Source organism: Cytobacillus luteolus, from assembly GCF_017873715.1.
Lineage (GTDB): Bacteria > Bacillota > Bacilli > Bacillales > Bacillaceae_L > Bacillus_BV > Bacillus_BV luteola.
In genome coordinates this window covers 749,731-807,401 of the sequence record NZ_JAGGKM010000001.1, presented here as the reverse complement: position 1 = coordinate 807,401, position 57,671 = coordinate 749,731, and the positions used below count along the sequence as shown (strand labels likewise).

The following is a 57,671-nucleotide window of genomic DNA, read 5'->3' as shown; positions in this document are numbered from 1 at the left end:
TTCTCAGTGTCTTTTCCAACAGATTTTCCTAAGAGTTTTTCATCACCTTCCGCATCGAGTAAGTCATCTTTTATTTGAAACGCAATCCCTGCATGGCGGGAAAATTCTTTCAAAGTGCTTTGTTCCTGTTCAGTCGCTTTCCCGAGAATAGCTGGCATAATGATGGAAGCTTCGAATGCAATTCCGGTTTTATAAAATGAAACTGCCTGAAGTTGTTCAAGTGTTAACCGTTTACTTTTACTCTCTAAGTCCATCACCTGTCCCTTACACATTTCCCCGGTAATCCTAGTTGAATATTGGATTAATTGTAGCACTGTTTTCGAATCAAACTGAGTAAGAGTTGTTTGTTCTTCTATGGCCTTTTGGGTTAAAAATAACCCTGTGAGTTCTGCTACCGCAACGTTTTTCACCTGATGAAGAGTAGGTCGTCCTCTCCGCATTTTTGCATTGTCCTGAGACGGTAAATCATCAAAAATAAGCGATGCTGTATGCATATATTCTAATGATTTTAGCAGCGGCACGATGGAAGATTGGGCTAAACCGTATCCCTCTACTCCCATAACCCAAGTAATAATAGGTCTTAACCGTTTCCCATCTCCATTTAAACTATAGTTCGCTGCCTCAATGATTGGATCAACATTTCTACTAGAAGAAATAGCTAACATTTCATTCATTTGCTCTCTTATTGTTTCAACCTTATCTACAAATTCCGCTCGCTCTTTCTTGTCCTTTTTTAAAATGGCAATGATTCGATCACGAAGCAATTTATCAAAGAAATCAACATCATCTGCTTTTTTAACCATCGTTTGAAGTAAATGATTAAATGAAGGATTACCTGATGCAAAAGTCTCCATTACCTCATTGTAGACATGGTTTCCCGCTCTTTTTTTAAATCGTTTAAGACCATTGATTGCACGGTCCAATATAATCTCACGAGTTTTAGGATCTGAGTGATACACGTTATGAATGAGGTTAGAAATGACTGTCCAGTACATTTCAAAAGGATTGATGAGATCGTCTCGTTGGTCATGATATTTTAAATAATATGTATAAGGTGTAACTGCTCCGTCCCTCATATCATCAAACATGTCGGAAAAGTCATCCGCAAGCTGATTGTAGATTCCATAATAGAAGGTTCGGTTATCAATGTCCTCGTCTTCAGGGGCTGTGATTACTGTTCTAACAATCAAGCGTGATGAAGAAGATTTTAGAATAACCGGTATATAAAGCTCTTCATTTGTATAATTTCCATTAGATAGAGTCTTTTCACGATCTACTTCTTGTGATTGAAAAAACACATAGGCTTGTTCGAGAAATATGTTTTTAGTCTCAGGTCGCTGGTTAGATTTTATATACTGAAATGCTTCTCTTAGCTCTTTATGAATATAAAAAATGAGATTCTTATTTTTTCCAGACCAGTATCGTAGTTCTGGTACGTAACCCGTGGTTAAAGTAGTTCGAATTAATTCCGTGTATTGTTTAGTCTCCTTAGGCGATAAAATGTTAGCATCAAGGAGGTCATCAATGAAAGGATACGTTAGTCCATATGAATAGCCGAGCCGAATTGCTTTCTCAAGCCTTCTCTTCCGTTCTTCTGTAGATACATTTCCCCCCATCTCCTCTATTTCGTGCATAAGTACACCTGCAATAATTTTTATCAATTTTCTCTGGGCATGCTCTGCCTCCATTCCCTGTGGAATATTTGAGGCTACATTCTTTAGTTTGGTAATCAACCAGACAAAAGTTGATTCAACACCTTCTTTCTGTGCCCACCTGTAAACACCGGCTAGGCTAAACGAGTCTGTGGCGCTTGATGAAGTTGAATCAAGGAGTGATTTTTTCAAATTACCTACTACCTGTTCAATCTTAGCTTGTGTCTCTACCGAATCAAGTGCCTTACCTAAATCCCTCATAAAAAGATATGAAATACTCCGGTCCAAATAACCTTCTAGTTTACCAGTGTAATTGAGCCATTGAATATAGGTGTGAAACTCCTTCGAACTTGGTTCTCTATTTTTACGTGAAAATAAAGAAAATATAGACCAGTGATGAATATGGTTCTGCTTCCATGTATGTATGTCTTTCGTTAGGACAGGGACATAGGATTTATCCGTTAGCTGCTCAAAAAGTACGTTAAAGTATGAAGCAGCCTTTTGTTCAGCCAATCTATACCATTCATCAGTCTGATAAACTATCTCCTCTTTCAAAAAAATCATCCCTCTTCCTCAACGTTTCGTCCGGTCAATCTTGATTAACTAGTACTTTATTTAACTATAATCGTAAGCGATTAGTATTATTACTTCAACACCTAACTAAATATGTCTAAAAGGGCCTGACCCCCGGCGCGTTAAAGCTTTAACGCACTGGGGGTCAGGCCCCTAAAACATTATTCCGAATAGGCCGGAGCGTTTGTATAGACGGTTTTGTAAGCGAGCGTTTTTTCTTTGACCAGTTTAAGCGATTGGGTTGTATCCGCTTGTTCATAAAGCGAGTACCAAATCATAAATGATAGGATGGTCCAGAGTTTTCGACTATTATCCACTTTTTCAATTGCATGATCTTCTAATAACAACAATAGTTCTTCCCGATTAAAGATTTGATCAGCTGCCGGACTATATTTTAACAAGTCTCTTGCCCAGTCATATAGTTCATTTCGCAGCCAGTGACGAATAGGTACTGGGAAACCCAGCTTTCTACGATATTGTACAGAGTCTGGGACTAGACCTTTTACTGCTTCTCGTAACACATATTTCGTTGTACCATTGGCTATTTTCATATGATCTGGAATTTGCTTAGCAAGATTGAATACGTCTTTATCTAAAAATGGTACTCGAAGCTCAAGAGAATGAGCCATTGTCATTCGATCTGCTTTTACGAGAATATCTCCAGGAAGCCAAGTATTCAGGTCAATGTATTGCATCTTACTTGAGTCAGTATAAAGCTTCGCATCCTCATACATTGATTTCGTAATTTCAGTAAATGGTTGGTTGCGTTGATAGTTTTTGAGTAACATTTTCTTTTCTGCTTCAGAAAAGATAAAGGCATTCCCAATATACCTATCTTCCATCGGGGTTGTACCTCTTAAAATATAGCTTTTTCCTTTTATCCCCTGCGGTAATAATTTTGCCGACTTATTCATTAGAACTTGTATAGACTTAGGGAGTCGATTGATCCATTTTAACGATAAAGGTTCACGGTAAATCGTATACCCCCCGAAAAGTTCATCTGCCCCCTCGCCTGACAGGACTACTTTTACATGCTTACTGGCTTCTTTTGCTACAAAATAAAGTGGTACAGCAGCTGGGTCAGCGACAGGGTCATCCATATGCCAAATAATTTTTTCCAACTCAGTAACAAACTCTTGTGGTGTAATAACTTTATGAATATTTTCGACTCCGAGTTTTTCAGCCGTATCTTTAGCTATATCGATTTCACTGTACCCTTCTGTTTCAAATCCTACAGTAAATGTTTTTAAGGCTGGATTATGTTGTTTTGCTAAAGCCACAATGGTTGTAGAGTCAATCCCGCTTGATAAAAATGCTCCTACCGGTACATCACTGCGCATATGCTTCGCTACAGAATCTTCCAGCACTTGTCTCGTTTCTTTAGTAAACTCAGAGAACTGCTTTTCCTCCGGTAAAAAGCTCTTTTTGTTAAAACAAGTGATAATTGCCTTTTGGTTCGGCTTTTTTTCTAAATATTGCCCTGGAAGCAATTTAAAAATATCCTTTGACAAGCAACGAGGCTCAGGGACATATTGATAGGTTAAATAGTGTTGAATATTTTCTTGGTGTAACTCATGCTGTCCTGTTAAGAGTTTAATACTTTTTTGCTCCGATGAAAAAATCAGCCTATCCTTTGTTTCATAATAATAGAAAGGTTTAATTCCAAAGGTGTCGCGGGCAGCGAATAATGTCTCTTCAACAATATCCCAAATTGCAAATGCAAACATCCCTCTTAAATCCTGCACACAATCTTTCCCTTTATGAGCATACAACGCAACAATTACTTCAGTATCTGACATTGTTTGAAAGGTTACACCTTGCTCAATTAGTTGCTCTCTAAGTTCAACATAGTTGTAAATCTCTCCATTAAAAATAATATGATAACGCTCTTGATAGCTAAGTGGCTGTTCACCATGTTCTAAATCTATGATGCTTAATCGTTTAAAGCCGAACTCCACTCGCTCGTCACGATAATTACCAGTATCGTCTGGCCCTCTGTGATGGATTGATTGCAATGCCTCATTCCACCGATCTAAATCAATGGCCTGGACATTATCATTTCTTAAAATACCAATAAAACCGCACATAACCCTTAAACCCCTCCATCAATATTTATATCAACTTTCTCACTATGTAACGTTCTTTTTCAAGGATTAGTTTCCACCAAAATACAATTTTTACAAATAAAAACGAAAAATTTTTAAAAAAGTGGGGCCTGACCCCCGGCGCGTTAAAGCTTTAACGCACTGGGGGTCAGGCCCCTTAAGACATAATTAGATTGGAACAAGCAATATAGTGCTTTGGTCCGCATACTATTAGTAGCGCGATTTTTTGTGTGAGATTGAGGTTGAGGAGAGATGCCATGAGAAAAACGTGGCTGTTGGGATTTGGTTTCTTTGGGATTAGTATTGGGTGGTCTTTGTATAATGGGTTTGTTCCGTTTTTTCTTGATAATTTTATTACGAGTACTGCATTGATAGGTTTTTTAATGACAGTAGATAATTATATTGCCCTCTTTTTGCAGCCCTATATCGGACAGCTCAGTGATCGGACTCAAACAAAAGTTGGCCGTCGCATGCCCTACCTACTAGTTGGGATACCTCTTGCGGCATTATTTTATGCTTTGCTTCCCTTTCATACTAGTTTAGTTATGTTAATATTCTTCATGATTTGTATGAATCTTTCTATGGCCATTTTTAGATCTCCAACGATTGCATTAATGCCAGATATCACACCTGAAGTGAACCGTACAAAGGCCAACGGAATTATAAACTTTATGGGAGGCTGTGGAGCAATCCTTGCCTTTAGCGTTGGTTCCTATTTGTTTAGCATCAAGGAATATCTCCCCTTTTTAGCTGTATCTGCTATATTCTTACTCGTCCTTTTGGTCGTTTTTACGAATATAAAAGAAAACCAAGACTCGATTACATATACAGAAACACTCGTTCCAAAAATTAATTATAAAGACGAATTAAATCCACCAACCTTGTACTTACTGGCAGCTATCTTTTTTTGGTTTATCTCCATTCAGGGCATGGAAGCTTTGTTTACCCTTTATGGGGTAAATGAACTAGGTTTGAGCAAAAGTGCCTCCGCTTTTTCTTTGACCTTTTTCTCTTTAAGCTTTGTGTTGTCGGCAATACCAAGCGGATTACTTGGAGCAAAGTTTGGTAAGAAAAAGGTTATCGTAGTTGGCGTTATTGGATTGATTTTTTCGTTTTTGTTATTAAATTGGATTGAGTCAGTAGTCTATTTGAGGATTGTCCTTTTTCTTGGGGGATTGTTTTGGGCATGCGTAAATATCAATGCATATCCTTTTATCGTTTCTACCGGAAGCACAACAAGTTATGGAACACGAACGGGACTTTATTATCTAGTCTCATCCTTAGCAGCCATCATCTCCCCACCCACCTTAGGTCTCTTCATTGATTTCTTTGGCTTTGGAATTTTATTTTGGGCCGCAGCTGGAAGTCTAGTTCTTGCTCTAGCCTGCATATGGAGAGTCCACGACAAGGAAATTGTGACAGAAGGGGCCTGACCCCCGGCGCGTTAACGCATTAACGCAGCGGGGGTCAGGCCTCAATTTTATCCCTTGAATACAGTTTTTTCGTCTACAAAGCAGAGTGGATTGCCGAAGGGATCTTTTGCGTATAGTGTCTTTTCACCCCATGGTTGCGTGTTGATTGGGTCAACTATTAGACTAGCATCCCAATTTTTGATATTGGTAAGTATCTCATCAAGGTTTGCGGTAGATAAATAGATATGATCTGGATTCTGTCTAGCATCAAACTCGTCGCCATCTGCTTTTGGATCAAAACAGGCTAAGATGGTTCCTCCACAATCGAAATAATGCCTTCCATCAGATACTCTATTCCCTTCCATACTTAAAATCTTCTGATAAAACTCTGTTGCTAGTTCTATATTAGAAACTGGTATAATCACACGATATAATTTCATCTTGTCCCCCTAAATTTTTTAAAATGTTTATTAAACTAATCACAACCTATTATTAGTAAAAGGGGCAGATCTCCTGCCTTTACATCTAGTATATCATCATTCCTTATCTGTCACTTCTACACTCTGCTGAAAAAACAGCACATAAAATCAGGGGCCTGACCCCCATCGCATTAAAGCAATAACGCAACGGGGGTCAGGCCCCATAAATAACAAAAGTTGGTGACCTGTACTTTTAATTTTGGTTCACCAACTCTTTTTTGTTTCATTCAATTGTAAAACCTATATATGTTTAGATAGGGGTCAAACATAATGGTCCTTTGTTGTCTATAGCAGGCTACTACTGCTGCTATATTAACAGATTATCCTTTAGCTAAATTACTAAAGGTTGTAAGTACATTAATAATATATTACGATTCAGTTACAATTGCAACATTTATATAACAAAAAAACAAGATTAGAAAATTGGAAGTTTTGCAGTTACAACCTCTATTTTACCACGTTCACTTCTGATATAGGCAAGGATATGACCTTCCCTCCAATTTGAACATGTATATTGTCTTTAAAGATAGCTTTTACGATTCCCTTTAAAAGGACGGTTGAGTTTATCGTTACTTCCTTTTTTAATTCCTGTTCTTTTAACATATCAATTACTCCCTTCAACAGGTATAGTAAAAAAATTATATTGGCTTTTTTATTACTTTATGACTACAAATATAAAAAGGGGCCTGACTAAGAATGGAAAAAATGCAACTTCGTTCTTGTCAGACCTTAAGAATGGAAAAGGCCTCAACAATCATTCTATGACTAATCACCTTATAACATCTATCTACCAAGTAATTTTGTAATCATTGGGGCAAATCCTGCTACTTGATTGTATACACCTTTTATTTGTCCTGCTGTTGCAGTCATTTTTTGAAAGTCATAAGTCCCATCTTCTTTCCGAAAATACGATAATAAATCCCTGCGTTGTCCAGTTGATGGCCCAATTTGTCTAGGCGGTCTTCCTAAAGGAGCTGCAAAAGGAACCCTCTGTGGTCTGGGTCTAGGTACAGCCTGCCCCAGAAAAGGATGTCTATTTAAAGGGTTACCGACTGCTCCTCTACGAAGGGGAACTTGTCTTGGTGGAAACATATAAAAAACCTCCCTTCTATTCTTATTTATTCATATGAGCTTTTTACTAATAAGGGAAGGGTACTTAAACTAGTTTAGAGAGGAAAATTAAGGAGGTTTTTACTACTTCAAGTTTTGAAAAATCGAATCGAGTACAAAAAGAGCATCCCTCTCCAGTATACCTTTACTAGATTGACATGCTCCTTCATCTATTATTTAGCAATGTTAACTTCTGTTATAGGTAAAGAAATAACCTTTCCCCCGATTTGAACATGAATATTATCTTTAAAAATCGCTTTTACAATCCCTTGCAGTAATACTGTGGAATCTACAGTTACCTGCTTTTTCACATCGTAATTTTTTAACATTCGAGTCTCCTCCAAATCGTTATGTTTTTCATCCTATGATAGTATATTTAGACATTACTTAAGAAATTTCCTTTAATACGTTCAAAAAAATGTTACCTAATTTGTGACAGAGGGGGCCTGACCCCCGGTGCGTTAAAGCTTTAACGCACTGGGGGTCAGGCCCCAAGCTTTAACGGTTTGCTAGGTGGGTGTATACATCTGATAGAGTGTGAAAGCCGTGTTCTTGAATTAGTTGGATGCTTTTTGTCCAGAGCTTTGCAGTTGCAATGGCATCATGAAGTGCGTGATGTCTTTTAGTAATCTGTATTCCAAAATGGTTGCAGCATTCATCCAGACTAACCAAGCTTTTCGCAGGCTCAACAATCTTTGTTAAAAACGATGTGTCAATTACTCTATGCTGAAAATTCATTTTTAAAGTTGACCAACTAGCATGGTGCATGAAGTTCTTCTCATGAGTTGCGTGGTGTGCAATGAGTGGGACGGTTTGTGTGAACTGATAGAATTCTCGTAGGACGGTGCCTAATTCCGGTGCATGTTCAAGATCATCCTCACAGATTCCGGTCAACTCTTTTATGGTATCAGGTAGTGGATTTATATTGTTCACTAACGAGTAAAACACGTCACTGTCCTTGAGTTGATCACCAACTACTTTTACAGCACCTATTGATAGTATTCGGTCACCCTTTTGTGGGTAAAAACCTGTTGTTTCTAAATCAAACACTACAACCTTTAAATCTGAAAAAGGAACCTGAAGCACATCTTCTGCCTTCAATTCACGCTGGAGTTGTCTAAGAAATGCAATGTTTGCTGCATTATTTTGATTAGAAACAGAAGCGAAAAGGCTTGGGTGCAGCATTCCAGATAACTGTTTCATAAACTGAACTACCTGATTCCTCATGATCGACACCCTTTAAGGATGATCTCTTTGGTCTCATTAAACAACTTATAACCTTTTTTCATAATTTGTTTAAGCTCTTGCTTTTCGAATTTCGATAATGAATCAATTTTCACATAATGAACATCCTCATAGTTAGTTGCATTCCTTTTTAATAAAAGTCGCAATTCTAGCAGTCTTTCAAAATGAGATTGATAGCTTTTTATGTGTGATAAATGAAGAGGTAATTTTTCAAACCGGTTTATTGTTGAAGGATCTAAGATGGCCTCCTTCAATGCGAGCAGACGAATTGAATTTACATAAGGAAAGAAGATAGTATCCTTACTATTAAGGTGACCCGGTTTCTTCCCATAGATGTCTGGCAAAAACTGCCCTAGTACACCAATTCCCTTTTTAACATGACTGATATTTTCGAGTAATCGAGAGTATAAAAAGGACTCTTCATTCAGTCTACTAATTGATGTTTCTTTTAAACTACGCAAATAGCCTTCTTCTCCCAACAAAACACGAGAGTCAAAGAAGGTAGTAAAATAACGAAGGGATTCCCAGCTAGCTTCATCAAGCCATTCAGTTAGTTGCTTCTCCCAACCACCAATTGAATGACACCATTTCATGTTCGAAGCCATGACATTGCCATCACAGTATTCATAACCAACCTCATGTAACCCTTTAGAAATCTCAGTTCCTAGTTGTAAAAAATAAGGTTTTTCCTGTTCGTTTCCTGCAAAAATCAGACCATGGTCTTGATCACTCCAAATAGATTGTTCTGACCTTGCAGCACTTCCCATTGTAAAAAAGGCAAAGAGAGCTGGGACTGGCCCAAACTCGCTTTCCACCTTTTCGATTGCAACCTGAACTGTTTTTTTCATAAGTTGATCATGGAAGTGGTTAAGAGTACGGTGACCATGTGAAAACTTATAAATACCCTTCTCTCGCAACTGTCTTATTTTTAGATAAGGATTCATCTCTTCTTCAAGCTCACTATTCTCAGTATATTTAACAAAGACCATTTTCTAAGCACCTGCTTTTTCATTTGGGGCTGAAAGGCTTTCTGGATATCCGTAGCTTCCATGTTCACTTAAATCAAGACCAATGATTTCTTCCTCTTCTGTTACTCGAATTCCACCCAGTGCTTTATCCATTACCTTTAAAATAATGAAGGATATGACGAATGCATAGACTCCTGAAGCAGCTACCCCTAAGATTTGAACTCCCAATTGAGTGAAGCCTCCGCCGTAAAATAATCCTGCTTGCCCCCAGCCAATGTCTGTTGATAAAGAAGGAACCGCGAAAAGTCCGTTAGAAAGAGTTCCCCAAATCCCAACTGTTCCGTGAACTGATAAGGCAAAAATCGGGTCATCAATCTTCGCTTTATCAAAGAACTTCATACTATAAAAAACGATAAGGCCTCCAACTAAACCAATAACTACCGCTGCCCACGGCTCAACAAACCCACAGGATGCAGTGATGGCAACTAGACCGGCTAACGCTCCATTTAAAGTAGTTGGCACATCTGCTTTCCCACTTACAACCCAGGCGATAAACATTGCAGCAATAGCACCTGCTGCTGCAGCTAATTGTGTGTTTAGTCCAACGAAACCAAAGAATCCATCTGCTACTCCGAATGTACTACCTGCGTTAAATCCGAACCATCCTACCCATAAAATTAAGACTCCTAATGCTGTATATACTTGGTTATGACCAGCAATCTCATTTGAAGAACCGTTTTTGTTATATTTTCCAATACGTGGTTTTAAGATGACTGTTGCCGCTAAAGCTGCCATTGCACCGGTTAAATGAACAACGGTTGAACCTGCGAAATCTTGTTTACCATGTTCACCTAACCAGCCGCCACCCCAGATCCAGTGAGCAACAACTGGATAGATAAGTGCCGAGAATAATACGGCAAAGATCACATAAGCCGATAGCTTTGCACGTTCAGCAAACCCTCCAAATGCGATTGTTAATGAAACAAGTGCAAACATCATTTGAAACATAAAATCAACTGCAGGTGTTAAGCCTTCCTCAACAGTTGAAGCATCCCCGTAAAAGAAATTGGATAAACCAATAAACGCGTTACCCTCTCCATAAATAAATCCATATCCAACAGCCCAGAAGACCAATGCTCCAATACCAGCGGTGAAAATTGTTTTACCAGCAATATGTCCCGCATTTTTCATCCGAGTTGATCCAGCCTCAAGTAAGATAAATCCACCTAACATAAAAAATACTAAAATCGTGCCAAGCATAACCCACAAATTATCCATTAATACTTGGGTCTCCATTTTGTAATCCTCTCCCTCATCTGTTTGTTTTAATGTAGTTTTGATTATATCTGTAGTAAAATCTGACATCTATGAGTTTGTAAGATTATCTAACATATAAATTTGAATATTAAATAATTTGTGAGTTTTCTTAACATTAAGTGTTACCTTTTCAGCATATATCTTGTAAAATAATAGAAAATCAGATTTCTACTCTACTTTTTGTGAGGTGAGAACGATGACTGGGGATTCCTCCTATAAAGACAAAAAGGTCATTACAATCGGAACAGTATGTGAGTTAACCGGTCTTTCAGAGCGACAAATCCGTTATTACGAAGAGCGTCAATTAATCTTTCCTGAGCGGTCCAAAGGCAAAAACAGAAAATACTCATTTAACGATATCGAAACATTAATGAAGATTGCTAACTTAATAGAAGATGGCGTCCAAACCTATGAGATTCGTCAAGAGATGAAACGAGAAAAACAAGACGCAGAGCGCGCGGCTCGTGAAGAAATGAGACAAGGACAAATCAACGCACGCTTTGGAATTCAAAACAATACACATCGCTACAAACGATAAATATATGTCGAATGGGGCCTGACCCCCGGTGCGTTAACGCATTAACGCACCGGGGGTCAGGCCCCAATTTCACTTTCGATTTATAACTCCCGGAACTTTTTCAAGCCATTCTTTGTCAATCATAAAGCGTGAGACTTTTTCAGTGAATGCACCAGCCCTTGAAATGTGTGTGGTATAAGCTGTTAGTAAATCATGCTTCATGATAGAGCCTAGTGAGAAACCGTACTGAGATAAAAGAGAGCCAAACAGACCTGCAACATGAGCAATCATTATTTGATCAGAAAATACTCTATCCTTCGTGTCGGTCATTTCTGCAGAATAACTAGGAGGTGTTGGCAGATTATCTTCCTTTATAAAACCGACTAAATCCTCGAAAAGCTTCTTAGAAATATCTGCTGCCTTCCTACAAATTCGGGAAACTTCTTCACAATCAGTTGTTTGTGCAAACCCTATACATAGTGTTTCAATCATTATTAAAAGACCGATAATTTCATATAAATTAGCAAGTTCCATGCTGTTTAAAGGGCGGACATCACCAAACCATCCATTTAAATAGCTTGCTTTTTGGATGTGCTCTGGCGAGGTAGGTGCTGGTAATGTGGGTGTTCTCCAATATAATCCTTTATTTAACGAGAGAGTAGTTACCTTATCACTTAACCGAGTTGACGATTCCAAGCAATCCTTGAAATAGTTTCGAACATCTTCTCTAGTTGCCATTGCCACTGCCCTTGCATGAAATTCAAGACCAACTTGAGCTCCAACATGTAAATAATATAATAGAAACCTGTCTGAATAGAGTTGTCCAGCATGAGTATGTATATCTTTTTCTGAAAAACCAATAGGGATTGCATAGCTTTCATTACTAAGTAACGTTTTACGGCCATCTAAGATCTTCTTGGTACCCTCTAACGCAAATGTATATAATTCCTTAATCTCCTCATCTTTTACTTGGTCCCTAAATGCTGTTAAATACCACATTGACATTTCATTAATCGAATAACCTGTCCATAGATACCCAAGTTCAGATGCTGTAAGAGAAATTGTTTCCTTAATACTCATTACGAGGTCACTCCTCTTTTCAATTTTATATAAGGACGAAGTAGGTAACTCGCTACCCCTAAGGGATTAATCGTCGTAGTGTGAAATAACTTCTCTCCCCAGTACCCTTGTAATCCCTTGACTATTCGATCTAAACCTTCGTTAGATACTTGCTCCATTGCCCTCCTTAATACTAGCGAGTTTTTGTAGCTTTGGCGGTGTGATTTCATTAGTTTCTCGTACTTTCCAATTCCACAAATATCATAGGCTGCAAACACTCCACTGACAATTGATGTAAATTGACCAAAACCTAAAAACGGCATCATACTCCCAAAACAATTGCCTACAAAAAACGTATTACCAACTCTCCCTTTATCACTAATTCCAATCGGGTAGTCAGTAACATTAAATTCGTCTGTTACCTTAAGGTCTTGTAAAAGCTGGGATTGGACATGTGTGAAAAATACATCCCATAATTTATTAATATCGATGTCCCGATTTTCTGGTAAATGAGGGATTGCAATTGAAATGCCTGCTTCTTTTTCTGAAAATGGAATTAGATAACAGTAGCCGTATGGTGCAAAATCATAATTAAGCCAAGTCATAACAGCATAGCGATCAAAGTTCCCCTCAACTGTTACACCTTTAACTGAAACCGATAAATCCTCCCGAAAATTTTTCATCTTTTTTGTATAGTCTCCGTCTCCTGTCGCCATAACAACATGGGTATAAGTTTGCTGTAATTCTTCATAGGTTTTTGTAGAATTAAAACGTATCTCGGATTTTGTCTGGCATTGAAGTTGGGATTCAAAAGAATCGTGCTCTCTCCCCCGAACATTACTAAAACCAAGATGCCCCTCAATTATTGCTTTGTTGTGTTTCGAGAAAATCTCCATCTTTTGAATAGGTGCAGACGGCTGAAGATATATCCCATACTCCTCGGATAGTGTTTCAATACAGTCATTTATTGGACGTAAGAAAATAGATAGCAGAGACTCTCCACAAACAAAACGGTCTCCTACCCTACTTCTTTTCTCAAAAATAGTTGGAGTAATCCCATGCTTTTCAAGCGTTATTGCACAAGCCAAACCGGACAGGCCAGCACCCATAATTGCAACATCCAATACTACCATCTCCAAATTAATTTAATTACCTATTTCGAGCATTCCCATTACTTTCAAAATAAATGTAAACTAATTTCCAAATTTATGACAAATGGGGCCTGACCCCCACCGCTTTAGCGCGGTGAAGGGTCAGGCCCCAAAATGATTTATGGTAATTTGTTTCCTGCTGAGCGATAGAGTTCATACCATTCTTGTCTAGTTAATTCAATCGTAGAAGCTGCTGCAATGTCCTTGATTCGTTGTGGATTCATTGAGCCGATAACTGGTTGTATCCGAGCTGGATGGCGAAGAATCCATGCTATTGCAATGGCTGAGTTTGTAACCCCTTTTTTCTCTGCCAGCTCTTGTAGCTTTGTATTGATTTCAGGATAATTGTCGTTTCCAATAAAGGTTCCCTCGATCATCCCGTATTGAAAAGGTGACCAGGCTTGAATGGTCATATTGTGTAGACGACAATACTCTAGAACGCCACTGTCACGCACTACTGCGGGGTCATGTTGCATATTCACATTTAATCCCGCATCAATCATGGGTGTGTGCATTAGACTCATTTGCAGTTGATTCACAATCAAATCATCTTTTAGGTATGATTTTAATAGTTCAATCTGCATAGGGTTTTGATTGCTAACCCCAAAATAACGAACCTTTCCACTTTCCTTCAATATCGTAAATGCTTCAGCAACTTCTTCCGGTTCCATTAGGGCATCCGGACGATGCAGTAATAAAATATCGATATAATCCATTTTTAATCGATCAAGACTTCCCTCAACTGAAGATAAAATATGTTCTTTTGAGAAGTCAAAAAAACCTTTACGTATTCCGCATTTTGTTTGAATGATCATCTGGTCTCTTTTTCTTGATATCAATTCTAATGCTTCTGCAAATACTTCCTCTGATTTTCCGCCACCATATATATCAGCATGATCAAATAAATCCACTCCACTTTCGCAGGCATGTTCAATTACATTTGCTGCTTCTTTTGCTGAAAGACTTGCCATACGCATACACCCTAAAGCAATTTCGCCTACCTCTATCGAGCTATTACCTAATCTTAGTTTTTTCAAAAGCCTCACTCCATTTCTTTTCGTAAAATCATTCTACCATTTATGAAGTTAAGATTAAAAACAATATACTGTCCTTGTGTTATGATGGTTTTAGGTTTTGATTTGTTGGTAAATCTGGTGAGGTGAACTTAAATTGAAAGTAATCGAAACAGACAGGTTAATTTTACGTCTGATGACGAAAAGTGATGCTCCATTTATTCTTAAACTGTTGAATGACGAGTCCTGGTTGCGTTTTATAGGTGATAAGGGAGTTAAAACACTAGAAGACGCTGAACATTATATACTTACAGGTCCAATCGAAATGTATGAAAAGTTAGGATTTGGGCTATACATAGTTGAACTAAAAGATAACAGTACACCCATTGGTATGTGTGGGTTAATAAAAAGAATTACCCTAGAAGATATAGATATTGGTTTTGCACTACTTACAGAATTTCAATCAAATGGCTATGCCTATGAAGCCGCGGCTGCAACATTGCTCTACGGAAGCCAACAACTAGGACTGAAACGTATCGTTGCTATTACTACTATTAATAACACTACATCTTCGACACTTCTAAAAAAACTAGGGATGACCTATGAACGGAATCTTGCTCTTCCTCATCATGAAGAAGACTTAAAATACTTTTCAAAAGAATTTTAGGCTTAACGTTATGTGTGTAAGAGAGAGATTAATGCTCGTGAGAATCGTCTTGAATTTTTTTGGGGTAAGACTAACAGCTGGAGGTAATCTAATATGAATGCAAATTGGGCAAAGGTGTTTGTTGCCGCTCTTTTCGAGGTATGTTGGGTGATAGGTTTAAAGCACTCGGACGACTTTTTGACATGGACTGGTACGTTCATTGCCATTGGTATCAGCTTTTATTTAATGATCATGGCTGGGCGTAACCTTCCCGTTGGAACCGTCTACGCTGTGTTTGTAGGGCTCGGAACAGCAGGAACAGTTTTATCTGAAATACTTTTATTTGGCGAGCCATTTAAAATAGAAAAAGTCCTCTTAATCGTTGTACTTTTAGTTGGAGTAATCGGGTTAAAAGTAGTCACAATTGAACCTTCTCCTCAAGGAGATGAAATGTAATGGCCTGGTTTTCTTTAATACTAGCAGGAATTTTTGAAATGGTTGGGGTGGCAATGATTAACACATTTCATAAAAAACAGAATTGGCAAACCCTTAGTTTATTAATTCTCGGTTTTGGTGCAAGCTTTCTCTTTCTGTCATTTGCAATGGAAACTCTACCTATGGGAACTGCCTATGCCATTTGGACTGGAATTGGTGCTGCCGGCGGGGCAATACTTGGGATGGTCTTATACGGAGAATCAAAAGATTGGAAAAGGCTTTTCTTTATTGGAATGGTTTTAAGTGCCGCAATCGGACTGAAACTTGTTTCATAAAATTTAGGGCAATTACTCAAACGACAGATTTATACATTTTTCGAAAATAAAGATTGGTAATTCGACACTGGTGTGGTATGCTCTATGTAACCATTTTTTATCTTTTTCTAACATGTTTGGCCTAAAGGCGAACTAATGTATTCGGAGAATCCATTGTAATGGAGAATCTGTTACCTTAGTCGTCTTTTTTGTTTTGCTTTTTTAAAGTACATAAAAAAAGAACTCAGCTAGCTGAGTTCTTTTTATTATTGGTTTAAAATTAGATTTTGTTAACGTTAGTAGCTTGAGGGCCACGTTGACCTTGCTCAACTTCAAACGATACTTTTTGACCTTCGTCTAAAGATTTGAAACCGTCGCCTTGGATAGCTGAGAAATGTACGAATACGTCTTCTCCACCTTGAACTTCGATAAATCCGAAACCTTTTTCTGCGTTAAACCATTTTACTGTACCTTGTTGCATGTTTGTTTCCTCCTGAACGTGGATCTTTTCCACTGTTTATTACTATAATTGCTCAATTAGATATCGAAGTCGAAAAGTAGAAACTTATTCATACCCTATAGAACCGAACAAAAATAATTCTTTCTTAGAGTAACACAGAAAAAACTTAAAAGCAATAGGCAGGATTTATTACGATACAAGATTTGCCAGTCTGAACTCCATTCTACTAAGCCTTCACACCTTTTAATTTTTTTTTACGACTAATGGCTTGCACGTACAACACCTACTTATCTTCATTAACGTCCCTCCGACATTCCTCCTGAAATAGTCTATTTTTTCGTTTGATCTCATATAGATAGGATAGTTGTCCAATTACCTATTCCTAAAAAGCAAATGTATAAACTACTTACTTTGATAGAAAGGAGTTTATATTCTTGTTTAGTAGAACAAAACCAATTTTTATATTTTCAGTATCACTACTACTCGCAACAGAATGGATGCTCTTTTCATTTTTCTTTGATTTGCCCTGGATTCGCGAAATTAGTCACTACATCCCTTACCCCCTAGCACTTGCTGCCGTATTTGGACTAGCTATTATACCTGGCTTCATTTTTGTATTCTTAATGGTTTCACTTCTATTAGATCCAAGACGTCCTAATACAAAAACTGGCCCGTCACCCAATTTATCTGTCCTTATCGCAGCCTATAACGAAGAGAAATATATTGAAACAACTATACAGAAAATATTGTCCTGTCATTACAACGGTAAGATTGAATTAATTGTTATCAATGATGGGTCAACCGACCGAACAGGGGAAATTTTAGCCGATTTAGAATTGAAATACCCTAAATTAAAAGTAATCCTTCAAAAAGAGAACCAAGGTAAATCAGCTGCTTTAAACCGTGGTTTGTGCTATGCATCATACGATTATATCGTAACGGTTGATGCGGACACTTGGTTACACCAGAAAGCTTTTTCGAAAATCGTCAAGCCCTTACAAAATAGCAGTCAAAAAATAGGAGCAGTTGCAGGATCAATTATGGTCAATAATCCTAAACAGAGTTGGATAACTAAGCTTCAAGTTTGGGACTATCTATTAAGCATTGCAGCTGTTAAAAGCCAACAAAGTCTGTATAAAGGAACTCTCGTTGCGCAAGGAGCATTTAGCCTTTATCACAAGGAAGCTATTATAAAGGCCGGTGGATGGAAATCGGTTGTAGGTGAAGATATTGTTCTAACCTGGGGTATTCTAGAAAACAACTATATAGTAGACTATGTTCCTACTGCCATTGGCTTTACGTATGTTCCAACTAAATTCAAAAAATTCTTTAACCAACGTAAACGCTGGGCTCGTGGGTTATTTGAGGCCTTTCGAGCGCATCCTATGATTCTAGTGAAATACAAAGGATTGTCTAAATTCAATATATTTCTTAATCTCTTTTTTCCACTAATCGATCTCGCAATTATCTTCGTTTTCGTTCCAGGAATCATACTTGCCCTATTCTTCCAATTCTATTTGATTGTGGGCCTTCTAACTCTTCTGGTACTTCCCTTCAGTCTATTACTATCAGGGCTGATGTATCATCGTCAACGAACTATCTTTAAGTTACTCAATATCCCGATTTATAGACAATTTGCATGGGGAATCCTATTCCTATTAACCTATCCACTTCTCCAAGCACCAGCCAGCCTAGCTGGCTATATAGAAGAACTACTCTCACTCAAAAAACGGTGGTAACTCTAATGTGGGGCCTGACCCCCAGTACGTTAAAGCTTTAACGCACTGGGGGTCAGGCCCCTCAAGACATATTTAGGAGGAAAATCTTACCTTGTTGTCGAACAAAAAGTAGTGAGAAATTTTTGGTAAGGGGATAGTTCGTATGTATTTTACAACAGAGCGTTTAGTTGTACGTGAATTTGAAGAGAAGGATTGGGAAGCAGTATACGAGTATACGTCAGACCCTACTATTATGACGTATATACCAGAGGGTGTCTTTTCCGAGGAGCAAGCCAAGAAGTTTGTTAAGGAGAATCAAGGTGAGCATGCAAAGTACTTTCCAGTTATCTTAACCAAAACAGATAAACTTATCGGGCATATCGTCTTTCATAAATATTTTGGTGATCATACATATGAAATCGGTTGGGTATTTAACTCTAACTACTATGGTAAGGGGTATGCTTCTGAAGCTGCAAAAGCTGTTTTAGGCTATGCATTTGAAGAGTTACACCTACACCGTATCGTGGCAACTTGCCAACCAGAAAACATTGCGTCATATAGAATTATGGAGAAAATCGGAATGCGTAAAGAAGGCTATTTCAAGAAGTGCATACCTGCTGGAGATGGATGGTGGGATGAGTATTACTATGCAGTCTTAAGAGAAGAATGGAATAAATAAAATGAGGGGCCTGACCCCCGCCGCATTAAAGCTTTAACGCATTGGGGGTCAGGCCCCTCAAGACACAAATTAAAATAGCAATCCTAGTACGAGCCCACCCAGTGCTCCTATTACTACAATGATCCATGGTGGTAATTTCCAGAAGACGAGCATGCTAAATAATACAGCTGCAAAGGCGAAGTCGATTGGAGCTAGGATTGAACTAGTCCAGATAGGTAGGTAAAACGCAGAAATTAGTATCCCTACAACTGCGGCGTTCACTCCCATCAAGGCTCCCCTTATTTTCTCATTGCGACGTAATGTATCCCAAAAAGGTAGAGTCCCCAGTACTAATAAAAATGCTGGTAGGAAAATCGCTACAGTTGCTAGTAATCCCCCTTGCCAACCACTAATAACTGTTCCGAGATAGGCAGCAAATGTAAACAATGGACCTGGAACTGCTTGAGTCGCACCATATCCAGCCAAGAATGCTTCTTCGCTCATCCATCCGGTCGGGACAAATTCACGCTCTAGTAACGGTAACACAACATGCCCTCCACCAAACACAAGTGAACCTGAGCGATAAAAACTATCAAACATAGCTACCCAATTCAAACTAGTCATTTCTCGTAAAATAGGAAGTAAAATTAATAATCCAAAAAATAGAGCTAAACACACAGCACCAAACGTACGAGAAATCGGAAATTGAACTCTACTTTCATCCTTATCTGTCTGGCCTTTATATAGTAGATAACCTACAAATCCTGCAATTAAGATGACGCCAACTTGTGTAAATGCAGTTTGCCATAATAGTGTTCCTACTAACGCAAACAGTGCAATAGCTTTTCGTTTTAAATCTGGTGTTAATTTTTCCGCCATCCCTAAAATCGCATGAGCAACAACTGCTACTGCTACAAGCTTTAACCCATGAATCCATCCAGCTTCCCCAACATCAAATCCTTGTAGAATCATGGCAAATATAATTAACGCTATAACAGAAGGTAAGGTGAACCCAATAAATGAGACAATTCCTCCTAGTACTCCTGCCCGCATGACACCAATTCCAATTCCAACCTGACTACTAGCAGGTCCTGGAAGGAACTGACACAATGCCACCAAATCTGCATAGCTTTTTTCATCCATCCAATTTCTTCTTCGGATATATTCATTATGAAAATAACCTAAATGAGCAACTGGTCCTCCAAATGAGGTAAATCCAAGCCTTGTTGATACGAGTAAAATCTCTATCAGCACTTGTAAACCACTCTTCTTTTCGTGTTTCATCGTCTCACCTTTCTTTTTCAGCCTTTAATTTCTTTGAACAGTTCATACGCTTTTTTTCTGGCTTCAACTAAGACACTATTCCCTTTTTCCGTGGTCGTGTAATACTTTCGTATTTTCCCTTCAACATTTCGATCTTCCCGATGCAATAGTCCATCTGCTTCCATCGAATGAAGGATCGGATAAAGGGTGCCTGAACTGATGTTATATCCATGCTCCCTAAGCTCTTCAACCATCCATGCTCCGAAAACAGGATGTTCCTTCGCATGATGTAAAATATGAATATGGATAAACCCAAGAAAGAGTTTTCGTAATACCTTTTCTTCCAAACAAGCACCCCCAATCATTTTTACCAATATCGGTAAATGATATTGAAAACCGATATTGAAAGTGTAGCATTCCTTACGAATGACTCTCAAGGCTTAAATAAAAATCTTAATATAACCTTTACATTATTACCTATCGGTTATCTTAAAATTACAACTGAATTTTCATTCTAAAAAAACCACATGACAGTCACTATTGTCATGTGGTTCAAAATGGTTACCATCAAATTTTTAGTACGCTTTCACTCTTTTTCTGTACAAAAACGAGAACCGATAACCAAATCCCTCTTATGAAAAGTAATGTGAAAAAGATAAACAAGCACGTTATTAAATCAGGTTGTAAGATAAAAGCAGCTTCCCAAGGTGCTTTTAATAGTAAAGGTACGGATAGGTAAAAGGAAATTGGGATAATAATCTGTATTAAAATCGAAAGTGATAATAAAATCTTGTTGGTGGAAATCTTTCTTTTTATTAAGAAATAAAAAGAACCTAAAGTTAGGACAAGTACTAATCCTACAATAATATTAAAAAATGTATAATACTTTGAAAAGCTCATTCCCTCTTCTTTAATAGGTGTTTCATTAAGAAGATGCGCAATGATTCCCTCCGTTATCTCATGTACATTCCCAGGAACAAACTGGCCATTATGTGTATTAGAAACCACAACAACGCCAACGTTTTGTTCAGGTAAATAATACATGTCGGATGAGCCTGTAGATGGGATATCTCCACCATGCCCAATAAGCTTTTGTCCAAAAAGATCTCTCTCAAACCAGCCCATTCCATAGCTTGCATTTTCCATAAAACCGATAGGTGCTACCCCAGCATGTAAGTGTTTAATCATATCACCAGAAATAATACTATTTTCCATCATGTGTGCTTTTAAAAATAGAGCCATATCTTCAGCAGATGAAATCATATACCCACTCGCGATTGCATTTTCATAATATGGAACCTTTGTAGGTAATGAAAAGCCAAACCAGGGTGCATGTCCTGGTGATACATTTTTAGCATCTTTTAGATGAACATAGGTATTCTCTAATTGTAAAGGAGATAAGATATTACGACTAACATACTCTGCGTATGGTATTCCACTTGTATACTCTACAATTGCTGAAAGAAGAATATAATTTATATTACTATATTCGAATTCCTCACCAACCTCATGAGCAAGTTCCACATCCTTCACAAGTTCAATCGTATCATATAGAAATTTATCTTTACTATTTGCTACCAATACTAAACCAGCCATTGTCGGAAGACCGCTAGTATGATGCAGCAGGTTTCTAATTGTGATCTTCTCTTTTTCAGTACCAGCAAAGGCTGGCAAGTATGTAGCAATCGATTCATCGAGACTAATTGCTCCATTCTCAACTAGCTGAATAACAGACAAAGCGGTAAAGGCCTTACTTGTTGACCCTATGATAACTGGTGTCGTCGTTTCCATGCTTTCTGTTAGATTTGCAGATCCAAATGCTCTACTATATATAACTTCCTCCTGACTTACAATCGCATAAGCTACACCAGCTAGACCATTTTCCTTTCTTTGTTCTTCTATGAACCGGTCAAGCTCTTTAAGCTTTTCGTTTGAAACCTCCGCAGCCAAAGATTTGTTACTTGGTAGAATAAATAAAACCACAAATAATAGAAGCAGAACCTTTTTCATAAATACCTCCCAAAATTTAACTCATTTAACAAATATATCATGTTAATTTGAATCTAGTAAGTAGAGTTTAAATAAATAAATGTAAATAAAAAAAGGGGCCTGACCCCCGCTGCGTTAAAGCTTTAACGCGCCGGGGGTCAGGCCCCAAAAGACATTATTCTGTCACATTATAAGACGGTAGAGGATCGTGAAAGGATTGCCAATCTAACTTAAGTTCCTCTGTAGTTAGAAGACAGGTATCTAAGGATTTTTCAATTTCTTCTTGGTTCATGTCAATGCCTATCATGACCAACTCGTTCATCCGGTCTCCATAAACATCGTCCCATTTTTCTTTCAATTCAGGCTCATCTGCTAAGATTTGCTGTATTTCATGCTCTGGGTAGGCAGCCACCCATTCACCTGCTCCTTGTAGCATAATGGAAGGTCCTGCCTGTGATAGTAGTCCCGCAATATTATTTCTGGTTGCAACCCACATAAACCCCTTCGCCCTTACAACATCAACAGGCCAATTCTCCAGCCAATTCATTAGGCGCTCAGGATGAAATGGCTTCCTTCTCCGGTAAACAAACGACGAAATTCCATACTCCTCTGTTTCTGGAATATGTTCATGGTTTAACTCCTTAATCCATCCCGCACTTTGGCTAGCTCTATCAAAATCAAACATCTTTGTATCTAGAACTTCCCCTAGAGCCAATCGAGAGTGATCAGTTTCAATGATTTTAGCATCCGGGTTAAGCTTTTGAATAACAGCCTTTAATTCAGCAACATCCTCGACTGCAACTAAATCGATTTTATTTAACAAAATCACATTGGCAAACTCAATCTGATCAATTAAGAGGTCAACGACTTCTCTAGTATCCGTTTCATCGGTTGCTTCCTTTCTGTCTAACAAAGTTTCTCCTGAGGCAAAATCATGCCAAAAACGATTCGCATCCACAACGGTTACCATCGTATCTAGACGACAAAACTCTGACAAATCAATCCCAAGATTTTCATCAACATACGTAAACGTTTGAGCTACTGGAACAGGCTCACTAATACCTGTAGATTCAATGACGATATAATCAATATCACCTAATTTTGCAAGCTTTTCTACCTCTTTAATTAAGTCTTCTCTTAACGTACAACAAATACATCCATTCTGCATTTCAACAAGTTTTTCTTCCGTACGTGAAAATCCACCTTGCTTCACGAGTGATGCATCAATATTAATTTCACTCATATCATTCACGATAACGGCTACTTTTTTGTCTTCTCTGTTTTGTAAAATATGATTTAGCAAAGTCGTTTTGCCAGACCCTAAATATCCACTCAACACTGTTACAGGTACTTTTTTCATAATATAAAAACTCCTCTTAAAACGAAATTATTACGATTTAAAAACTAAAATAAATCTAGAAATACTCGTAATGACTATGTAATTTCACAATTCGTAAACCGTAATACTTACGATTTGAATAGTTACATTTGATACAATAACATGCTATTTCGTAATTGGCAATCTATTTTTTCTTTGTAAACAAATATAAGAACGAGGACCGTTTAGTATACGATCCTCGTTCTTGATATATTTTTTAAAAAGTCCATGTAGTCATTTTTTGCAAAAGCAATGATTGGTGAAAATGCTCCTACCTTACCAAACACCTACGGATACTTAGCTATGAATATAAGGAGATATAGCCTCCCATTGAAGCACCACGCTTATTTCATTACATTTTCAATCCGACTCACTCTTTCTTCCATTTCCACAAGGTCAACATATTCAAAGAATCCAATCCGGTTCCCCCATGGATCTGTAAAAGTGGCCCATCTTACTGGAACTTCTTCTCGACCATGAATTTGAAACTTCTCTAATTCAAGCTCTTTCACTAATCTATCGCGCTCGGATTCTATGCTATTTACACCTAGCCGTATAGGTCCACTTCCCTCTAAAGGAGTCCCCTCTGCAACCTGTAACCAGCAACCCGGGATAAGCTCCCATTCTGCAAACCCATCATGTGGAACAAAATCAGGCTCTCTATTTAACAGAGTTTGATACCACTTTTGCCCCTCAACCATCGATGAAACACGGACTTGAACAGTCATTTCATATATCATATTAATTCACCCTTATAAAAATTGTACTAGTTCGATTTCGTTCCTCGAAGGATCCTCAATGACAAAATATCGCCCCGGTGGACACGGTTTCGGCTCATCAAAAAGAACCTTAACTCCTTTTGCCTTTAACTGTGAAAAATCTTGTTCAATATCTTGTGAAAGTAGGCCAAGTAACACACCCTGTCTATTTCCTAAAAGTTGGTGCTCGGTCTCCTCTAAAACAATCGGAACCGCTTCATGTTGTAAACTAACAATCTTCTCCCCATAATACTTTGAAACGTTGAAATCCAATACATTTGTATAAAAATCGATGGCTGCCTGAATATTGTCGACTTTAATGGTTAATACACACACACTGTTTATCATATATTCATCTCCTTTTTTCATAGCTTTAGTTTATCAATCATTGAATCCTAAAAATTCTTCTAGTTTGCTTTATTTCTTTCTTTTTCAAGTAATAACTTCGGCAGATTAATTAATATTGGCGGATCTGAAGGCACCGGTTCTCGTAATGTAAGCTTTAATTCCAACCGAGTATCTTCCCTGACCTCAATCATCTTGTCATACTTTCCTCTGAGTGCCGTATCAAGTAAAAAATAATCTCTAGGGTTCAAGCTTATTTTTATAGCTGTTACTAACAAAAAATAACTTCCAGGCGGAATCTCTGAAAATGTACAGCTCGTTTGTTGCTGGGTAAAAGCAGTCCCTACAATGGGCTTTTGGTCAGGAATGGGTCTTGGAAAAAGTCCGACAAAAATGACACCCTTAAAATTTACCGGCACCTCGAGTTTGCAAGTCAACATTGGAGGCTTACCTACTTCTAGATGCGAAGCAGTCTGTGACTTACCAAAGTGATTAATAAAATCAGTTAACTCCTCTGTGCTCAATTGAAATTGCTTTGGGGACAAACCTACAAAATGTTTAAACTTACTACTAAATGTTCCCAAACTCTTAAAACCCACTGTTAGGAGTGCTTTTAAGACAGATGATGAAGATGAATTTACCAGGACTCTCTTCCCTGATTCAATCCGCAATGCCGACAAAAAATGTCGTGGGGACACACCTGTAATCTCCTTAAATATCCTTGAAAAATGAAAGGGGCTATACCCCACCCGTCTCGCCAACTCTTCTGAAGTGATGTCCTTATCTAAATTCTCTTTCATATATTCAATTGCCTTTGCAACTGCTACCTCTTGATCAATCGTATTTCCCATAAAACCACCTAACTCCTAAAAATAACACTCTTCTCTTATTCTCCTAAAACATCCCAAATCCTGCAAATATGACGAACGGGACCTGACCCCCACCGCGTTAAAGCTTTAACGCACCGGGGGTCAGGCCCCAAAATTTAAATTGAAGCTAGTGGAAATTTTAGGTTATTATGTAAATGTAAATCATTTAAATAATCGATTTGGAGTGATAGTAATGAAAGCTCAAATTGCATTAATCACAATCTTAACAAAAGATGTACCTACGATGAAAAACTTCTACAAAGATGTTCTTGGTTTTGAGATAAAAAGTGATATGGATAATTATGTTGAATTTGAGTCTGAGGGTGCTCGGTTTGCTATATGCAATAGAGAGATTATGACTCAAGTAACAGGTGGCCATCCATCTTATCAGGACGAGAAAAATGGACAAGCATTTGAACTTGCTTTCCCTTGTGACTCTCCAGCAGATGTTCAAAAGACATTTGAAGAAATTGTTTCAAAAGGAGCTACACCTGTGAAAGCTCCAAGTGCCATGCCATGGGGCCAAACGACTGCCTTCTTTGCTGATCCCGATGGTAATATTCATGAAATCTTTTCTAACTGAGATTGGGGCCTGACCCCGATCACGGTAAAGCGTTAACGCACCGGGGGTCAGGCCCCCACTCGTTTAAAGTGTAAAAGCTTTTCATTCTGGTAGTAGTTTCATCATTGCCCCAAAGTATTGTTGGGCGATAGTGAAACAGATAAATGCACATAATTCACTAATTTCAGGTTCAGAAAATTGCTCTTTTAAAATATTGAAAGCATAGTCCGGTATATTCCCATTTGGATAAGATAAAAAGACTTCTGAAAATCCCACTGCAATAGAGGTTTTTTCATCAAACGTTTCAGCTTTAGGTTTACCTTTTGCTTTACAATATTCACATCCATTTTTCTGTGCAAGTGTTCTTCTCACTTGCTCTTTTAACTTTGCTGTTAAGAGACCCTCTTTTTCTAGCACACTCCCTAACCCTGCCCATGCTTCCATTAGATGTTTGTTATGCCCTATTAGTTTTTGAAATGGAGTTTCTCCTATTTTTGATTCAGAAATAATTGCCATAAATATCTCCTCCTTGTATATTAAGGATAAAGATTTCCAATTACATTTCACATTAAATACATAACATTTTACTAAATAATAATAGTAAAATTTAATCCAATAAGGAGATTTACTTTAAAAATGAAAATAGATGAAATTGATCGTAAAATAATTGATGAATTAAAAGAAAATAGCCGATTGTCGATGAGTGAGCTTGGTAGAAGAATTAATCTATCCTCCCCTTCTGTTACTGAAAGAGTTAGACAAATGGAGTCATTTGGTATCATAAAAAGATACACACTTGAAATTGACTATGAAAAGGTAGGTTATCCCATTGAATGCATTGTAGAGGCTACAGTGAAAAATGGTGACTATCAATCTTTTAAAAAGCTAATTGAGAAGCTTCCTAACGTAGAGTTCTGTTACCGTATCGCGGGCAATGCCTGTTATATGGTTAAACTTCAATTCGAAAATTTTTCAAAGGCTGAGGAATTTATCAATACAGTTGCACCTTATGCATCAACTGTGACACATTTTATTTTTTCAAAACTTGAAACTCAATTAAAACTAAAAAGCTAGAACTCAATGAATCAATGAGTTCTAGCTTTTTGTTTATAGTTCAATATCTAACACAGATGCAGACAATCATTTTAGTTTACAATCATTAAAAAGTGGTAATGTAGTAATAGCCCATCAGGAAAGGAGCTACATTATGCGTAAACCAATTGTACTTGTTCTCACTTCTATCTTGCTTACTTCCTGTTCCAATAGTGAGGAAAGCGCAACATCTAAGCAGGATAATAATATAGAAGAAGAAAGAGATATCCAAGAAATTCAAGATGAGGAAACAAATAATACAGTTCCTAATCCAGACGCAGAACAAATTATGAGCAATTATAAAGAGTCTTTTATGAAACTTGTTGAAAAAAGGGATAAAAAAGGTAGGTTATTAAACTTCTCTTCAATAGACGAGGTAATGGTCCACTTTCAGTCAACCATGTCTAAAGAATTAGCAGAGTGGTATGCGGAGACTTACTTTAGAGAAGAGAATGGTAAGATTATTTTAAAAGCAATGGATTCACCAACCTGGTTTGTTCAAGACAAAGAATATTCCCTTGTTAATGTAGATGAAAGGAATTATAGACTCATTCAAGAAAGAAACAATGAACTCCTAGGTTATGTAAATATGATTTTCAACCTATCTTTTACTGAGAAAAAGTGGATCGTCGATTCAATTGATATTGAACACCTTGATCATGAAAACGAGAAAAATCAAGAGGCTATAACAAAAGAGATTGCCGTATCAATAGTCAGACAACAACTCGATATAAGTACCGACTCATCAACAATTGTAGAGTTTGACCATCATGATCAAGAAGGTAATTACGTGATACATGTATATGATATCGTCACAACCGAAAAAGAAAGCCACACAGCAACCATCGGCTGGTACATCGTCAATAAACAAAACGGTCAAGTTGAAAATATGATGTAAATATGTCTTGTGGGGCCTGACCCCCAGTCCGTTAAAGTGTTAACGCAAAGAGGTGTCAGGCCCTTTTTGTATGTTTGTTTTTTCAGGAATATCAAGCTCTTTAAGTAATGTGGCTATACGTTCGAGGTGAATCTTATCCTCAATAACGACGAAACCAGGCTGAAAAAAGTTATTCCTTACTTTAAATGATAGTTTATAGGCGTTGTTAATTCTTGAATGGAGCCCATATAGCTCATGCCATTTAATAATTTGCTCTGTTTCAAAGTACTTTATTTGATTCGTAGAGTAGTATTTTCCATTTAAGATCAAGCCTTTTGGAAGGATAAATAGATTCCCCCTATGCCTGATTGCTGTAATAATAGCTATAAATAAATACACAACAGTAAATGCAGATGATTCAAACCAGTCTGTTGTTAAGACTAGCCATAATAAAACTACCAATAGGAAAAGGGCTACCCATGTCCCCCACTTTACATATTGATATGATTTTGTTCCTTTCGTCAAAGGTTCCATTTCCTTATACTCATTCGGCAAAAGGATGCTACTAAACTCATCCTCCGTTATGGGATACAGTGCATTCTTTGAAGTTTCCGCTGCTTTTCTTAAATTTAAACGATAGTGTAATAAGTAATAACTTCCCAGTAAAAATAAAATGATGAAGATGATATCCATTTACTTTAGTTCCTCCTTCCCGACCTCACTATTAACTACAATAACACTTTATTTTATTTAGTTCATGTATTTTTCTCCCAATAATAAAAAGGAATTTAATCTACATTTCTTGAACAATAGTACTATCAAGCGATTAAAGGGAGTGTCAAAATGTTTCCTATTTTAGAAACGGAGAGACTAGAACTAAGAGAGATAAAACAGGAAGATGCCGAAAATATCTTTGACTGCTTTTCTAATGAAGAAGTTACGCGGTATTATGGGCAAGAACCATTAACTACTAAAGAACAAGCGCACCAGTTCGTTGAATTTTTCGATAAGAACTACAAAGAGAATCGTGGAATTCGATGGGGAATACAAATAAAAGGAACAAGTACACTCATAGGAACCATCGGCTTTAACGCTTGGTCTTCAAAGCACAAACGAGCAGAAATTGGCTACGAACTGCATCCTGACCACTGGCGTAAAGGCTACGCTACTGAGGTGGTTTCAAAAGTAATCTCATACGGTTTTACTGAATTAGAATTGACTCGTATCGGTGCTATCGTTTTCATTGACAATAAAGCTTCAAATGAACTATTACTAAAGCTTGGCTTTGAAAAAGAAGGCATTCTCCGAAACTATATGTATCAAAATGGAATGCCACACGATACCAATGTATACTCTCTTCTAAAATAAATGGGGCCTGACCCCCGGTGCGTTAAAGCGTTAACACACTGAGGGTCAGGCCCCAATCATTACAATAGTTTTTTCAGGTCAAGGATGGTCTGTAAATGCATCCCTTCATGGAAGATTGTACGGGTTAACACTTGTTCTATCGTGTGCATTCCCATTTCCGTTGGAGCGAATTCTTCTTCGAGTTTTTCACCATATAATTGTTTTATTTGAGTAGGCTGACCTTTCAACAACTCTAGTAATTCTTCGAATGAAGGTGTTTCGTCTGTAAAATTATCTGGAGATGTTCCATATCCAAACCAGCCATTAAACAGTTCCGGAACAGGAGCTTTTTCTTTTGTCACTGCTTGAATCCATAAAAATTGATCAAGATAAATGTGACCAAGGTTCCATCTTACATTGTTTTTGAAGCCGTTAGGGATTATCTCTGCTTGTTCGGCAGTTACAGTTCCTGCTACCCCTACTACATAGCTCCGGTAAGTTTCTAATTGGTTGAATAAAATCTCGTGTCTTTTGTTCATTACAACTTCCCCTTTAAATTAATACCATTTAATTCGGGAAGGAACTCGATTTTTCCTTTATTTTTCCTTGTCCAATTTTTCAAGATAGTACGTAACAAGGTCAGGAAATTCCTTTAGCTCTAGCTTTCCTTTATCACTAATTTGATATATCCCTCTTTTTATTCGGTCAAACCACCCATAATAATTTTTCGTTAAAATAGACGAGGTCTTATCTCCAGTTCCCATTTTGACCAAATCTTTTGGGGCTAATTGGCCAAAGTGGTCAAGATAACTTGCGATTTGAATGCAGTTTTCTTTATATGCTGTCATGATTTTTGTTTTTGTACTGCCACCTATATTATAATCAGCACTTCTCCCACTGATTTCTTTAACGATTGATTCTCTTTTTTTCCTATTCTGCCTCATGCTCTTTGGACGGTCAAATGGAGTTGGATGTATAATAATCTCTGTCTTCTTACGATTTCCAGTAAAAGATACGACGATTAAGCCCAATTCCAATCTTCGGATTAAATGACACAAATCTGTCCAACGCTTACTTGGAATTCGGTACTTCGGCTTTGGAATCGCGATATACACTTGGTCCGTTAACTTCTGACGTTTCGCAGCCTGTACAAGTAGATCAACACTAAGGGTTAGCTTCAACTCGATAACGACCAAGTCCTCCCCTTTTTCAGCAACGATATCACAATCCTTCACCTCACCATACACATCATACCCTTCCTTCGAAAAGTACTGCTGTACCGGCTTATATAAATCTACCTCTTTTAACTTCCTCTTCTCCTGCATACGTACACCATCCATTAACAAAACTCTACCTATTATTCTATCACAAAAACATGGGGCCTGACCCCCACCATAGTAACGCATTAACGCACCGGGGGCCTGACCCCCGTCACTTTAAAGCTTTAACGCGCCGGGGGTCTGGCCCCAAAAGACACAAAATACAAAATTATGTTTAGCTTTCGGTAATTCGGGTATCTATTATAGTAAGGAGAGTGATAGGATCATGACAGAGAAGAAAAAACAAATTGATGAGATGATTAATGAGGGATTGGGCTCTGGTCAGATCGATGATTACCTTGATAAGAAAAAACTAGAGTCACCATTAGCGAAAAAGAACCGTGAAAAAGAAAATAATAATAAGTCTAAAATGGATATTAAAAATGGAAACATGGTAAATGATATGGAAGATGCAAGGGAATTAGCGGCTTCCATCAAACTTATTAAATCCACTGATGTTAAATAGAAGTATTTAAAAAGGCCTCGCAGCTAACACTTTACGATGTTAGTTGCGTGGCCTTTATCATTGCACGACCAATTGAATGATATTCAATTGCGTATTGTTCGATATCTTCAAGACGATAACAATTACGACCATCAAAAATAATGGGAGTAGCCATTAACTTTTCAAACTCTTCAAGAGGGAACTCCTTAATTTCATCCCACTCGGTCACAATCAATGCCATATCTGCTTGATACAAAGCCTCTCTTAAACTATCTGCATAATTCACTTCATTCATCAATATTTTTCTAGCATTATCCATCGCAACAGGATCATAAACTGTAATCCGTCCCCCCTCTTCAAGAAGGCGTTCCACCAAAACAATTGATGCCGCCTCACGCACATCATCCGTGTTTGGTTTAAAAGCTAAACCAAGTATTGCCACCCTCATCCCTTTTAAACTTCCAAATCGGAGTAATGCTTTTTCAACAAGCTTTAACTGTTGGTGGTTGTTGATTCGAATGACAGACTCTAATAGATCAAATGTATGCTTTACATTTCCTGCAATTTGGACCAGCGCCTTTGTGTCCTTTGGAAAACAAGATCCACCGTAGCCTATTCCCGCTTTTAAAAATTGTGAGCCTATCCTAGAGTCCTGCCCCATTCCATAAGCTACATCCTCGATATTTGCCCCAACTTTTTCACAAATGGTTGAAATCTCATTAATAAAACTAATTTTTGTGGCGAGAAAAGCATTCGATGCATATTTAATCATTTCCGCACTTCTCACATCAGTATGAATGATTGGTATGTTAAAAGGTTCATTGATTTCTGCGATGATTGCAGCAGCTCTCTTACTTGATGAACCGATTACTATTCTATCTCCGTGAAATGTATCATAGATTGCATGACCTTCCCTTAAAAATTCAGGGTTTGACACGACATCCACCTTCAATGGACTCAGTGCATTTTCCTCAATACTTTGTTTAATTTTATCATTCGTTCCAACTGGTACCGTACTTTTTACAACTACAACGATTTCACCCGAGACATGTTCACTTATTTCCCGGGCAGCTTGAAAAATGCAATCCAAATTGGCGGATCCGTCTCTATTTTGTGGAGTTCCAACTGCAAGGTAAATTACTTCCACCTTAAAAAATGCCTCACGGTGATTCGTTGTAAACTCCAAACGTTTTTCAGCCATATTTCTATGAATCAATTTTTCTAAACCTGGTTCATAAATCGGTGATTTTCCATCTAGTAATGTTGCAATTTTATCAACATTATTATCAATACATGTAACCTGATGCCCTATCTCGGCTAAACACACTCCGGTTACTAAGCCCACGTAGCCTGTTCCAACGATCGCAATTTTTCTCATATGCTCTCTCACCTCCACTCACAGATTAATAACTCTGCTCTTCGTTACCTCGTGTTTTGGGTTGATAACTTCCTCATAGTGAAATAACAAATTTGTGAAAATTGAATCCCATGACTGTGTTTTAGCATACTTTCTTGCGTTTAGTCCCATCTCTTTCATTCGAGTGGGGTCCATAATTAGCTTACTAATAGCAATGGAGAATTCCTCAACATTGCCTGGCTCACATAATAAACCGGTCTTGTTATGTTGAATAATTTCTTGAACACCACCTGCCCTTGCCCCAACAACTGCCGTTCCACTTGCATGTGCTTCTAACACCACATTTCCAAACGTTTCTGTGCTTGATGGGAACACAAATAAATCTGAGACTGAATAAACTTCAGCCAACTCATCTCCCTTTAAATAGCCCGTGAAAGTCATATTAGGTGGTTTTGATTTTTGTAACTCTTCATACAATGGGCCGTCTCCAGCTATGAGCCAATGGATTTTATTTTGTGCCACTAACGGTAAATGCTCTGCAGCATTCATTAATACATCTATGTCTTTTTCGGGTGCTAATCGACCAACGTAACTAACGATGTAGGGAGCTTTTATCTCATACTTTTCTCGAACACCAAGACATGAGTAGGAAGGATTAAACTTTTCACAATCAACACCCCTACTCCAAATATGTACGGTTGAAAAACCATTCAGCTCAACATCAGCCTTCGTTTCAAATGAAGGCACAAATGTTTTTTGAAAAGAACGATGAAACCAATTCATATACCTCCAAAGCCATTTAGAAAGAAATTGTAAATCATAGTATTTTAAGTAACGATCAAAATGAGTATGGTAGGAGCCTACAATCGGAATGTTTAGCTTTTTCCCTAAAAACAATCCAGTTAATCCCATATTAAATGGTGTGGCAATGTGAATAAGATCGGGTTGAAATTGCTCTAATTCTTTTTTTATATGAAAAACATTTGGGAGGGCCAATCTACATTCTGGGTATAGGAAAAAAGGAAGACTACTAAACCTGAAGATTTGATTTGAATAGAGATCCTCTTCTTCAGCTTCTGGAACGAACAAGCGGTACTCAATTTTATTTTGATCCAGGTAGTCAACAAACCGCTGAAAGGTACGGGCTACACCATTCACTTGAGGAGTAAAAGTATCAGTAAAAATAGCAATTTTCATCAAATTCCCTCCTATGATTTTTTAGCAATTTTTATAAAAGAAAGACTACTAAAATACCAAATACGGTTCCTATTATTGAGCCTACCAATACATCTGAGGGATAATGTAGTCCTAAGAACACACGGGAAGCCCCCACAAGTAAGGCAAGTGGACATAGAAAGATTGCTAAGATTGGGAAATGAATGACATAAGGAGTAATTAGTGAAAAAATGGCTGTCGTATGTCCTGATGGAAAAGAGTGATCTTTTAAAGGGTTATCCACCACTTTAGCATGTGAAACAGATAGATAAGGACGAGACCTCGGATATAGTTTCTTAATGATACTCACTAACATATGGCTTGTGGCAAGAGCGATGGCACTTTCAATTGCCCACATTTTCAAAGGCATAAATGAAATGAGAATAATGGCTATCGTGATAATAATCGTAAATCTAGCACCACCTAGATGAGTGATTTGGCGAAAAAATAAATTAAGATGTTGACGATCAAAACGACTGTTTAATGTAAGAAACAAACCACATTCCCATTGATGCAAATGATTGACCCATTTCGTTATCATTCTAGTAACTCCTTATCGTTTAGTTACCTTTATTGTAACGAGCATTTGTGATGTGAGTATGAAGCTTATGTAAAAGTTCTTTTGAGAAGAGTAAAGGAGTTTAAGTGAAAATTAACAATAAACATTTAGTGCGCGTAACTGCATTGTTTTACACGTTTGAAAATTTAAATTAGCTTAACGTAGAATTCATATTCACCCATTATGATAGAGGTAGACACTTGGATAAGGAGGTTTGGATATGAGTAATTTATATAGAAACTTAGTTGAAATGCCTATTGTTACTAAAGTATGGTCGAAGTACCCAAAAATATGGAAACATCTCGTAAATGTAGGCCTCTTCATAAAATATAAAACGATCCATTTTGAAAAGTTACCTTCTTCTATTAAGCTACCTTCATCCTTTGATTTGCATATCAACCCTGAAGAAAACCGAGGAAGAGCGCTTCTCATTCGTAATGGACTGATTCAGGAGGGCTTGGCCAGGTTTTGGGTAAGTTCTGTCCATTCTTTTTCTCCCACCATCGTTCTTGATGTTGGCGTCAATTACGGCGAATATCTGTTTACAGTGAAATATCCAAAATCAACAAAAATATATGGAATTGAAGCGAATGAACAACTGTTAAACTATATAGACAAGTCATTAGAGAATCATCCAAATAAGTCACAATTTAACATCATACACGCATTTGCTACCAACCGTGAACAACAAACACACCCCTTTTACATTGATAAAAACTGGTCCGGCACATCATCAGGTAATGCATTTAATTTTGAAAAAGTTGAAAAAAAGGTGGTTCCAACCATCACTGTGGACTCCCTCTTAAAAGAAGCAAATCTGAAGAAAGAACGAATTCTCTTTAAAATTGACGTAGAAGGCTATGAAGCATTAGTTCTTGAGGGAATGGAGCATACCATAAAAAATAGCAAACATCTCCTTGGTATCATCGAATTTGATAGCATCTACCTTCAAAAAGCAGGAACGAATTTACACCTATTCTTAAACAAGCTTGATACAAACTTTTATGTCTATCTGTTTAATAAAGATGGACAATTACTTAAAATCGATTACCTATCACTAGAAACACTACAAAAAGCACTAAAATCCAAACACATCCACACAGACCTCATCCTCTCAACAACAGAACTATAAAATTGGGGGCCTGACCCCCGGCGCTTTAAAGCATTAGCGCACCGGGGGTCAGGCCCCAAAAGACATAATTATTCTTTTGTAAATTCTATCGTACTTCGCACTGTATCAATCGGACGCACGAGCTTTTCAATTTGCTCACGTTTCGGCTCTAGGAATGGAGGTAGCGAAAGCTTTTCTCCAAGCGTTTCATATGGCTCATCCCCCATGAACCCTGGCCCATCTGTTGCAAATTCAAATAGTATTTGCGGAGCTACTCGCGCGTACAATGACCCGAAGAAATAACGGTCTACGAAACCTGATGTTTGAAAACCAAAGCTACGCAAGCGTTGATCCCACTCGTCTATCACAGAACGATCTTCTACTCGGAATGCTGCATGGTGAACGGTACCAAAGCCTTGGTAGCTTTGAGGAAGTGTTGAGTTTTCCTCCACAACAACCTGTGCGCCATTTCCACCTTCGCCTACCTCAAACAAATGAAAGTCACCTTCTTGACCAATCTCCTTAAACTGCAACACCTTTTCCATCATTTCTTTAAAATAGTCAAAGTTTGCAATTCGAATAAATAGTGGCCCAAGTCCAGTAATCGCATATTCTAGAGGGATCGGCCCCTTTTCCCACGGTGTTCCAGATTCAACTCCGTTATCATTTTCATCCGAAATCAATTGATATTGCTGGTCATCAAAATCAACAAATGTGATCGTCTTTTTACCAAACTGCTCTTCCACACCAGTATGTTTAACCTCAAGACGGTCAAAACGCTTTTCCCAGTAATAGATTGCTGCATCACTCGGTACACGGAAAGAAGTCTTTGAAATCTCATTCGTTCCATGTGACCCTTTTTGAATCCCAGGAAAATCAAAGAAAGTCATATCAGTACCAGGGTTTCCTTTATCATCTGCAAAAAATAAATGATAGGTTTGAATGTCGTCTTGATTCACTGTTTTTTTAACTAACCTCATACCTAATACATAGGTGAAAAATTCATAGTTCTTCTCAGCACTACTTGTTATCGCAGTTACATGGTGTATTCCTTTTAATCCGTTCATAGAAATTCCTCCAGTTAGATTTATTTTACATCTATTCATGCCCAGTTTATTGGGTTGATAATTACCTTTATTTAAAATATCTTTAATTCGAGATAAATATATCACGAAATACAAAACACTGTCAAACTAAAAAGACAGGATTACCTGTCTCGTTCGTTCAGCCCTACCAATCTAATTACATTGCTTGTGGCACTTTTTAACAAACTTCCCGTTTTTGAAAAAATCTCCTCTAACGAATTCGGTGCATCAATAATACTAAAAACAGCAGTAATTCCCTGTTCATATAATTGATCGGTCCCTTCGCCTAAGCTACCAGATATGCAAATTGCTGGCACATTGTACTTCTTAGCAACCCGGGCCACACCTACAGGCACCTTTCCATAAATCGTTTGTTCATCTGTCCTACCTTCTCCTGTCAAGACAAGGTCCGCATCCTTTATATACTCTTCGAATCCTAATGTATTCATAATAATTTCAATGCCAGATGAGACTTTAGCATTTAAAAAAGCTATTAAGCCGCCACCTAGTCCACCTGCAGCACCGCTTCCAGGAATGTGTAAAATATCCTTACCTACGCTTTCGTGAACCTTTTCTGCAAAATTTCTTAGTGCATCGTCAAGTTCCTTTGCATCCTTTGAAGAAGCACCTTTCTGAGGCCCAAAGATAGTGGAAGCTCCAGTTGGCCCACAGAGTGGATTTGTTACATCTGAGGCAATGATGAACTCTAAATTTTTCACCCTTGGATCTAATTCATCTACATCTACCACATCTAATTCCGCAAGGGTAATCCCACCTAATGGTAGACTCTCACCATTTTTATTATAAAATCTAACCCCGAGTGCAGCGGCCATTCCCATGCCACCATCATTCGTTGCACTCCCACCTAGACCTATAATAATTCGAGTGCAGCCCTTGTCTAAAGCACATTTGATTAATTGACCAGTTCCATATGTATTGGTGCGCCTAGGATTACGCTCTTTTTTCGAAATCAAGGTTAGCCCGGATGCCTGTGCCATTTCAATTACAGCAGTCTTAGAGCCACCACCTAATATCCCCCATTTTGCCTGAACTGGCTGACCCAACGGCCCCTTCACAACCTCTTCGAAGAAGGTTCCATTTGTGCCATTAATTAAACATTCAAGTGTTCCTTCTCCACCATCAGCCATAGGCATCTCTGTCACATTTGCATGTGGGATTGCTTGAAGAACACCCTCCTTCATAAACTGGCAAACCTCTATTGCTGACAGACTTCCTTTAAACGAATCTGGAGCTATAACTATTTTCATTATTACTTCACCTTCCTGCTACTGAGAACCGGCTATATTATTTTTTGGAACATACAAAATGGTAATTTCCCCATAAGCATCCTAACTGACTATTTCCTATGTCCATCATATCAATTTCGAATTAGCTTTGTAGAAATTGAATTAAAATTTATCCCTCTAAGTATGCCAAGATTCAATATTGGATAAATTAATAGTACGTACGTTTAAAAGGAGGAATATTCTTATGGAAATGGAATCTACATCAGAATACGTCGAAAGACTACGTGAAAATAAACAAAAAGACGATGCAAACAGAAGGCGCCAAGGAAATGGTAACCCTAGCAAACGCCTTCCACAAAAAAATAAAAAATAATTAAACCGAGGCCGCTAAAATTAGCGGTCTTTTTAAATATCCCCTCACTTTATCACATTAACGCGCCGGGGGTCAGGCCCCACCCGACACATTCTTGGTATATACTAGTAATATATTTCTTGGGGAGTGAAGTAGTATGATACATAAGATTAATCTTGAATCTAGGAATTTACATGGAACGTTTAATAATGAGTATCAACCGATACTAACGGTTGATTCTGGCGATACGATCCAAGCAACCACACCTGATATCCAGTGGGGTTACTCACCTTCTAAGACGGTGGAAAGAGAAATCTATCGTTCAGGGGTGAACGAAGAAAAACCTGGCCACCCAATGGTTGGACCTGTTTTTGTAAAAGGTGCTAAACCTGGTATGGTCCTAGAAGTTCGCTTAAATGAAATCGTTCCAGGGTGGTATGGTCGTAACTGGGCAGGCGGAATTAAAAATTGGCAAAACGAAAAGTTAGGAATCACCAATGAAGAAAAGCTAGAAGTGGATTGGGAGCTTGATACAACAACCATGTCTGGTAGCTGCCGAATCGGAGACACAAAATTTCATGTAGGACTCTCTCCATTTATGGGCTTATTAGGTGTAGCACCAGCAGAGTCAGGAACTCTTCCAACTCCACCACCACGTTATTGTGGAGGGAATATCGACTGCAAGGAATTAGTACGAGGAAGTAGCCTATTTTTACCTATTTCAGTTGAAGGTGCTTTATTTTCCTTCGGGGATGGGCATGCCTTACAAGGAGATGGCGAAAGTTCAGGTACTGCCATTGAGTGTGCAATGGATTTTGTTGATCTTACTTTAATCGTCCATGAGGATATGAAACTTGAAATGCCTAGAGCCAATACCCCGTCTGGCTGGGTTACTTTTGGGTTTAACGAGGATTTAAATGAAGCAACAGCAGTTGCTCTAGATGAAATGGTAAAACTTATGAGTGAGTTTTATGGTATTACAAAAGTAGAAGCTACTGCTCTATCTAGTGTTGCTGTGGATTTAAGAGTCACTCAAGTCGTTAATGGAGTTAAAGGTGTACATGCTATTTTACCTCACGGTGTGATTCGAAAATAAAATATGTCTTATGGGGCCTGACCCCCAGTACGTTAAAGTGATAAAGTACTAGTACTGGGAGGCCAGGTCCACTTCTTTATTTAACTGCAAATGTGCTTGGCATTACAACTGCAATTACTTCTCCTTTTGCACAAAGAGTGTCCCCAGCAAACACTTCTGTTTCAACTCTCCACTTTTTCGGGTGAATTTCATGAATCGTTCCCACTGCTTTTAAGGGTATACCTTCTGGAGTTGGTTTTAGAAAGTCGACGTGCAGTGAACCTGTGACAAAGCGTGGTGGTTCTGCCCCATCACCGACTTCATGTCCATTTTTCCTATGTAAGGCAAGTGCTGCTGAACCTGTACCGTGGCAATCAATCAAGGAAGCAAGCAGTCCCCCGTAAACAAATCCTGGAATGGCCATATGTTCCGGTTTTGGTTTGTAAACGGTTACTGTTCTCTCATCAAGCCACCCTGTACGAAACTTGTGACCATCTTCATTCATTCGTCCACAGCCGTAACACCATGCAAATTCCTCAGGATAATCATCCTGTATTGCTTTAACAACTTCTAATTCTCCCAAAACATCCCCTCCTTTTTTTCAGAATATTATAACACATTTTCACCCTCGAAATGCATTTAATGACCTATGGTGATCACACTTTCCTACTTTAAAGGGTTGGGGGTCAGTCCCCCACTCCTTTAAAGCAACGGGGGACTGACCCCCAACGCACTAATGCTTTACTATTTCAAAGCGTACAACATTCAACTGTGTAAAATTTTGTAAGTTCATTTTCATTGACATTTTTATGACCATATAATAATGTTTATTAGTTCTTAATTGAATTATTGTTACAATTTATATAGAAAGAGAGGCTGCCAAGATGACAGCAGATCAACGAAAAAAGATGATCATTCTTATGATCAATATGTTTATAGCGATTGGTAGTTTCGGGATCATTATTCCAATTTTACCTGCATACTTAGTTTCTATTAACCAAGGTGGAACAGCGGCGGGCTTAATGATTGCCATTTTTGCTGGAGCACAGTTTATCTTTTCACCTATAGCTGGTAAATGGGCCGATCAGTATGGCCGTCGAAAAATGATCATTTACGGATTAGCCGGGTTAACCCTTTCCATGTTCGTATTCTACGCGGTTGATTCTATTTGGTTGTTGTATGCTTCTCGCGTAATCGGTGGAATAGGAGCGGCGTTACTCATCCCTGCAATTTTTGCATATGTAGCAGATATCACTACTCTTGAACAACGTGCCAAAGGTAATAGCTGGGTTTCCGCTTCCATGTCACTAGGGATAGTAGTAGGACCAGGTATCGGTGGCTTTTTAGCAGATTTCGGATTAAAATTTCCTTTCCTAATCTCTGCGATTGTTTCACTTGTATCAGTGGTATTCTCTATGTTGGTTTTAAAAGAAACAGAAAGAACACAAAATGCTCAAGCCTTTGCTATGCCACATGCAGATGAACCAATGTTTAAAAAACTAATTCAATCAGTAAAAATGCCATTTTTTATTCCTCTCATTATCACCTTGGTTATGAGTTTCGGGCTAATGGCATATGAATCTGTCCTAGGATTATTTGTAGACAATCAATTTGGAGCAACTCCACAAGATATTGCCTTCATGGTTACATCGACTGGTATCGTAAGTGTAATCGTCCAACTATTTGTCGTTGACCGCATCGTTCGTTCTTTTGGAGAAGTAAAGGTACTTAATATGTTTATTGCAGTTGCTGCTTTTGGTTTCTTCCTATCTTTATTTGCTAATAGCTACGGAATGTTCTTTGTAATTTCTCTAATTATCTTCCTAGCAACATCCATTCTTCGCCCAGTGTTGAACACCCTTATTTCGAAATTAGCAGGTGATCAACAAGGCTTTGCAATGGGAATGAACAATGCATATATGAGTATCGGAAACGTGTTAGGACCAACCCTTGCTGGGATGCTCTATGATATAAAAATTACGTATCCTTTTGTCTTAGGCTTGGTGCTTCTGGCAATTACATTCTCAATCACCCTTCTATGGCAAAAACAAACCTATAAAAACAACACACATCTTAAACCTGAAAAAATATAATAAATGACAAAAATGGGGCCTGACCCCCGGTGCGTTACCACTTTAAAGCACCGGGGGTCAGGCCCCCGCTACGTTAATGCTTTAAACCGCCGGGGGTCAGGCCCCTAATGACACATAATAACACTTGTTATCCTTCCAACAGTAAGTCTTCCGGGTCTTCGAGTAGTTGTTTGATTCGAACGAGGAACTGGACTGCGTCTTTTCCATCGACGATGCGGTGGTCGTAGGATAGTGCGATATACATCATTGGTCTAACCTCGACTGTGTCGTTATCATCCACAACAATCGGACGTTTTTGAATTGAGTGCATCCCTAGTATTCCAACCTGTGGCGTATTTAAAATCGGTGTTGAGAAGAGTGATCCAAATATGCCACCATTTGTGATTGTAAAGGTTCCCCCTTGAAGGTCCTGTAATCCTAACTTATTTGTTTTTGCTTTTTCCGAAAGATTCCCAATCTCCTTTTCAATCCCCGCAAAACTTAATTTATCTGCATCTCTAACAACTGGAACAACTAATCCCTCTTCCGCTGACACAGCTATTCCAATATCATAAAACTTCTTAAGAAGAATCTCATCTCCTTGAATTTCTGCATTCAATAATGGAAACTCCTTAAGAGCTCCAATAACTGCTTTTGTGAAAAATGACATGAACCCAAGTTTTACACCGTGCTTGTTATAGAAGGAATCCTTCCGTCTGCTACGTAAATCCATGACTGCTGTCATATCAACTTCATTAAATGTCGTTAACATTGCCGCTCTCTGCTGCGCCTCAACTAACCTTTTAGCAATGGTTTGTCGTCTTCTAGACATTTTAATTCTCTCGATGTTATCGTCTTTTTCATCAACATGAGATTTCGTTCCTTTTTCCGCAGACTTTCCATTCCCCGACGTCGTCTTCTCCTTCATACCGCTTCCCTTTTCTTCAGTCTGCTGATGAGCATCCACATCCTCAACTCTTAGGCGCCCTAAAGGATCTCGCCCGGAAACTTCATTTAAATCAATTCCTAATTCTCTTGCTCTTTTTCTAGCTGCAGGTGATGCAACTGGTTGATTTCGTTTTGTATCCTCTTGTGCTGCTGACTTTTCTTCCGATTGTGATTCTTCTACAGATTCTACTTTTTCAGCATCATCTGCTTCTTCAGTAACCTCGCCAGACCCACCTTCTGCTAACCTAGCAATCACTTGACCTACTTCCACCGTATCTCCCGTTTGGAAAAGTAGTTCCTTTATAACCCCGCTATGCTCACTAGTTACCTCTATATTTACTTTATCTGTCTCAAGTTCAAGAATGGCTTCCCCTTTCTCAATGGAGTCACCTTCTTTTTTTAACCATTCACCGATCGTTCCTTCTGTCAGAGATTCAGCTAATTCCGGTACTTTAATTTCAATCATCTATTTTCCCCACCTTTATGAACAGTTAATGCTTTTTCAACAATCCACGCTTGCTCCTGTTTATGAACCTGTGGATCGCCCGTTGCTGGACTTGATCGATCCGGTCGACCAATATAATCTATCGTTAAATCCTCAGGCAATACTTCAGATAAAATTGACTGAACAAACAACCATGAACCCATATTCTTCGGCTCTTCTTGAACCCATACAACTTCGTCTAAATTAGGAAATCTCTTAATCAATTTTTCTAGCTCAACCCTTGGAAACGGATAAAGCTGCTCAATTCGTGCAATATGCACAGATTCCAATTCTACAGAAGACATTTCATCAACTTTTGTAGCAAGATCTACCGCAACTTTTCCGCTGCACAGTACTAGTCGCTTCACTTTTTCAGGAGTAGAACCAGTTCCCTCCTGCTCCAATAGTGACTTGAACCCGCCACTACTAAACTCTGAACCAACTGATCCTGACTTCGGATGACGCAGAAGACTCTTTGGCGTCATAATAATTAGTGGTCTTGCTTCCTCCATTCTGGAAGTCATTGCCTGCCTTCGTAATATGTGAAAATATTGAGCTGCACTCGTTACGTTTGCAACTGTCCAATTGTTTTCAGCTGCTGCTTGTAAAAATCGCTCCATCCTTGCACTCGAATGCTCAGGGCCTTGCCCCTCATACCCGTGTGGTAAAAGCATGACAAGACTTGATTTCTGCCCCCACTTTGCTCTACCTGAAGAAATGAACTGGTCAATGATAACTTGAGCCACATTGACAAAGTCTCCAAATTGAGCCTCCCACATGACAAGGGCATCGGGCGCTTGCACACTGTACCCATATTCATAACCGAGTACTGCAACCTCTGATAACGGACTATTGTGGATGGCAAAAGATGCATTCGCCTCGGGAAGATGGTGTAGAGGGATATACTTTTCATTCGTATCCTGGTCGTTTAACACAAGATGACGATGCGCAAAAGTACCTCGTTCACTGTCTTGACCCGTTAATCGTATTGGCACACCATCCGATAGGATTGAGCCAAAGGAAAGTGTTTCCGCTAACGCCCAATCAACCTTACTTCCCTCATCAAACGCATTTTCTCTCTTTTTTAAAATCTTCTCTAACTTTGGATATACATTTAAAGTTTCTGGCCATTTTAAAAGATTGGTATTCATTGATTTTAGTAGTCTTTCAGAAACTGTCGTATCGACCTTAGGTATACCTTCAGCAACAGCTTTAGGTACAGCTGACTTTTTAAAATCGGTTTCATCTTTTACTTTTAAATCATCAAAAATCTTTTGTAGCTGCTTCATGTGAGCTTCTTCTTTCTCCTTAGCCACATTCTCAGATATTACATTTTCAGAAATTAACTGACTTGCATATTTTTTAGCGATCCTAGGGTGCTTATTGATGATTTCATATAATTTCGGTTGTGTTACATTAGGGTCATCCATTTCATTGTGTCCATAGCGACGATAGCCAATTAAATCGATTAAGATATCCTTTTTAAATTTCTTTCGATATCTGTTTGCAAAAATCATGACAGCGAGACAACTCTCAGGGTCATCTGCATTCACATGGATAATCGGAATCTCAAATCCTTTTGCTAAATCGCTTGCATACTTTGTGGAACGCGAGTCGGTATAATTCGTCGTAAACCCAAGTAAGTTATTGGCAATAATATGAATCGTTCCGCCTGTTTCATACCCCTTTAATCTACTTAAATTAAGAGTCTCAGCAACGACCCCTTCGCCAGGAAATGCAGCATCTCCGTGGATTAACACACTAAAAGAAGCTTCCTTATTATGGTCAGGAAATCCAGTTGTTTTTCTGTTATCCTGAGATGCACGAGTCACACCTTGAACGACTGGATTCACAAATTCCAAATGACTCGGATTATTTGCCAGACTTACGTGAATGGTATTATTTTTTTCACCCTTGACCTTTCGATTAGCCCCCAAGTGGTACTTTACATCTCCAGACCATCCATAGTTAATCCCACGTGAACCCTCAGATGGGATTAACTCTTTATTAGGAGAGTGATGGAATTCAGAAAAGATAAGCTCATATGGCTTTTCTAGAACATGAGCCAATACATTTAACCGACCTCGATGCGCCATACCAATCATGATATTTTCCGTACCATCCTCAATTCCCGCTTGAATCAATTTATCTAACATTGGTACTAACATATCAATTCCTTCAATAGAAAATCGCTTCTGCCCGACAAACGTTTTGTGTAAAAACTTTTCAAAATTATCCACCTGAAATAATCGCTCTAACAGTGCGATTTTTTCGGAATTGGAAATCGCAGTCGACAATCGATTTTGCTCAACGTACTGATCTAACCATTTCTTTTCTTCTTCAGCATGAATATGGCCAAATTCATAAGCAATCGACTTTGTATAAACATTTTTCAAATGTAGATAGGCTTCCCATGAATTTTTTAAAAAGTAAGGTTTATCCTCCCACACATATTCTGCTGGAATTTGAACTAAGTCTTCTTTTGTTAAGTTAAAATGAGCTGGATCAAGCAATTTGTAGCTGTCCCCAGATTTATTTTCAACCGGATAAATGCTCGCTGCCAAATGTCCACTTACCCGTATTGATTGAAAAAGCTTCATTGTTGAGATGATTTTTTGAATATCATCTACGTTGGTAGCAGTAGGCTGTTCGCTTGGTTCCCGAAACGGAGGAGCACCTAGTTCCTCAAATAATTTTTTCATGGATTCATCAACTGACTCAGGATCTTCTTGATATTGTTCATATACATCATATAAATAGCCCATATTCGGACCATAAAACTCATCCCATTTACTATTCTTGTTAAAACGATTCATCGTTTCATGCCTCCAATTTTTCTAAAGGTCAACTACTGACCTAAACTAAAAGGATTGGTATATAATTATTACATTCAACTTACATCCTGAATGTGAGTTACAGGATGATACCTTGTAATTTCTATACCCTCATTTGTAACCTTTAAATCTTAGGTTACTTTTATCGTATAAAAGATGAATAGTTAAAACATTGACGCAAATCAAGTTTTCCAAAATAATATATAATATGAAAATATCGGGTGTCCCTTATTGGACATGGGAGGAATAGGAAATGTCCTATCACCATCAATTAAACTGCATACGTCTTGTTCCGATCTTTCAAGGGATGAGCATTGAAGAAATAGAAGTACTCGAAAAAGTTTGCCATATACGAAAGTTTAACAAAGGGGAATTTGTGTTTAGAGAAGGTGATTCCTCTGAAACTCTGTATATTGTGGGTCAGGGATTGGTGAAGATTACCAAAATTTCTGAGGATGGAAAAGAACAAATCGTCCGATTGCTTTTCCCGGGAGATTTTTTCGGTCAATCTGCTTTATTAAAAACAGAAAATCATTATGCAAACGCAATAACATTGGATCAATCAGAGCTATGCACCATCCACAAACAGGATTTTCTAATGGCAATCAGGCGAAATCCAGATATTTCGTTTCGCTATATCCTTGCCTTGAATGAACGGTTACATCAGGCCGACGAATGGGTAAGCCTCTTGAGCCTGCTGGATGTTGAACAACGCTTAGCAAGTGTGCTACTGCTATTTAGCGAAAAAATGAACATCACGGGTGGAACATTCACTCTTCCAATTTCTAAGAAAGTACTTGCAACACTCATTGGCACTACCCCAGAAACCATTAGCCGTAAACTGGTTGCCTTCGTAAACGAAAACATCATCACCATGAATGGGCAACGAGAAATCCAAATACTAAACTACGAAGCTCTCAAACGAAAAACAAAATAAAAGACCTGTCCCGACGCGTTACCACTTTAAAGCAGCGGGGGTCAGACCCCCACTACGTTAACGCTTTAAACCGCCGGGGGTCAGGCCCCTATACAGAAAGTCCCTAAACAGATAGTTTGCTAGAGACTAAGGAGTCAATGGCCTCTAGGAATCTGTTTACTTCTTCCTCGCTATTGTATGGTGCTAACCCCACACGTATCCAGCCACCCATTTGATTTATTCCTAATTTTTCAGCTAGAGTCGTAGCATAGAAGTGTCCATCTGCCGTGAAGATAGAATGTTCCTCTGCCAACCATTTGCACACATCTGTTGCATGAAACCCATTAATTGTGAAAGCAATCGTTGGTGTTTTGCGAGTTTCTTTATCAGCCTGATATAGGGTCACTGTAGGATGCTTACTTAGTCCATCTCTAAGCTTTGTTGCCAGCTTATCCTCATGCTCCCCAATCGCATCAAAGCCGCTTACAATCCTTTCGCGTACTGTCGAACCATTGCCAAAACTAGCAATAAATTCAACAACAGCTGGAATGGCTGCTAACGCCTCATGGTTTTGTGTACCTGTCTCAAGCTTGTCGGGTATGTACGTAGGTGCTGGGTTTAATTTGTAAACTTGTAGCTTTTCAAACAAATCCTTTTTTACTACCGCTATACCTACATGTGGTCCGAAAAACTTGTATGCTGAACAAAGCAATATATCGGCTCCAAGTTCATCACGATTAATAGCAATATGAGGAACTGCATGAACTGCATCAATCACAACGATTGCACCAACCTCTTCAGCTCTTTCTTTAATTTTTCTCATATCCGTTATTGTCCCCACTGCGTTTGAAGCCAAGGTAACGGCTACTAGCTTTGTGTTAGAGGTAATAATTGTACCTAAGTCTGATAGATCTAAAGTTAATTTCCCTTCATCTACAGGGATAAACCTCACATCTACTCCTTTATCATTTGCAGCACTCACCCAGCTATCAACATTACAGCGGTGATCCATTTCCGTTACTACGATATTATCTTCGCTCCCCCATGTCTTACTAAGTGAACGAGCAATTGAAAAAGCAAGACTCGTAGAGTTTTGTCCAAATGCAACCTCATCAGAACTTGCACCCAATAGGTCAGCAACAGCTTGACGTGCATTTGAAAGGTGTTCTTCTGTTTCAACACTAGATGGAAATTGTCCGTGCAGATTCCCTCCTCCTCTAGCCATATAACTACTTATTGCATCAATTACAGTTTGCAGTACCTGTGAACCACCAGGTCCATCAAAGTAAACAACTTGTTTTCCCTTATAAGTTCGCTTAAGTGCTGGAAATTGACTTCTAACCTTTTCAATTGAAAATTGAGCAGACATTGTATTCCCCCTACTTATTTTGACTATCGAAATAAATATATCATATTTACATATAAGTCTAAATATTCTTAAATCATTTTTTGGAACTATGATAGGTCTATTCAAAGAAAAATTGGGTAGAAAAGAAGATAAGTATGATTACTTAGTAAATTTTAAAAAAGAGGAGTGCAAACCATGATCAACGTGATTGCCGTTACAACTGAGAATCGGATAATTAAAGAGCTTCCTCTTCGGCAGTTGTCCTCTCCAAACATTCGGTGGTTCTGGGTAGATTTTGACCAACCTACAGATAAAGAAATTTTAGAGTTAGAAAAGACTTTTCATTTTCATCCCCTAGCCATTGAAGACTGTATACATAAACTTCAGCGACCTAAACTAGATTATTATGAGGATTTTACTTTCTTTGTCGTACATAGCCTACATTCGGCAGATGAAGAAAAAGAAGAAATCAATTTTTTTGTTGGTGCTAATTATTTTGTTTCCTTTCATCATCATGAATCAATGGAAGTTACAGAGGTTTGGGACAAACTAATTTCCTCAAAGCATTTAGATAATTGGAACCAATATTTAATTTTCTATAATGTCCTAGACAAAATTGTAGATAATTACTTTCCGATTATATATAGGTTGGAAGACAATCTTAATGACTTAGAAAATAATGAAAAAAAAGAATCAATGGACAAATTGCTTGACCAACTCTTTGACATTCGACATTCATTCCTACACTTAAGACATACTGTGATTCCAATGAGAGACCTATTATACAGATTATTGAATTCAGAAAGGTTAGGACAATTACTAGAAAGAAGAGAATACTTTTCAGACATTCATGATCATCTTTTAAAACTATCCGAAATGATTGATTCGAATCGAGAAGTCACAAACGATATTAGGGACAGCTATTTATCCATTAACTCCCACCAAACAAATAGGGTTATGAAGGTTCTTACAGTCATTACCACTATCTTCATGCCACTAACTTTCATTGCGGGTATTTACGGTATGAACTTTGAGTACATGCCAGAACTAACATGGCGCTACGGCTACTTCGCTACCCTCTCCCTCATGCTAACCATCGGCTTAGGCATGTTCTTCTGGTTCAAAAAGAAAGGCTGGTTCGACTAAAATATGTCCGACGGGGCCTGACCCCCAGCGCGTTAAAGCTTTACTGCGCCGGGGGTCAGGCCCCAAATTTAGGCCCCAAATTTTTTATCTAAAGAGGAATATTTTGAATTTTGTCAAAATAGTACTAGGTAATAGAAACAGTTACTATATTTTTGAAAGGAGAGATATCAATGAAATCAACGATTGGCTTTTTTAACAGGTTAATGCAACGATACTTACCAGATCCATTTTTATTCGTTGTTATCCTGAGTTTCCTTGTACTTGTTTTAGGTCTTATTTTTACAGATAGTACTGTTATTAACATGGTCCAGTACTGGGGAGACGGTTTTTGGAGCTTATTAGCATTTTCGATGCAAATGGTGCTCGTATTAGTGACAGGCTATGTTCTTGCAAGTAGTCCCGTTTTCAAGAAAGGTTTAGGTGCCTTAGCGAGTACAGCTAAAACACCTGGTCAAGCTATTATTATTGTTACTATTATTTCTATTATTGCAAGCTGGATTAACTGGGGTTTCGGTCTTGTTATCGGTGCACTTTTTGCAAAAGAATTAGCTAAAAAGGTTGAAGGTGTAGATTATCGCCTGCTTATAGCAAGCGCTTACAGTGGATTCATTGTATGGCATGGTGGTTTTTCAGGTTCAATCCCGTTAACCATAGCAACGGAAGGTCATTTCTCTCAAAATTTAATCGGATTAATCCCGACTAGCGAAACTATATTTGCGACATTTAACGTTGCCATCGTTATTGCACTATTTATCGTTTTACCAATTCTCAATCGTTTAATGATGCCTAATAATGAGGAAACAGTTACAGTAGATAAAGCATTACTAGAAGATGGGGCAAATCTTCAAGCAGCTACTGTTGAAAAAGAAGCACTTACTCCTGCAGATCGACTTGAAAACAGTGTAATTGTATCAATAGTTACTGGATTACTAGGAATTGCTTTCTTAGTTTATTACTTTACAAATAACGGGTTTGCATTAAACCTAAACATTGTTAACTTCTTATTCCTATTCCTAGGTATTCTGTTCCATGGCACTCCTAGAAGATTCCTAGAGTCTGTTATGAATGCTGTTAAAGGTGCAAGTGGGATTATTATTCAGTTCCCTTTCTACGCTGGTATTATGGGAATGATGACGGCTTCTGGGTTAGCAGCAGTCATGTCTGAGGCTTTCGTTGGAATATCCAATGATTTCACCTTCTATTTCTTTGCATTTATTAGTGCAGGTATCGTTAACTTCTTTGTCCCTTCAGGTGGTGGACAGTGGGCTGTTCAAGCACCAATAATGCTAGAAGCAGCACAAACCATGGACCTTTCTATTGCAAAAACTGCCATGGCTGTAGCATGGGGTGATGCGTGGACGAATTTAATTCAACCATTCTGGGCATTACCAGCACTTGCAATTGCTGGACTAAAAGCAAAAGATATTATGGGCTTCTGTACAATCGTACTATTCATAAGTGGTATTGTTATCTCTTTAGGATTATTATTCTTATAAAATATGTGAATATTGGGGCCTGACCCCCGGCGCTTTAAAGCTTTACCGCGCCGGGGGTCAGGCCCCACTTGTCATAATATATAGTTCTTTTATACTACACAAATAGTTTTAACCTCCAAATTATATTCCTTTATTTTGAAATCAATAGTATAATAGCCTTACCACTTTTCACTTATAAGGCGGGATTCTATGGAAGTTTTTGTGGCTAAACAGCCTATTTTTAATGAAAAAGAAGAACTAATTGCTTATGAATTACTTTATAGAAATAGCTCACATAATGCCTATTCGCATGTTGATGGTGACCAAGCTACTACTGAAGTGATTGTTAATAGTTTTTTAAACATAGGCTTTGGTGACTTATCAAACGGGAAACCCTGCTTTATCAATTTCACTGAGAACCTACTTAAGCTAAAAGTACCGAACTACTTCACACCTCTCTCAGTTGTCGTTGAAATCCTTGAAAATGTGAAAGCAACGGATGAAATCATTCTGATATGTAAAGAACTTAAATCAAACGGTTATACTATTGCTTTGGATGACTTCTTCCTTTTACATGGTGATGAAAAAGTTCTAGAATTGCTACACTATGTAGATATTGTAAAAATTGATTTCCGTTCTACCACCAGGGGTGCTAGGAATCAACTTATGGAGTATTTAAAACCATATAAATTGAAATTTTTAGCTGAGAAAGTTGAAACGCGTGAGGAATATGAAACAGCTGTAGAAGATGGCTATACTTATTTCCAAGGCTATTTTTTCAGCAAGCCGGTGATTTTACAATCACACGATATACCTTCTTATTACTATTCATATTTACTCGTTTTAGAAGAATTGGACATGCCTGTGCCAGACATTGACCATATCACCAAGGTCATAGAAAAGGATTTATCTATTTCTTATAAACTATTAAAATTAATTAATTCCCCTACCATCCGTCCAAAATACGAAGTGAGTTCCATTAAACAGGCGGTCGTTCTATTAGGATTAATTGAAATAAAAAAATGGATCTATGTACTAGCTATCAAAGGGGAAAACAAAGATAAAAATGATTTAACCGCTCAGGAAATTATTCACTTGAGTTTAACGAGAGCAAAGTTTGGTGAGCTTATTGGAAGGGCATTAGGCGAACAAGGAACAAGCTCAACTTATTTCCTTTTAGGGATGTTCTCATTGATTGATTCTATTTTAAAAGTGCCATTAGAGAAAATTCTACTCGAACTACCTCTTGCTAACGATATTAAAGCAGCCTTATCAGGTGAGAAAAACCACTTAAAAGATATTCTTGATCTGACCATAAGCATTGAGAAGAATCCACCCAATTCAAACTCTACAAAGCCGTTATCATCGTCCATTGATAACTTTGAACTATTTACACTTTACTCCAAAGCTACCCTATGGGCTAGCAAGTTACTTCAAGAAGTAGATCAAGAATAAAAGCTTTACCTAGCACCTATTATTTATGGTGCCAGGTAAAGCTTTTTAGTTTTTAAAACCAGTATAGATGTGAATAGCATCGCGTAAAAATGCAGCAGTGCCAGGTTGTTCTTTATCGTAGAAGGCTGTAAATCGTTCATCATCTACGTACATTTGCGCTAGTCCAGCATGAGCTTCTTTGCTATATTCTGCCCAATAAAAAGTTAGCCAATTTTTGTGCATTTCCGCTGCCTTCTGAGCAAGCTCACCCGCTGGATTTCCCGTTTTAAATGCAGCAGCCAAAGTTTCTGAGAGCTCTTTCTGCAGACGATTGACTTCCTCATGCTCAGCCTGTGACATGTTTTTTACTTTTTCATTAGATTTATTTATGGTTTCACCACTATATTTGTCACGGATTTCTTTTCCGTAGTTCTTCTCATTGTCGTCAATCAATTTTTGTTTAAAGCCTTCAAATTTTTCTTTATCTGACATTATTATTCTCCCTTCTTTCATTGCAATGGACTTTTCAACATTTGCAATGAGTACATCTAATTGCTTTCTCTTGTCAAGAAGCTTTTCACGATGTTCCTTAAGGGCCCTAGAACCATCGAATGAGGGTGACGTAACAATTTCCTTTATGCGATCTAAACTTAAGTCTAGCTCCCGATAAAAAAGAATCTGTTGTAATTGCTCTAGTTCTGCTTGGCTGTATATTCGGTACCCAGATGAATTGATTCTTGCCGGCTTAAGAATCCCAATTTCATCATAATATCGTAACGTTCGTGTACTCACTCCCGCTAAACTCGCCAATTTCTGCACCGTATATTCCACCTAAAGCACCTCCTGACACATTAACTCTACACCTTAACGCAACGTCAAAGTCAAACACTTTTTATAAATATGTCTACCGGGGCCTGACCCCCACCACGTTAAAGCGCTAAACCGTGTGCTCTATGTAAAAAGGCTAGCACCATAAAGTGCTAACCTTTTTGCTTTGACAATGTGCGATTGCTGTTATGCAAATATCCCTACACGCTTACAGGATGTAACATCCAACCTAGCCTTATATTTAAACGACGAATTAATATTGAAACTCTTGCCATTGCTAAATATAAATTAGGGAAAAAGCGTCTAAGAATATCCAATACATATCCCTCCACATTGTTTTTTGTTTGGGTGTTAAACATAACACCACTCTTATACTTTCCAATCCTTAAACATAGTATGCAATTGCTTGTGAGGCCTGATTGTGGGGCCTGACCCCCACTGCGTTAATGCGTTACTCCACCGGGGGTCAGGCCCCTTGTTTGTTGGCTCTTAATTTTGTCTGTATGTTTAATAATACCCATTACAATAATTAGTTCGGCAACAAATCCAAGTGATTGGGCAAGCGCCCCGATGACACCATTCCATTCAGATGCAAATGAGACGCCTATAATAAGAAAAATAACAGTTAAAATTAAGTTTGTTGACTGAGAAATAATTGTTACTTTCGTTTGTTTTCTAATTAATAGAAGACCATTGAAAAAATCAATAAACGGATAGACTAAAGCCATGATCATGAATACTTGAAGAGACTGTAAGCTCGCCTCTAATAGTCGTCCATTCACACCCATTAAATGCTCCATTGCATATTCGCCAACACCGGAATAACAAAATCCTGCAATTAATATAAACGGTAAAAAGCTAATCATCATTGTGAACTTTTTAACTTGGTCTTCATGATCTTTATAAAAATTTATAACAATCTGGTGAGTATATGAAAAGAAACTAATAAATAAGTGCGTAATACTTAGTGCGATGGTGTAGCTTGCAATCGCTAGTGTGATATCCGTCGTTTTTCCTAAAAACACATTAATAATCGGGCCAATTAATACGGTAATAAAGGATGACATCATTAAAGGACTATAAAACTTAAAAATTTGAGACTTTGAATTTATCTTTTCAAGCTCAAGGTTATTTTCTGGCATCTTACGTACAAGCGTCCTTGCTTCTACCATGCTTATTGTACACTCAATCATCATTCCAACAAGAAAGATATAAGCACCTGTAACACCTGAAATATTTCCAGTTTTGATAAAGTACAGCGACAATAAATACATGGCAGCAAGACGAATAATCATCCCAATGGTTAGCCACTTAGTCTGACGATTATAAATGATAATCCCTTGATTCAAGCACCGTAAGCCAGAAAAAATCGTTACATAAATTAATATTTGATAAATTGTTTGAATCTGGTCAACCATGTCTTGATCTTGTACCCCGAATATTTGAGAAAAAACAAAATCTCCAACTTGAGTGTAAGCGATGATTGCTGAAACAAACATGATTGCTCCAATCGTATAATAGGAGAAATGTGTCATTCGTCTAAAAGACTCACGATCTCTGACCAAAGTCGAAGTTGTTTGTCTTAGAATAACTGCAAGGCGTTCAGTGATTCCAAAAACACTCATCGCAATCGCATAAGTTGCAATGATCACCTCTGAATCTACTGCGCGTGCTAATGTACTATTTATTATAATGTGAGAAAGTGTTACCAGGCTTGCAGATAACCCTAAGGGAATAAAGAAAAGCAACAATGTCTTGGTTGTAAGCGTCTCATCTTTCATAACAGTCAGCGTCCTTGTAATATAGTATGTAAATTATTTCGCATCACGAAATGATAACCCTTATTTTACTCAACCCTGACCAAAATAACAACAAGTATTTTTAGCACTTTAAAGCACCGGGGGCCTGACCCCCGCTACGTTAGTGCGTTAACGCGGCGGGGGTCAGGCCCCAAGAAATTTATTTGATAAACCAGACTTTTTCGATTTGGTATTCGTTTACTTCGTAGATCGCAACGGCTTCAGATTCGTTTCCGTCTGCTCTGCCGGTAATATGTTCGTGATCGATAACATGATTGCCCATGACCACTCGATTGACTAGTCTTGCATTTAAGTTTGGATTTGCTTCAAACAAGTTGTTATAACGTACTTTAAAGGCTTCTTTTCCTTCTAACATGATTTTGTTTGTTCCAAATTCCATTACAACAACATTTTCTGTATAGACTTCACAAAACTCATCAATTTTCTTTCCGTTGTATGCATCTAATTGTCTCTGAGCCAATTGTTCAGGTGTAGATTTTTCCATTATGTATGCCTCCCTAGTAAATTTGACTGTTCCTATCTTGCTAAGTATAAAATATCTACCTGTAAGATAAAAGTTTTTCCTTCTTTACTGAATAGAAACTCTATGACTATAATCTAATTAATCAGTTTGTTCAACAACAGAAAGGACCAATTACATGCTCTCACTAACATCAATATTATTCATAAGCCTTATCCTTGTCCTATTTATTATTCTCTTTAGTAGAAAGATTGCTAGATTTAAAATGTTTGATTCAAAAGTAATGGAGCGATTAAGCAAAAAGAATTGGTTTAAAAGTCCATGGAAAACAGGGACTTTTCTATTCTTAGTAAATGCATTTCTTTTTGTAACAACGGCACTTCTCTTATATCTTGTTTCCTTACTGTTTATCCCATTTATTCATCTTGTCATTATGTTAGCTGCAATGCTATTCAGCCTTTTCGTATGGATATTGATTAGTCGCTATTGGGAAGGAACTCGATTTGACCGTTATAAATTAGGGCTTGTCGGAAGTAGTTTTTATGGCTTCCTCTCTCTCATTATTTTATATCGCTATGCCAACTTAAAACCAGCATTCCCTGGAGATGACGTGTTCATGGCTGCTCTTGGCTTATTTTTTGCGTTAATTGTTACCACGGTTGCGTTTATCGCTTGCTTTAGCATCACTTCTTTTACAGGTAAAAATAGTAAAGCATAACGAAGAAAAACGTTACTCCCCACGAAGTAACGTTTTTCTTTTATTCATCCTTCACAACAATCTCATACTCTTCTGCCTCTTGCTTTAACACAACCTCCCAAGCATCTTTACCAGCCTCGTAACTCACTTCCTTAACCGCAGTAACACCCATATACTCCGAGTCATGTGCCTCAATAGCTTTTCGAATCGCTTCTGCTTCATTTAAATCTGCATTTTCAGGTCGTTCACTTGGTAAAACAACGACCTTTTTCGCTTCAGATTGACCTGGGTACGACTCAGCAACAATATCAAACCACACCTGAACCTTTTGACCAATTTTCATATTCTCAGGAGCCTTTGAAAACCAAATAGCACTATAAAACTCCTCTTGTCCTCCAGTTGAACTAAAGTCCTGAGCTTTAGACTCAACGACTAGAATTCGGTCGCCTTCAACATTAATTACATAGCCTTCCATTCCCGGTGGATCATGATCTATTTTTGAATCCCCTGATCCAGAGCTTAAACCACAGCCGAATAAGACGATTCCCAGTAAAACAATCCATAGAAAGAAAAGAAACTTCTTCATCTTAATCCCCCCTTTACTACAATAGTCGGTGCTACACTTCTTAAAGTTTCATTCCGAACATAACTCCGCTAAAATAAACAAAAAGGAGGGTCTAAATTGAATATAACTTTTGATCATATTGTTCATTTCACTCAATCTCCAGAAAAGGCGATGGAAACTTTTAAACATGCAGGCTTTCAAGCTTTTACAGGAGGCAATCACCCTAACTGGGGAACTCATAACTGTTTATGTTACTTTCAGGACTTACAATACATTGAATGGATAGGAATCAAAGACATCGAAGTTGCCAAGAAATCTGATAATCTATTAATTCAACAAATTTATGCTGACTTTACAAGTATTGGTGAAGGATTTTCTCAATTGGCCTTTCGTACCGATAACATGGATGAACTTGTTAAAGAGCTGAAAAGCAAACAATTTACTGTTATTGGCCCTGTCCCAGGAAGTAGAAAAGGTAGTGATGGGACGACCCTAACTTGGTCCATGCTTTTTATAGAAGATGAGGAATTAAGGTTTCCCTTTTTCATTCAGTGGGGAGAAACTAATGATGCTCGCCTAACAAACATGGCTGAATGGGCGAAGCATCCAGCTGGAACAACAATGTTCTCTACGGTTCATCTGCAAACACCTGATCCAAGTGCTACTTTAAAAAAATTCGCTGACATATTTACCGAAGCTGAAGTGAACTTTCAAGATCAATCACTCCCAATTGGTGATGTGCTGTTAAAATTCCACCAAAAAGATGGGCCTGTCAAACCGTTTCAATGTGATCTTACAACCCCTTCACTTAACACGAGAATCGAGGTTTGCTCAGGAAGGTATACTTTGTCAAAAACTGTATGATAAAGATGATTGAAATTTTAGATTCTTTATGGTCTAATAAAATAGACTAGTCGGTTTGTTATTAAAAACCGTCTAAAGAGAGGAGATAAAAGGGATGTCAAATACAGTTGAAACACAAAGCGTAGAGGCGTTAGTAAAGCAATTTAGAGAATTAGATCAAAAGATTTCTCACATTAACAGTATTCTTGGCTTACTTAGCTGGGATAAAGATGTAATGGCACCAAAAAAAGGACGTTCCATTTTTGCCAATGCAATTGGTACTCTTTCAACAGAAAACTTCAAGTTAACAGTCTCAGAAGAAATGGGTTCTCTTCTTGAAGAATTATCAAAACCAGACGTAAATGCAACACTTGATGAAGTAACAAAAGCAATCGTTCGTGAGCGTAAACGTGACTATGATAAATCAAAGAGTATTCCAGCTGAGCTTTACAATGAGTTTGTTGTCTTAACAAACAATGCTGGTGTTGCTTGGGCAGAAGCACGTGAAAAGAATGACTTTTCAATTTACCAACCATTCTTAGAGAAAATTGTAGCTATGAGAAAACAATTTGCTGAGATTGTTGGCTATGAAGGCCACCCTTATAATGCTTTACTTGATGATTTTGAGCCAGGGTTAACAGTGGATACACTTACACCATTATTCGCTCAACTTCGTGAAAAAAGCATTGAGTTATTAAATCGTATTCAGGCTTCACCACACCAA

60 protein-coding genes (2 of these 60 only partly in view) are annotated in these 57,671 nt (G+C 38.1%); 23 read left to right on the top strand and 37 right to left on the bottom strand.

The features are described from left to right. Both J2Z26_RS04175 and asnB read right to left on the bottom strand, forming a co-directional pair. Nucleotides 1-2,216, bottom strand: partial view of a polyprenyl synthetase family protein gene (locus tag J2Z26_RS04175; RefSeq protein WP_193535144.1) — the 5' portion only. It extends 157 nt beyond the left edge of the window; the window shows 2,216 of its 2,373 coding nt (coding positions 1-2,216); it begins with the start codon at nt 2,214-2,216; the stop codon falls past the left edge of the window. A 170-nt stretch (nt 2,217-2,386) separates the two neighbouring features. Then, nucleotides 2,387-4,312, bottom strand: coding sequence for an asparagine synthase (glutamine-hydrolyzing) (asnB, locus tag J2Z26_RS04170; RefSeq protein WP_193535143.1), 1,926 nt, complete (start codon nt 4,310-4,312; stop codon nt 2,387-2,389). 275 nt (nt 4,313-4,587) lie between these two features. Between asnB and J2Z26_RS04165 the strand changes: the two genes are divergently transcribed. After that, nucleotides 4,588-5,763 (top strand): SLC45 family MFS transporter, encoded by a 1,176-nt coding sequence (locus tag J2Z26_RS04165; RefSeq protein ID WP_193535142.1) that lies wholly within the window; start codon nt 4,588-4,590, stop codon nt 5,761-5,763. Between the two features lie 47 nt (nt 5,764-5,810). Here J2Z26_RS04165 and J2Z26_RS04160 read toward each other — a convergent pair whose 3' ends face one another. The 7 genes from J2Z26_RS04160 to J2Z26_RS04130 form a co-directional block, all read right to left on the bottom strand. After that, nucleotides 5,811-6,182, bottom strand: coding sequence for a VOC family protein (locus J2Z26_RS04160; protein WP_193535141.1), 372 nt, complete (start codon nt 6,180-6,182; stop codon nt 5,811-5,813). A gap of 486 nt (nt 6,183-6,668) precedes the next feature. Continuing rightward, nucleotides 6,669-6,824, bottom strand: coding sequence for a hypothetical protein (locus tag J2Z26_RS04155; RefSeq protein ID WP_193535140.1), 156 nt, complete (start codon nt 6,822-6,824; stop codon nt 6,669-6,671). A gap of 180 nt (nt 6,825-7,004) precedes the next feature. Then, complete coding sequence (locus tag J2Z26_RS04150) at nt 7,005-7,313, bottom strand: YppG family protein (protein ID WP_193535139.1); 309 nt, start codon at nt 7,311-7,313, stop codon at nt 7,005-7,007. 191 nt (nt 7,314-7,504) lie between these two features. Continuing rightward, nucleotides 7,505-7,660, bottom strand: a complete 156-nt coding sequence (locus tag J2Z26_RS04145; RefSeq protein ID WP_193535138.1) for a hypothetical protein — start codon at nt 7,658-7,660, stop codon at nt 7,505-7,507. A 169-nt stretch (nt 7,661-7,829) separates the two neighbouring features. After that, nucleotides 7,830-8,558 (bottom strand): exonuclease domain-containing protein, encoded by a 729-nt coding sequence (locus tag J2Z26_RS04140; protein WP_227413651.1) that lies wholly within the window; start codon nt 8,556-8,558, stop codon nt 7,830-7,832. Then, nucleotides 8,555-9,565 carry a DUF294 nucleotidyltransferase-like domain-containing protein gene (locus J2Z26_RS04135; RefSeq protein WP_227413650.1) on the bottom strand — a complete coding sequence of 337 codons (1,011 nt, stop codon included), beginning with the start codon at nt 9,563-9,565 and terminating at the stop codon, nt 8,555-8,557. The genes J2Z26_RS04140 and J2Z26_RS04135 overlap by 4 nt, the downstream gene beginning before the upstream one ends. Nucleotides 9,566-9,568: 3 nt before the next feature. Beyond that, nucleotides 9,569-10,840: an ammonium transporter gene (locus tag J2Z26_RS04130; protein ID WP_193535134.1), complete on the bottom strand. Its 1,272-nt coding sequence runs from the start codon at nt 10,838-10,840 to the stop codon at nt 9,569-9,571. Nucleotides 10,841-11,057: 217 nt separating this feature from the next. On the opposite strand from J2Z26_RS04130, the gene J2Z26_RS04125 reads away from it, so the two are divergent. Continuing rightward, a complete protein-coding gene (locus J2Z26_RS04125) occupies nt 11,058-11,399 on the top strand; it encodes a MerR family transcriptional regulator (RefSeq protein WP_193535133.1) in 342 nt (113 codons plus the stop codon). A 69-nt stretch (nt 11,400-11,468) separates the two neighbouring features. On the opposite strand, the gene J2Z26_RS04120 is transcribed toward J2Z26_RS04125, so the two are convergent. The 3 genes from J2Z26_RS04120 to J2Z26_RS04110 all read right to left on the bottom strand — a co-directional run bounded on the left by J2Z26_RS04120 (nt 11,469) and on the right by J2Z26_RS04110 (nt 14,625). After that, a complete protein-coding gene (locus J2Z26_RS04120) occupies nt 11,469-12,458 on the bottom strand; it encodes a DUF3231 family protein (protein WP_193535132.1) in 990 nt (329 codons plus the stop codon). Further along, the gene (locus J2Z26_RS04115) at nt 12,458-13,570 is read right to left on the bottom strand and encodes an NAD(P)/FAD-dependent oxidoreductase (RefSeq protein ID WP_227413649.1); all 1,113 of its coding nucleotides are present in this window, start codon (nt 13,568-13,570) and stop codon (nt 12,458-12,460) included. Before J2Z26_RS04115 ends, J2Z26_RS04120 begins: the two co-directional genes overlap by 1 nt. A 137-nt stretch (nt 13,571-13,707) precedes the next feature. Continuing rightward, nucleotides 13,708-14,625, bottom strand: a complete 918-nt coding sequence (locus J2Z26_RS04110) for an aldo/keto reductase (protein WP_193535131.1) — start codon at nt 14,623-14,625, stop codon at nt 13,708-13,710. 133 nt (nt 14,626-14,758) lie between these two features. Between J2Z26_RS04110 and J2Z26_RS04105 the strand changes: the two genes are divergently transcribed. The 3 genes from J2Z26_RS04105 (at nt 14,759) to J2Z26_RS04095 (ending at nt 16,017) form a co-directional block, all read left to right on the top strand. After that, a complete protein-coding gene (locus tag J2Z26_RS04105) occupies nt 14,759-15,268 on the top strand; it encodes a GNAT family N-acetyltransferase (RefSeq protein ID WP_193535130.1) in 510 nt (169 codons plus the stop codon). A gap of 93 nt (nt 15,269-15,361) precedes the next feature. Beyond that, nucleotides 15,362-15,703 (top strand): DMT family transporter, encoded by a 342-nt coding sequence (locus tag J2Z26_RS04100; protein WP_193535129.1) that lies wholly within the window; start codon nt 15,362-15,364, stop codon nt 15,701-15,703. Then, the gene (locus tag J2Z26_RS04095; RefSeq protein ID WP_193535128.1) at nt 15,703-16,017 is read left to right on the top strand and encodes a DMT family transporter; all 315 of its coding nucleotides are present in this window, start codon (nt 15,703-15,705) and stop codon (nt 16,015-16,017) included. Before J2Z26_RS04100 ends, J2Z26_RS04095 begins: the two co-directional genes overlap by 1 nt. A 259-nt stretch (nt 16,018-16,276) precedes the next feature. On the opposite strand, the gene J2Z26_RS04090 is transcribed toward J2Z26_RS04095, so the two are convergent. Further along, a complete protein-coding gene (locus tag J2Z26_RS04090) occupies nt 16,277-16,477 on the bottom strand; it encodes a cold-shock protein (RefSeq protein WP_193472117.1) in 201 nt (66 codons plus the stop codon). A gap of 413 nt (nt 16,478-16,890) precedes the next feature. Between J2Z26_RS04090 and J2Z26_RS04085 the strand changes: the two genes are divergently transcribed. Beyond that, on the top strand, nt 16,891-18,195 hold the full coding sequence (locus J2Z26_RS04085) for a glycosyltransferase family 2 protein (protein WP_193535127.1): 1,305 nt from the start codon (nt 16,891-16,893) through the stop codon (nt 18,193-18,195). A 142-nt stretch (nt 18,196-18,337) separates the two neighbouring features. Next, nucleotides 18,338-18,853, top strand: a complete 516-nt coding sequence (locus J2Z26_RS04080; protein WP_193535122.1) for a GNAT family N-acetyltransferase — start codon at nt 18,338-18,340, stop codon at nt 18,851-18,853. A 69-nt stretch (nt 18,854-18,922) separates the two neighbouring features. On the opposite strand, the gene J2Z26_RS04075 is transcribed toward J2Z26_RS04080, so the two are convergent. From J2Z26_RS04075 to J2Z26_RS04045, 7 genes are all read right to left on the bottom strand, one after another. Beyond that, the gene (locus tag J2Z26_RS04075; protein ID WP_193535121.1) at nt 18,923-20,116 is read right to left on the bottom strand and encodes a chromate transporter; all 1,194 of its coding nucleotides are present in this window, start codon (nt 20,114-20,116) and stop codon (nt 18,923-18,925) included. 17 nt (nt 20,117-20,133) lie between these two features. Then, nucleotides 20,134-20,442: a PadR family transcriptional regulator gene (locus tag J2Z26_RS04070; protein ID WP_193535120.1), complete on the bottom strand. Its 309-nt coding sequence runs from the start codon at nt 20,440-20,442 to the stop codon at nt 20,134-20,136. A gap of 220 nt (nt 20,443-20,662) precedes the next feature. Continuing rightward, nucleotides 20,663-22,105 (bottom strand): serine hydrolase domain-containing protein, encoded by a 1,443-nt coding sequence (locus J2Z26_RS04065; protein ID WP_193535119.1) that lies wholly within the window; start codon nt 22,103-22,105, stop codon nt 20,663-20,665. Nucleotides 22,106-22,259: 154 nt separating this feature from the next. Continuing rightward, on the bottom strand, nt 22,260-23,444 hold the full coding sequence (locus J2Z26_RS04060) for a GTP-binding protein (RefSeq protein ID WP_193535118.1): 1,185 nt from the start codon (nt 23,442-23,444) through the stop codon (nt 22,260-22,262). Between the two features lie 362 nt (nt 23,445-23,806). Next, nucleotides 23,807-24,202 (bottom strand): VOC family protein, encoded by a 396-nt coding sequence (locus J2Z26_RS04055; protein ID WP_193535117.1) that lies wholly within the window; start codon nt 24,200-24,202, stop codon nt 23,807-23,809. A 12-nt stretch (nt 24,203-24,214) separates the two neighbouring features. Beyond that, nucleotides 24,215-24,568 (bottom strand): VOC family protein, encoded by a 354-nt coding sequence (locus tag J2Z26_RS04050; protein ID WP_193535116.1) that lies wholly within the window; start codon nt 24,566-24,568, stop codon nt 24,215-24,217. A 59-nt stretch (nt 24,569-24,627) separates the two neighbouring features. After that, nucleotides 24,628-25,416, bottom strand: coding sequence for a helix-turn-helix domain-containing protein (locus J2Z26_RS04045; protein WP_193535115.1), 789 nt, complete (start codon nt 25,414-25,416; stop codon nt 24,628-24,630). Between the two features lie 211 nt (nt 25,417-25,627). Between J2Z26_RS04045 and J2Z26_RS04040 the strand changes: the two genes are divergently transcribed. Beyond that, the gene (locus J2Z26_RS04040) at nt 25,628-26,017 is read left to right on the top strand and encodes a VOC family protein (RefSeq protein ID WP_193535126.1); all 390 of its coding nucleotides are present in this window, start codon (nt 25,628-25,630) and stop codon (nt 26,015-26,017) included. An 81-nt stretch (nt 26,018-26,098) separates the two neighbouring features. Here the strand turns inward: J2Z26_RS04040 and J2Z26_RS04035 are convergent, their stop codons facing one another. Next, nucleotides 26,099-26,512 carry a carboxymuconolactone decarboxylase family protein gene (locus J2Z26_RS04035; RefSeq protein ID WP_193535114.1) on the bottom strand — a complete coding sequence of 138 codons (414 nt, stop codon included), beginning with the start codon at nt 26,510-26,512 and terminating at the stop codon, nt 26,099-26,101. Between the two features lie 120 nt (nt 26,513-26,632). Here J2Z26_RS04035 and J2Z26_RS04030 point away from each other — a divergent pair, with 120 nt between their 5' ends. Next, on the top strand, nt 26,633-27,070 hold the full coding sequence (locus J2Z26_RS04030) for an Lrp/AsnC family transcriptional regulator (protein WP_193535113.1): 438 nt from the start codon (nt 26,633-26,635) through the stop codon (nt 27,068-27,070). 133 nt (nt 27,071-27,203) lie between these two features. Beyond that, a complete protein-coding gene (locus tag J2Z26_RS04025; protein WP_193535112.1) occupies nt 27,204-27,986 on the top strand; it encodes a hypothetical protein in 783 nt (260 codons plus the stop codon). 39 nt (nt 27,987-28,025) lie between these two features. Here J2Z26_RS04025 and J2Z26_RS04020 read toward each other — a convergent pair whose 3' ends face one another. Then, nucleotides 28,026-28,658: a hypothetical protein gene (locus tag J2Z26_RS04020; protein ID WP_193535111.1), complete on the bottom strand. Its 633-nt coding sequence runs from the start codon at nt 28,656-28,658 to the stop codon at nt 28,026-28,028. A gap of 150 nt (nt 28,659-28,808) precedes the next feature. On the opposite strand from J2Z26_RS04020, the gene J2Z26_RS04015 reads away from it, so the two are divergent. Then, nucleotides 28,809-29,333, top strand: coding sequence for a GNAT family N-acetyltransferase (locus J2Z26_RS04015; RefSeq protein ID WP_193535110.1), 525 nt, complete (start codon nt 28,809-28,811; stop codon nt 29,331-29,333). A gap of 59 nt (nt 29,334-29,392) precedes the next feature. Here the strand turns inward: J2Z26_RS04015 and J2Z26_RS04010 are convergent, their stop codons facing one another. Further along, nucleotides 29,393-29,851 carry a DinB family protein gene (locus J2Z26_RS04010; RefSeq protein ID WP_193535109.1) on the bottom strand — a complete coding sequence of 153 codons (459 nt, stop codon included), beginning with the start codon at nt 29,849-29,851 and terminating at the stop codon, nt 29,393-29,395. Nucleotides 29,852-29,908: 57 nt separating this feature from the next. Beyond that, complete coding sequence (locus J2Z26_RS04005; protein WP_227413647.1) at nt 29,909-30,652, bottom strand: DUF2161 domain-containing phosphodiesterase; 744 nt, start codon at nt 30,650-30,652, stop codon at nt 29,909-29,911. A 205-nt stretch (nt 30,653-30,857) separates the two neighbouring features. Here J2Z26_RS04005 and J2Z26_RS04000 point away from each other — a divergent pair, with 205 nt between their 5' ends. Beyond that, complete coding sequence (locus J2Z26_RS04000; RefSeq protein ID WP_193535108.1) at nt 30,858-31,097, top strand: hypothetical protein; 240 nt, start codon at nt 30,858-30,860, stop codon at nt 31,095-31,097. A gap of 31 nt (nt 31,098-31,128) precedes the next feature. Here the strand turns inward: J2Z26_RS04000 and J2Z26_RS03995 are convergent, their stop codons facing one another. From J2Z26_RS03995 to J2Z26_RS03985, 3 genes are read right to left on the bottom strand one after another with little or no spacing between them, the layout of a single operon-like run. Then, nucleotides 31,129-32,454: a UDP-glucose dehydrogenase family protein gene (locus tag J2Z26_RS03995; RefSeq protein ID WP_193535107.1), complete on the bottom strand. Its 1,326-nt coding sequence runs from the start codon at nt 32,452-32,454 to the stop codon at nt 31,129-31,131. An 18-nt stretch (nt 32,455-32,472) separates the two neighbouring features. Next, nucleotides 32,473-33,630: a glycosyltransferase family 4 protein gene (locus J2Z26_RS03990; protein ID WP_193535106.1), complete on the bottom strand. Its 1,158-nt coding sequence runs from the start codon at nt 33,628-33,630 to the stop codon at nt 32,473-32,475. 31 nt (nt 33,631-33,661) lie between these two features. Further along, complete coding sequence (locus tag J2Z26_RS03985; protein WP_193535105.1) at nt 33,662-34,189, bottom strand: phosphatase PAP2 family protein; 528 nt, start codon at nt 34,187-34,189, stop codon at nt 33,662-33,664. Nucleotides 34,190-34,427: 238 nt separating this feature from the next. On the opposite strand from J2Z26_RS03985, the gene J2Z26_RS03980 reads away from it, so the two are divergent. Further along, complete coding sequence (locus J2Z26_RS03980) at nt 34,428-35,339, top strand: FkbM family methyltransferase (RefSeq protein ID WP_193535104.1); 912 nt, start codon at nt 34,428-34,430, stop codon at nt 35,337-35,339. A gap of 68 nt (nt 35,340-35,407) precedes the next feature. Here the strand turns inward: J2Z26_RS03980 and J2Z26_RS03975 are convergent, their stop codons facing one another. Together J2Z26_RS03975 and J2Z26_RS03970 are read right to left on the bottom strand one after the other, a co-directional pair. After that, complete coding sequence (locus tag J2Z26_RS03975; RefSeq protein ID WP_193535103.1) at nt 35,408-36,385, bottom strand: ring-cleaving dioxygenase; 978 nt, start codon at nt 36,383-36,385, stop codon at nt 35,408-35,410. A 140-nt stretch (nt 36,386-36,525) separates the two neighbouring features. Continuing rightward, complete coding sequence (locus tag J2Z26_RS03970) at nt 36,526-37,671, bottom strand: glycerate kinase (protein WP_193535102.1); 1,146 nt, start codon at nt 37,669-37,671, stop codon at nt 36,526-36,528. Between the two features lie 223 nt (nt 37,672-37,894). On the opposite strand from J2Z26_RS03970, the gene J2Z26_RS03965 reads away from it, so the two are divergent. After that, nucleotides 37,895-38,023, top strand: a complete 129-nt coding sequence (locus J2Z26_RS03965) for a DUF4023 domain-containing protein (protein ID WP_227413646.1) — start codon at nt 37,895-37,897, stop codon at nt 38,021-38,023. A gap of 136 nt (nt 38,024-38,159) precedes the next feature. Next, nucleotides 38,160-39,098, top strand: a complete 939-nt coding sequence (locus J2Z26_RS03960) for an acetamidase/formamidase family protein (RefSeq protein ID WP_193535101.1) — start codon at nt 38,160-38,162, stop codon at nt 39,096-39,098. 76 nt (nt 39,099-39,174) lie between these two features. Here the strand turns inward: J2Z26_RS03960 and J2Z26_RS03955 are convergent, their stop codons facing one another. After that, on the bottom strand, nt 39,175-39,660 hold the full coding sequence (locus J2Z26_RS03955) for a PaaI family thioesterase (RefSeq protein ID WP_227413645.1): 486 nt from the start codon (nt 39,658-39,660) through the stop codon (nt 39,175-39,177). Between the two features lie 301 nt (nt 39,661-39,961). Here J2Z26_RS03955 and J2Z26_RS03950 point away from each other — a divergent pair, with 301 nt between their 5' ends. Next, on the top strand, nt 39,962-41,170 hold the full coding sequence (locus J2Z26_RS03950) for an MFS transporter (RefSeq protein ID WP_193535100.1): 1,209 nt from the start codon (nt 39,962-39,964) through the stop codon (nt 41,168-41,170). A 127-nt stretch (nt 41,171-41,297) separates the two neighbouring features. Here the strand turns inward: J2Z26_RS03950 and odhB are convergent, their stop codons facing one another. Then, complete coding sequence (gene odhB / locus J2Z26_RS03945; RefSeq protein ID WP_193535099.1) at nt 41,298-42,563, bottom strand: 2-oxoglutarate dehydrogenase complex dihydrolipoyllysine-residue succinyltransferase; 1,266 nt, start codon at nt 42,561-42,563, stop codon at nt 41,298-41,300. After that, entirely contained in the window at nt 42,560-45,397 is a 2,838-nt protein-coding gene (locus J2Z26_RS03940) for a 2-oxoglutarate dehydrogenase E1 component (RefSeq protein WP_193535098.1), read from the bottom strand. Before J2Z26_RS03940 ends, odhB begins: the two co-directional genes overlap by 4 nt. 271 nt (nt 45,398-45,668) lie before the next feature. On the opposite strand from J2Z26_RS03940, the gene J2Z26_RS03935 reads away from it, so the two are divergent. Beyond that, a complete protein-coding gene (locus tag J2Z26_RS03935) occupies nt 45,669-46,352 on the top strand; it encodes a Crp/Fnr family transcriptional regulator (protein ID WP_193535097.1) in 684 nt (227 codons plus the stop codon). Between the two features lie 103 nt (nt 46,353-46,455). Here the strand turns inward: J2Z26_RS03935 and J2Z26_RS03930 are convergent, their stop codons facing one another. Then, nucleotides 46,456-47,700, bottom strand: coding sequence for a cysteine desulfurase-like protein (locus tag J2Z26_RS03930; RefSeq protein WP_193535096.1), 1,245 nt, complete (start codon nt 47,698-47,700; stop codon nt 46,456-46,458). Between the two features lie 174 nt (nt 47,701-47,874). Here J2Z26_RS03930 and corA point away from each other — a divergent pair, with 174 nt between their 5' ends. The 3 genes from corA to J2Z26_RS03915 all read left to right on the top strand — a co-directional run bounded on the left by corA (nt 47,875) and on the right by J2Z26_RS03915 (nt 51,755). Next, on the top strand, nt 47,875-48,825 hold the full coding sequence (corA, locus tag J2Z26_RS03925) for a magnesium/cobalt transporter CorA (protein ID WP_193535095.1): 951 nt from the start codon (nt 47,875-47,877) through the stop codon (nt 48,823-48,825). A 170-nt stretch (nt 48,826-48,995) separates the two neighbouring features. After that, on the top strand, nt 48,996-50,321 hold the full coding sequence (locus J2Z26_RS03920) for a short-chain fatty acid transporter (protein ID WP_209794298.1): 1,326 nt from the start codon (nt 48,996-48,998) through the stop codon (nt 50,319-50,321). Between the two features lie 189 nt (nt 50,322-50,510). Then, a complete protein-coding gene (locus tag J2Z26_RS03915) occupies nt 50,511-51,755 on the top strand; it encodes an EAL and HDOD domain-containing protein (protein ID WP_193538516.1) in 1,245 nt (414 codons plus the stop codon). 45 nt (nt 51,756-51,800) lie between these two features. Here J2Z26_RS03915 and J2Z26_RS03910 read toward each other — a convergent pair whose 3' ends face one another. The 3 genes from J2Z26_RS03910 to J2Z26_RS03900 all read right to left on the bottom strand — a co-directional run bounded on the left by J2Z26_RS03910 (nt 51,801) and on the right by J2Z26_RS03900 (nt 54,866). Then, entirely contained in the window at nt 51,801-52,565 is a 765-nt protein-coding gene (locus tag J2Z26_RS03910) for a MerR family transcriptional regulator (protein WP_193538514.1), read from the bottom strand. Between the two features lie 440 nt (nt 52,566-53,005). Then, complete coding sequence (locus J2Z26_RS03905) at nt 53,006-54,343, bottom strand: MATE family efflux transporter (RefSeq protein ID WP_193538512.1); 1,338 nt, start codon at nt 54,341-54,343, stop codon at nt 53,006-53,008. A gap of 178 nt (nt 54,344-54,521) precedes the next feature. Next, nucleotides 54,522-54,866 (bottom strand): nuclear transport factor 2 family protein, encoded by a 345-nt coding sequence (locus J2Z26_RS03900; RefSeq protein WP_193538510.1) that lies wholly within the window; start codon nt 54,864-54,866, stop codon nt 54,522-54,524. Between the two features lie 154 nt (nt 54,867-55,020). Between J2Z26_RS03900 and J2Z26_RS03895 the strand changes: the two genes are divergently transcribed. Beyond that, on the top strand, nt 55,021-55,560 hold the full coding sequence (locus J2Z26_RS03895) for a hypothetical protein (protein WP_209794296.1): 540 nt from the start codon (nt 55,021-55,023) through the stop codon (nt 55,558-55,560). Between the two features lie 40 nt (nt 55,561-55,600). On the opposite strand, the gene J2Z26_RS03890 is transcribed toward J2Z26_RS03895, so the two are convergent. After that, complete coding sequence (locus tag J2Z26_RS03890) at nt 55,601-56,125, bottom strand: YobA family protein (protein ID WP_227413795.1); 525 nt, start codon at nt 56,123-56,125, stop codon at nt 55,601-55,603. 96 nt (nt 56,126-56,221) lie between these two features. Between J2Z26_RS03890 and J2Z26_RS03885 the strand changes: the two genes are divergently transcribed. Next, nucleotides 56,222-56,968 (top strand): VOC family protein, encoded by a 747-nt coding sequence (locus J2Z26_RS03885; protein ID WP_193538506.1) that lies wholly within the window; start codon nt 56,222-56,224, stop codon nt 56,966-56,968. Nucleotides 56,969-57,062: 94 nt separating this feature from the next. After that, nucleotides 57,063-57,671: the 5' portion of a carboxypeptidase M32 gene (locus tag J2Z26_RS03880; RefSeq protein WP_193538504.1), read on the top strand. The gene runs 924 nt beyond the window's last position; the window shows 609 of its 1,533 coding nt (coding positions 1-609); its start codon is at nt 57,063-57,065; its stop codon lies beyond the right edge, outside the window.

Bases quoted from the DNA above. Each gene is read 5' to 3' on its own strand.
- J2Z26_RS04115 (WP_227413649.1), bottom strand. From the start codon at position 13,570: ATGGTAGTATTGGATGTTGCAATTATGGGTGCTGGCCTGTCCGGTTTG.
- J2Z26_RS04095 (WP_193535128.1), top strand. From the start codon at position 15,703: ATGGCCTGGTTTTCTTTAATACTAGCAGGAATTTTTGAAATGGTTGGG.
- J2Z26_RS04045 (WP_193535115.1), bottom strand. From the start codon at position 25,416: ATGGGAAATACGATTGATCAAGAGGTAGCAGTTGCAAAGGCAATTGAA.
- J2Z26_RS04015 (WP_193535110.1), top strand. From the start codon at position 28,809: ATGTTTCCTATTTTAGAAACGGAGAGACTAGAACTAAGAGAGATAAAA.
- J2Z26_RS04140 (WP_227413651.1), bottom strand. From the start codon at position 8,558: ATGAGGAATCAGGTAGTTCAGTTTATGAAACAGTTATCTGGAATGCTG.
- J2Z26_RS04145 (WP_193535138.1), bottom strand. From the start codon at position 7,660: ATGTTAAAAAATTACGATGTGAAAAAGCAGGTAACTGTAGATTCCACA.
- J2Z26_RS03920 (WP_209794298.1), top strand. From the start codon at position 48,996: ATGAAATCAACGATTGGCTTTTTTAACAGGTTAATGCAACGATACTTA.
- odhB (WP_193535099.1), bottom strand. From the start codon at position 42,563: ATGATTGAAATTAAAGTACCGGAATTAGCTGAATCTCTGACAGAAGGA.
- J2Z26_RS03980 (WP_193535104.1), top strand. From the start codon at position 34,428: ATGAGTAATTTATATAGAAACTTAGTTGAAATGCCTATTGTTACTAAA.
- J2Z26_RS04100 (WP_193535129.1), top strand. From the start codon at position 15,362: ATGAATGCAAATTGGGCAAAGGTGTTTGTTGCCGCTCTTTTCGAGGTA.
- J2Z26_RS03900 (WP_193538510.1), bottom strand. From the start codon at position 54,866: ATGGAAAAATCTACACCTGAACAATTGGCTCAGAGACAATTAGATGCA.
- corA (WP_193535095.1), top strand. From the start codon at position 47,875: ATGATCAACGTGATTGCCGTTACAACTGAGAATCGGATAATTAAAGAG.
- J2Z26_RS04160 (WP_193535141.1), bottom strand. From the start codon at position 6,182: ATGAAATTATATCGTGTGATTATACCAGTTTCTAATATAGAACTAGCA.
- J2Z26_RS03960 (WP_193535101.1), top strand. From the start codon at position 38,160: ATGATACATAAGATTAATCTTGAATCTAGGAATTTACATGGAACGTTT.
- J2Z26_RS04080 (WP_193535122.1), top strand. From the start codon at position 18,338: ATGTATTTTACAACAGAGCGTTTAGTTGTACGTGAATTTGAAGAGAAG.
- J2Z26_RS03995 (WP_193535107.1), bottom strand. From the start codon at position 32,454: ATGAGAAAAATTGCGATCGTTGGAACAGGCTACGTGGGCTTAGTAACC.
- J2Z26_RS04020 (WP_193535111.1), bottom strand. From the start codon at position 28,658: ATGGATATCATCTTCATCATTTTATTTTTACTGGGAAGTTATTACTTA.
- J2Z26_RS04035 (WP_193535114.1), bottom strand. From the start codon at position 26,512: ATGGCAATTATTTCTGAATCAAAAATAGGAGAAACTCCATTTCAAAAA.
- J2Z26_RS03970 (WP_193535102.1), bottom strand. From the start codon at position 37,671: ATGAAAATAGTTATAGCTCCAGATTCGTTTAAAGGAAGTCTGTCAGCA.
- J2Z26_RS03930 (WP_193535096.1), bottom strand. From the start codon at position 47,700: ATGTCTGCTCAATTTTCAATTGAAAAGGTTAGAAGTCAATTTCCAGCA.
- J2Z26_RS03915 (WP_193538516.1), top strand. From the start codon at position 50,511: ATGGAAGTTTTTGTGGCTAAACAGCCTATTTTTAATGAAAAAGAAGAA.
- J2Z26_RS04155 (WP_193535140.1), bottom strand. From the start codon at position 6,824: ATGTTAAAAGAACAGGAATTAAAAAAGGAAGTAACGATAAACTCAACC.
- J2Z26_RS03965 (WP_227413646.1), top strand. From the start codon at position 37,895: ATGGAAATGGAATCTACATCAGAATACGTCGAAAGACTACGTGAAAAT.
- J2Z26_RS04165 (WP_193535142.1), top strand. From the start codon at position 4,588: ATGAGAAAAACGTGGCTGTTGGGATTTGGTTTCTTTGGGATTAGTATT.
- J2Z26_RS04065 (WP_193535119.1), bottom strand. From the start codon at position 22,105: ATGAAAAAGGTTCTGCTTCTATTATTTGTGGTTTTATTTATTCTACCA.
- J2Z26_RS04060 (WP_193535118.1), bottom strand. From the start codon at position 23,444: ATGAAAAAAGTACCTGTAACAGTGTTGAGTGGATATTTAGGGTCTGGC.
- J2Z26_RS04090 (WP_193472117.1), bottom strand. From the start codon at position 16,477: ATGCAACAAGGTACAGTAAAATGGTTTAACGCAGAAAAAGGTTTCGGA.
- J2Z26_RS04040 (WP_193535126.1), top strand. From the start codon at position 25,628: ATGAAAGCTCAAATTGCATTAATCACAATCTTAACAAAAGATGTACCT.
- J2Z26_RS04025 (WP_193535112.1), top strand. From the start codon at position 27,204: ATGCGTAAACCAATTGTACTTGTTCTCACTTCTATCTTGCTTACTTCC.
- J2Z26_RS04125 (WP_193535133.1), top strand. From the start codon at position 11,058: ATGACTGGGGATTCCTCCTATAAAGACAAAAAGGTCATTACAATCGGA.
- J2Z26_RS03950 (WP_193535100.1), top strand. From the start codon at position 39,962: ATGACAGCAGATCAACGAAAAAAGATGATCATTCTTATGATCAATATG.
- J2Z26_RS04120 (WP_193535132.1), bottom strand. From the start codon at position 12,458: ATGAGTATTAAGGAAACAATTTCTCTTACAGCATCTGAACTTGGGTAT.
- J2Z26_RS04150 (WP_193535139.1), bottom strand. From the start codon at position 7,313: ATGTTTCCACCAAGACAAGTTCCCCTTCGTAGAGGAGCAGTCGGTAAC.
- J2Z26_RS03975 (WP_193535103.1), bottom strand. From the start codon at position 36,385: ATGAACGGATTAAAAGGAATACACCATGTAACTGCGATAACAAGTAGT.
- J2Z26_RS04010 (WP_193535109.1), bottom strand. From the start codon at position 29,851: ATGAACAAAAGACACGAGATTTTATTCAACCAATTAGAAACTTACCGG.
- J2Z26_RS04030 (WP_193535113.1), top strand. From the start codon at position 26,633: ATGAAAATAGATGAAATTGATCGTAAAATAATTGATGAATTAAAAGAA.
- J2Z26_RS04050 (WP_193535116.1), bottom strand. From the start codon at position 24,568: ATGATAAACAGTGTGTGTGTATTAACCATTAAAGTCGACAATATTCAG.
- J2Z26_RS03940 (WP_193535098.1), bottom strand. From the start codon at position 45,397: ATGAATCGTTTTAACAAGAATAGTAAATGGGATGAGTTTTATGGTCCG.
- J2Z26_RS03935 (WP_193535097.1), top strand. From the start codon at position 45,669: ATGTCCTATCACCATCAATTAAACTGCATACGTCTTGTTCCGATCTTT.
- J2Z26_RS04055 (WP_193535117.1), bottom strand. From the start codon at position 24,202: ATGATATATGAAATGACTGTTCAAGTCCGTGTTTCATCGATGGTTGAG.
- J2Z26_RS04000 (WP_193535108.1), top strand. From the start codon at position 30,858: ATGACAGAGAAGAAAAAACAAATTGATGAGATGATTAATGAGGGATTG.
- J2Z26_RS03990 (WP_193535106.1), bottom strand. From the start codon at position 33,630: ATGAAAATTGCTATTTTTACTGATACTTTTACTCCTCAAGTGAATGGT.
- J2Z26_RS03905 (WP_193538512.1), bottom strand. From the start codon at position 54,343: ATGAAAGATGAGACGCTTACAACCAAGACATTGTTGCTTTTCTTTATT.
- J2Z26_RS04130 (WP_193535134.1), bottom strand. From the start codon at position 10,840: ATGGAGACCCAAGTATTAATGGATAATTTGTGGGTTATGCTTGGCACG.
- J2Z26_RS03985 (WP_193535105.1), bottom strand. From the start codon at position 34,189: ATGATAACGAAATGGGTCAATCATTTGCATCAATGGGAATGTGGTTTG.
- J2Z26_RS04005 (WP_227413647.1), bottom strand. From the start codon at position 30,652: ATGGATGGTGTACGTATGCAGGAGAAGAGGAAGTTAAAAGAGGTAGAT.
- J2Z26_RS04075 (WP_193535121.1), bottom strand. From the start codon at position 20,116: ATGAAACACGAAAAGAAGAGTGGTTTACAAGTGCTGATAGAGATTTTA.
- J2Z26_RS03890 (WP_227413795.1), bottom strand. From the start codon at position 56,125: ATGAAGAAGTTTCTTTTCTTTCTATGGATTGTTTTACTGGGAATCGTC.
- J2Z26_RS03895 (WP_209794296.1), top strand. From the start codon at position 55,021: ATGCTCTCACTAACATCAATATTATTCATAAGCCTTATCCTTGTCCTA.
- J2Z26_RS04135 (WP_227413650.1), bottom strand. From the start codon at position 9,565: ATGGTCTTTGTTAAATATACTGAGAATAGTGAGCTTGAAGAAGAGATG.
- asnB (WP_193535143.1), bottom strand. From the start codon at position 4,312: ATGTGCGGTTTTATTGGTATTTTAAGAAATGATAATGTCCAGGCCATT.